Source organism: Clostridium sp. (assembly GCF_050717545.1).
Lineage (GTDB): Bacteria > Bacillota > Clostridia > Clostridiales > Clostridiaceae > Clostridium_AD.
Genome location: NZ_JBOITN010000044.1, coordinates 1 through 57,671, shown reverse-complemented (window position 1 = coordinate 57,671; position 57,671 = coordinate 1). Strand labels below are relative to the sequence as shown.

63 protein-coding genes, 1 tRNA gene, 3 pseudogenes and 1 other annotated feature (1 of these 68 running past the window's edge) are annotated in these 57,671 nt (G+C 30.5%); of the genes and pseudogenes, 45 read left to right on the top strand and 22 right to left on the bottom strand.

Features of this window, described 5'->3' with window-relative positions:
* On the bottom strand, nt 1-169 hold the 5' portion of the coding sequence (locus ACREVX_RS16315; RefSeq protein ID WP_431545273.1) for a TspO-related membrane protein. 275 nt of this gene lie to the left of the window's left edge; only the first 169 of its 444 coding nucleotides appear in the window; it begins with the start codon at nt 167-169; its stop codon lies off the left edge, out of view.
* Between the two features lie 374 nt (nt 170-543).
* On the opposite strand from ACREVX_RS16315, the gene ACREVX_RS16310 reads away from it, so the two are divergent.
* Both ACREVX_RS16310 and ACREVX_RS16305 read left to right on the top strand, forming a co-directional pair.
* The gene (locus tag ACREVX_RS16310) at nt 544-1,254 is read left to right on the top strand and encodes an LbetaH domain-containing protein (protein ID WP_431545272.1); all 711 of its coding nucleotides are present in this window, start codon (nt 544-546) and stop codon (nt 1,252-1,254) included.
* A gap of 263 nt (nt 1,255-1,517) precedes the next feature.
* Nucleotides 1,518-1,619: pseudogene (locus ACREVX_RS16305) on the top strand (iron hydrogenase small subunit); the annotation flags it as partial.
* A gap of 68 nt (nt 1,620-1,687) precedes the next feature.
* Here the strand turns inward: ACREVX_RS16305 and ACREVX_RS16300 are convergent.
* From ACREVX_RS16300 to ACREVX_RS16265, 8 genes are all read right to left on the bottom strand, one after another.
* Complete coding sequence (locus tag ACREVX_RS16300) at nt 1,688-2,734, bottom strand: nucleotidyltransferase family protein (RefSeq protein WP_431545271.1); 1,047 nt, start codon at nt 2,732-2,734, stop codon at nt 1,688-1,690.
* Between the two features lie 65 nt (nt 2,735-2,799).
* Nucleotides 2,800-3,111, bottom strand: a complete 312-nt coding sequence (locus ACREVX_RS16295) for a hypothetical protein (RefSeq protein ID WP_431545270.1) — start codon at nt 3,109-3,111, stop codon at nt 2,800-2,802.
* 84 nt (nt 3,112-3,195) lie between these two features.
* A complete protein-coding gene (locus tag ACREVX_RS16290; RefSeq protein WP_431545269.1) occupies nt 3,196-3,504 on the bottom strand; it encodes a hypothetical protein in 309 nt (102 codons plus the stop codon).
* 20 nt (nt 3,505-3,524) lie between these two features.
* Nucleotides 3,525-3,689 carry a hypothetical protein gene (locus ACREVX_RS16285; RefSeq protein ID WP_431545268.1) on the bottom strand — a complete coding sequence of 55 codons (165 nt, stop codon included), beginning with the start codon at nt 3,687-3,689 and terminating at the stop codon, nt 3,525-3,527.
* Nucleotides 3,690-3,718: 29 nt separating this feature from the next.
* On the bottom strand, nt 3,719-5,452 hold the full coding sequence (locus ACREVX_RS16280) for a motility associated factor glycosyltransferase family protein (RefSeq protein ID WP_431545267.1): 1,734 nt from the start codon (nt 5,450-5,452) through the stop codon (nt 3,719-3,721).
* Between the two features lie 61 nt (nt 5,453-5,513).
* Nucleotides 5,514-5,801, bottom strand: a complete 288-nt coding sequence (locus ACREVX_RS16275; protein ID WP_216148848.1) for a hypothetical protein — start codon at nt 5,799-5,801, stop codon at nt 5,514-5,516.
* Between the two features lie 236 nt (nt 5,802-6,037).
* On the bottom strand, nt 6,038-6,337 hold the full coding sequence (locus ACREVX_RS16270; RefSeq protein ID WP_431545266.1) for a hypothetical protein: 300 nt from the start codon (nt 6,335-6,337) through the stop codon (nt 6,038-6,040).
* Nucleotides 6,338-6,349: 12 nt separating this feature from the next.
* Nucleotides 6,350-7,483: a DUF2920 family protein gene (locus ACREVX_RS16265; RefSeq protein WP_431545265.1), complete on the bottom strand. Its 1,134-nt coding sequence runs from the start codon at nt 7,481-7,483 to the stop codon at nt 6,350-6,352.
* A 163-nt stretch (nt 7,484-7,646) separates the two neighbouring features.
* On the opposite strand from ACREVX_RS16265, the gene ACREVX_RS16260 reads away from it, so the two are divergent.
* The 26 genes and pseudogenes from ACREVX_RS16260 to ACREVX_RS16135 all read left to right on the top strand — a co-directional run bounded on the left by ACREVX_RS16260 (nt 7,647) and on the right by ACREVX_RS16135 (nt 30,802).
* Nucleotides 7,647-8,351 (top strand): acylneuraminate cytidylyltransferase family protein, encoded by a 705-nt coding sequence (locus ACREVX_RS16260; protein WP_431545264.1) that lies wholly within the window; start codon nt 7,647-7,649, stop codon nt 8,349-8,351.
* Nucleotides 8,344-9,387: an N-acetylneuraminate synthase gene (gene neuB / locus ACREVX_RS16255; RefSeq protein ID WP_431545263.1), complete on the top strand. Its 1,044-nt coding sequence runs from the start codon at nt 8,344-8,346 to the stop codon at nt 9,385-9,387. Before ACREVX_RS16260 ends, neuB begins: the two co-directional genes overlap by 8 nt.
* Before the next feature lie 51 nt (nt 9,388-9,438).
* Complete coding sequence (gene neuC, locus ACREVX_RS16250; RefSeq protein WP_431545262.1) at nt 9,439-10,587, top strand: UDP-N-acetylglucosamine 2-epimerase; 1,149 nt, start codon at nt 9,439-9,441, stop codon at nt 10,585-10,587.
* A 27-nt stretch (nt 10,588-10,614) separates the two neighbouring features.
* The gene (locus ACREVX_RS16245; RefSeq protein ID WP_431545261.1) at nt 10,615-11,256 is read left to right on the top strand and encodes an acetyltransferase; all 642 of its coding nucleotides are present in this window, start codon (nt 10,615-10,617) and stop codon (nt 11,254-11,256) included.
* Between the two features lie 4 nt (nt 11,257-11,260).
* A complete protein-coding gene (locus tag ACREVX_RS16240; protein ID WP_431545260.1) occupies nt 11,261-12,253 on the top strand; it encodes an NAD-dependent 4,6-dehydratase LegB in 993 nt (330 codons plus the stop codon).
* 36 nt (nt 12,254-12,289) lie between these two features.
* Nucleotides 12,290-13,393, top strand: a complete 1,104-nt coding sequence (locus tag ACREVX_RS16235) for a LegC family aminotransferase (protein WP_431545259.1) — start codon at nt 12,290-12,292, stop codon at nt 13,391-13,393.
* 106 nt (nt 13,394-13,499) lie between these two features.
* Entirely contained in the window at nt 13,500-14,273 is a 774-nt protein-coding gene (gene sigG / locus ACREVX_RS16230) for an RNA polymerase sporulation sigma factor SigG (protein WP_431545258.1), read from the top strand.
* Between the two features lie 137 nt (nt 14,274-14,410).
* Nucleotides 14,411-15,112, top strand: a complete 702-nt coding sequence (gene sigK, locus ACREVX_RS16225) for an RNA polymerase sporulation sigma factor SigK (protein ID WP_431545257.1) — start codon at nt 14,411-14,413, stop codon at nt 15,110-15,112.
* A gap of 83 nt (nt 15,113-15,195) precedes the next feature.
* Nucleotides 15,196-16,635 (top strand): APC family permease, encoded by a 1,440-nt coding sequence (locus ACREVX_RS16220; RefSeq protein WP_431545256.1) that lies wholly within the window; start codon nt 15,196-15,198, stop codon nt 16,633-16,635.
* A 184-nt stretch (nt 16,636-16,819) separates the two neighbouring features.
* Entirely contained in the window at nt 16,820-17,944 is a 1,125-nt protein-coding gene (locus ACREVX_RS16215) for an NAD/NADP octopine/nopaline dehydrogenase family protein (protein ID WP_431545255.1), read from the top strand.
* A 32-nt stretch (nt 17,945-17,976) separates the two neighbouring features.
* Nucleotides 17,977-18,348 carry a CoA-binding protein gene (locus ACREVX_RS16210; protein ID WP_431545254.1) on the top strand — a complete coding sequence of 124 codons (372 nt, stop codon included), beginning with the start codon at nt 17,977-17,979 and terminating at the stop codon, nt 18,346-18,348.
* A 101-nt stretch (nt 18,349-18,449) separates the two neighbouring features.
* Nucleotides 18,450-19,451, top strand: a complete 1,002-nt coding sequence (locus tag ACREVX_RS16205) for a LacI family DNA-binding transcriptional regulator (protein WP_431545253.1) — start codon at nt 18,450-18,452, stop codon at nt 19,449-19,451.
* Nucleotides 19,452-19,571: 120 nt separating this feature from the next.
* On the top strand, nt 19,572-20,360 hold the full coding sequence (locus tag ACREVX_RS16200) for a gluconate 5-dehydrogenase (RefSeq protein ID WP_431545252.1): 789 nt from the start codon (nt 19,572-19,574) through the stop codon (nt 20,358-20,360).
* A gap of 83 nt (nt 20,361-20,443) precedes the next feature.
* Complete coding sequence (locus ACREVX_RS16195) at nt 20,444-21,085, top strand: RpiB/LacA/LacB family sugar-phosphate isomerase (protein WP_431545251.1); 642 nt, start codon at nt 20,444-20,446, stop codon at nt 21,083-21,085.
* Nucleotides 21,086-21,244: 159 nt separating this feature from the next.
* Complete coding sequence (locus tag ACREVX_RS16190) at nt 21,245-22,267, top strand: macro domain-containing protein (RefSeq protein ID WP_431545250.1); 1,023 nt, start codon at nt 21,245-21,247, stop codon at nt 22,265-22,267.
* A 74-nt stretch (nt 22,268-22,341) separates the two neighbouring features.
* The gene (locus tag ACREVX_RS16185) at nt 22,342-23,001 is read left to right on the top strand and encodes a vWA domain-containing protein (protein ID WP_431545249.1); all 660 of its coding nucleotides are present in this window, start codon (nt 22,342-22,344) and stop codon (nt 22,999-23,001) included.
* A gap of 134 nt (nt 23,002-23,135) precedes the next feature.
* On the top strand, nt 23,136-23,276 hold the full coding sequence (locus tag ACREVX_RS16180) for a small, acid-soluble spore protein, alpha/beta type (RefSeq protein WP_431545248.1): 141 nt from the start codon (nt 23,136-23,138) through the stop codon (nt 23,274-23,276).
* Between the two features lie 229 nt (nt 23,277-23,505).
* Nucleotides 23,506-24,762, top strand: a complete 1,257-nt coding sequence (locus ACREVX_RS16175; protein WP_431545247.1) for a Y-family DNA polymerase — start codon at nt 23,506-23,508, stop codon at nt 24,760-24,762.
* Nucleotides 24,763-24,781: 19 nt separating this feature from the next.
* Nucleotides 24,782-25,045: a hypothetical protein gene (locus ACREVX_RS16170; protein WP_431545246.1), complete on the top strand. Its 264-nt coding sequence runs from the start codon at nt 24,782-24,784 to the stop codon at nt 25,043-25,045.
* A 149-nt stretch (nt 25,046-25,194) separates the two neighbouring features.
* The gene (locus ACREVX_RS16165; protein WP_431545245.1) at nt 25,195-25,380 is read left to right on the top strand and encodes an alpha/beta-type small acid-soluble spore protein; all 186 of its coding nucleotides are present in this window, start codon (nt 25,195-25,197) and stop codon (nt 25,378-25,380) included.
* Nucleotides 25,381-25,560: 180 nt separating this feature from the next.
* Nucleotides 25,561-25,710 (top strand): annotated as a pseudogene (locus ACREVX_RS16160) (YccF domain-containing protein); the annotation flags it as partial.
* A gap of 61 nt (nt 25,711-25,771) precedes the next feature.
* Nucleotides 25,772-26,554, top strand: coding sequence for an alpha/beta hydrolase (locus tag ACREVX_RS16155; protein WP_431545244.1), 783 nt, complete (start codon nt 25,772-25,774; stop codon nt 26,552-26,554).
* Between the two features lie 199 nt (nt 26,555-26,753).
* The gene (locus tag ACREVX_RS16150; RefSeq protein ID WP_431545294.1) at nt 26,754-27,632 is read left to right on the top strand and encodes an aldose 1-epimerase family protein; all 879 of its coding nucleotides are present in this window, start codon (nt 26,754-26,756) and stop codon (nt 27,630-27,632) included.
* Nucleotides 27,633-27,700: 68 nt separating this feature from the next.
* The gene (locus ACREVX_RS16145; RefSeq protein ID WP_431545243.1) at nt 27,701-28,033 is read left to right on the top strand and encodes a DUF3784 domain-containing protein; all 333 of its coding nucleotides are present in this window, start codon (nt 27,701-27,703) and stop codon (nt 28,031-28,033) included.
* 319 nt (nt 28,034-28,352) lie between these two features.
* Nucleotides 28,353-29,138, top strand: a complete 786-nt coding sequence (locus ACREVX_RS16140; RefSeq protein WP_431545242.1) for an ABC transporter ATP-binding protein — start codon at nt 28,353-28,355, stop codon at nt 29,136-29,138.
* Nucleotides 29,138-30,802: a hypothetical protein gene (locus tag ACREVX_RS16135; RefSeq protein WP_431545241.1), complete on the top strand. Its 1,665-nt coding sequence runs from the start codon at nt 29,138-29,140 to the stop codon at nt 30,800-30,802. Before ACREVX_RS16140 ends, ACREVX_RS16135 begins: the two co-directional genes overlap by 1 nt.
* A 119-nt stretch (nt 30,803-30,921) precedes the next feature.
* Here the strand turns inward: ACREVX_RS16135 and ACREVX_RS16130 are convergent, their stop codons facing one another.
* Nucleotides 30,922-31,443 carry a hypothetical protein gene (locus ACREVX_RS16130; RefSeq protein ID WP_431545240.1) on the bottom strand — a complete coding sequence of 174 codons (522 nt, stop codon included), beginning with the start codon at nt 31,441-31,443 and terminating at the stop codon, nt 30,922-30,924.
* Nucleotides 31,444-31,456: 13 nt separating this feature from the next.
* Entirely contained in the window at nt 31,457-32,350 is an 894-nt protein-coding gene (locus ACREVX_RS16125) for a ParA family protein (protein WP_431545239.1), read from the bottom strand.
* A gap of 220 nt (nt 32,351-32,570) precedes the next feature.
* Between ACREVX_RS16125 and ACREVX_RS16120 the strand changes: the two genes are divergently transcribed.
* The 12 genes from ACREVX_RS16120 (at nt 32,571) to ACREVX_RS16065 (ending at nt 46,534) form a co-directional block, all read left to right on the top strand.
* Nucleotides 32,571-33,593 (top strand): potassium channel family protein, encoded by a 1,023-nt coding sequence (locus tag ACREVX_RS16120; RefSeq protein ID WP_431545238.1) that lies wholly within the window; start codon nt 32,571-32,573, stop codon nt 33,591-33,593.
* 166 nt (nt 33,594-33,759) lie between these two features.
* Nucleotides 33,760-34,656, top strand: a complete 897-nt coding sequence (locus ACREVX_RS16115) for a zinc-ribbon domain-containing protein (protein WP_431545237.1) — start codon at nt 33,760-33,762, stop codon at nt 34,654-34,656.
* A 48-nt stretch (nt 34,657-34,704) separates the two neighbouring features.
* Nucleotides 34,705-36,246, top strand: a complete 1,542-nt coding sequence (locus tag ACREVX_RS16110) for a zinc ribbon domain-containing protein (RefSeq protein WP_431545236.1) — start codon at nt 34,705-34,707, stop codon at nt 36,244-36,246.
* A gap of 361 nt (nt 36,247-36,607) precedes the next feature.
* Nucleotides 36,608-38,104 (top strand): phytoene desaturase family protein, encoded by a 1,497-nt coding sequence (locus tag ACREVX_RS16105; protein ID WP_431545235.1) that lies wholly within the window; start codon nt 36,608-36,610, stop codon nt 38,102-38,104.
* A gap of 94 nt (nt 38,105-38,198) precedes the next feature.
* Nucleotides 38,199-38,633 carry a hypothetical protein gene (locus tag ACREVX_RS16100; RefSeq protein ID WP_431545234.1) on the top strand — a complete coding sequence of 145 codons (435 nt, stop codon included), beginning with the start codon at nt 38,199-38,201 and terminating at the stop codon, nt 38,631-38,633.
* 120 nt (nt 38,634-38,753) lie between these two features.
* On the top strand, nt 38,754-40,058 hold the full coding sequence (locus ACREVX_RS16095) for a GH25 family lysozyme (RefSeq protein ID WP_431545233.1): 1,305 nt from the start codon (nt 38,754-38,756) through the stop codon (nt 40,056-40,058).
* A gap of 143 nt (nt 40,059-40,201) precedes the next feature.
* Nucleotides 40,202-41,173 carry a DMT family transporter gene (locus tag ACREVX_RS16090; RefSeq protein ID WP_431545232.1) on the top strand — a complete coding sequence of 324 codons (972 nt, stop codon included), beginning with the start codon at nt 40,202-40,204 and terminating at the stop codon, nt 41,171-41,173.
* Between the two features lie 79 nt (nt 41,174-41,252).
* Nucleotides 41,253-42,170 carry a L,D-transpeptidase family protein gene (locus ACREVX_RS16085; RefSeq protein WP_431545231.1) on the top strand — a complete coding sequence of 306 codons (918 nt, stop codon included), beginning with the start codon at nt 41,253-41,255 and terminating at the stop codon, nt 42,168-42,170.
* Between the two features lie 438 nt (nt 42,171-42,608).
* The gene (locus tag ACREVX_RS16080) at nt 42,609-43,019 is read left to right on the top strand and encodes a hypothetical protein (RefSeq protein WP_431545230.1); all 411 of its coding nucleotides are present in this window, start codon (nt 42,609-42,611) and stop codon (nt 43,017-43,019) included.
* Nucleotides 43,020-43,131: 112 nt separating this feature from the next.
* Entirely contained in the window at nt 43,132-43,959 is an 828-nt protein-coding gene (locus tag ACREVX_RS16075) for a TolB family protein (protein WP_431545229.1), read from the top strand.
* Nucleotides 43,960-44,077: 118 nt separating this feature from the next.
* Nucleotides 44,078-44,851, top strand: a complete 774-nt coding sequence (locus ACREVX_RS16070) for a DUF4886 domain-containing protein (protein ID WP_431545228.1) — start codon at nt 44,078-44,080, stop codon at nt 44,849-44,851.
* Between the two features lie 306 nt (nt 44,852-45,157).
* Nucleotides 45,158-46,534 carry an L-cystine transporter gene (locus ACREVX_RS16065; protein ID WP_431545227.1) on the top strand — a complete coding sequence of 459 codons (1,377 nt, stop codon included), beginning with the start codon at nt 45,158-45,160 and terminating at the stop codon, nt 46,532-46,534.
* A 100-nt stretch (nt 46,535-46,634) separates the two neighbouring features.
* Here ACREVX_RS16065 and ACREVX_RS16060 read toward each other — a convergent pair whose 3' ends face one another.
* Entirely contained in the window at nt 46,635-46,913 is a 279-nt protein-coding gene (locus ACREVX_RS16060; RefSeq protein ID WP_431545226.1) for a hypothetical protein, read from the bottom strand.
* A 228-nt stretch (nt 46,914-47,141) separates the two neighbouring features.
* Here ACREVX_RS16060 and ACREVX_RS16055 point away from each other — a divergent pair, with 228 nt between their 5' ends.
* Nucleotides 47,142-49,727: a Ryanodine receptor Ryr gene (locus tag ACREVX_RS16055; RefSeq protein WP_431545225.1), complete on the top strand. Its 2,586-nt coding sequence runs from the start codon at nt 47,142-47,144 to the stop codon at nt 49,725-49,727.
* Between the two features lie 119 nt (nt 49,728-49,846).
* Here the strand turns inward: ACREVX_RS16055 and ilvA are convergent, their stop codons facing one another.
* Nucleotides 49,847-51,091: a threonine ammonia-lyase gene (gene ilvA, locus ACREVX_RS16050; protein WP_431545224.1), complete on the bottom strand. Its 1,245-nt coding sequence runs from the start codon at nt 51,089-51,091 to the stop codon at nt 49,847-49,849.
* Between the two features lie 64 nt (nt 51,092-51,155).
* Nucleotides 51,156-51,391: a binding site (T-box leader), on the bottom strand.
* Nucleotides 51,392-51,490: 99 nt separating this feature from the next.
* The gene (locus ACREVX_RS16045) at nt 51,491-51,694 is read right to left on the bottom strand and encodes a DUF6440 family protein (RefSeq protein ID WP_431545223.1); all 204 of its coding nucleotides are present in this window, start codon (nt 51,692-51,694) and stop codon (nt 51,491-51,493) included.
* A gap of 269 nt (nt 51,695-51,963) precedes the next feature.
* Here ACREVX_RS16045 and ACREVX_RS16040 point away from each other — a divergent pair, with 269 nt between their 5' ends.
* Nucleotides 51,964-52,212, top strand: coding sequence for a CPF_0552 family protein (locus ACREVX_RS16040; RefSeq protein ID WP_431545222.1), 249 nt, complete (start codon nt 51,964-51,966; stop codon nt 52,210-52,212).
* Nucleotides 52,213-52,296: 84 nt separating this feature from the next.
* Here the strand turns inward: ACREVX_RS16040 and ACREVX_RS16035 are convergent, their stop codons facing one another.
* Nucleotides 52,297-52,788 carry a GreA/GreB family elongation factor gene (locus ACREVX_RS16035; protein ID WP_431545221.1) on the bottom strand — a complete coding sequence of 164 codons (492 nt, stop codon included), beginning with the start codon at nt 52,786-52,788 and terminating at the stop codon, nt 52,297-52,299.
* Nucleotides 52,789-52,994: 206 nt separating this feature from the next.
* On the opposite strand from ACREVX_RS16035, the gene ACREVX_RS16030 reads away from it, so the two are divergent.
* Both ACREVX_RS16030 and ACREVX_RS16025 read left to right on the top strand, forming a co-directional pair.
* Nucleotides 52,995-53,070: transfer RNA gene (locus ACREVX_RS16030), tRNA-Ala, on the top strand.
* Nucleotides 53,071-53,204: 134 nt separating this feature from the next.
* Entirely contained in the window at nt 53,205-54,038 is an 834-nt protein-coding gene (locus tag ACREVX_RS16025; RefSeq protein WP_431545220.1) for an AraC family transcriptional regulator, read from the top strand.
* 156 nt (nt 54,039-54,194) lie between these two features.
* On the opposite strand, the gene ACREVX_RS16020 is transcribed toward ACREVX_RS16025, so the two are convergent.
* From ACREVX_RS16020 to ACREVX_RS15990, 7 genes and pseudogenes are all read right to left on the bottom strand, one after another.
* On the bottom strand, nt 54,195-54,491 hold the full coding sequence (locus ACREVX_RS16020; protein ID WP_431545219.1) for an aldo/keto reductase: 297 nt from the start codon (nt 54,489-54,491) through the stop codon (nt 54,195-54,197).
* A 27-nt stretch (nt 54,492-54,518) separates the two neighbouring features.
* Nucleotides 54,519-55,034, bottom strand: a complete 516-nt coding sequence (locus ACREVX_RS16015; RefSeq protein ID WP_431545218.1) for a hypothetical protein — start codon at nt 55,032-55,034, stop codon at nt 54,519-54,521.
* A 209-nt stretch (nt 55,035-55,243) separates the two neighbouring features.
* Nucleotides 55,244-55,453 (bottom strand): hypothetical protein, encoded by a 210-nt coding sequence (locus tag ACREVX_RS16010; RefSeq protein ID WP_431545217.1) that lies wholly within the window; start codon nt 55,451-55,453, stop codon nt 55,244-55,246.
* A gap of 82 nt (nt 55,454-55,535) precedes the next feature.
* Entirely contained in the window at nt 55,536-55,970 is a 435-nt protein-coding gene (locus ACREVX_RS16005) for an ABC-2 transporter permease (protein WP_431545293.1), read from the bottom strand.
* Nucleotides 55,971-56,026: 56 nt separating this feature from the next.
* Nucleotides 56,027-56,233: pseudogene (locus ACREVX_RS16000) on the bottom strand (sodium ABC transporter ATP-binding protein); the annotation flags it as partial.
* Nucleotides 56,212-56,355: a hypothetical protein gene (locus tag ACREVX_RS15995; protein WP_431545216.1), complete on the bottom strand. Its 144-nt coding sequence runs from the start codon at nt 56,353-56,355 to the stop codon at nt 56,212-56,214. The gene ACREVX_RS15995 and the pseudogene ACREVX_RS16000, both read right to left, overlap by 22 nt.
* 76 nt (nt 56,356-56,431) lie before the next feature.
* Complete coding sequence (locus tag ACREVX_RS15990) at nt 56,432-56,632, bottom strand: hypothetical protein (protein ID WP_431545215.1); 201 nt, start codon at nt 56,630-56,632, stop codon at nt 56,432-56,434.
* Between the two features lie 319 nt (nt 56,633-56,951).
* Between ACREVX_RS15990 and ACREVX_RS15985 the strand changes: the two genes are divergently transcribed.
* A complete protein-coding gene (locus tag ACREVX_RS15985; protein WP_431545214.1) occupies nt 56,952-57,512 on the top strand; it encodes a GNAT family N-acetyltransferase in 561 nt (186 codons plus the stop codon).
* Nucleotides 57,513-57,671: the final 159 nt, after the last annotated feature.

Sequence of the window (57,671 nt, the reverse complement as noted above, 5' to 3'; positions counted from 1 at the left end):
AACTAACAAGCAATGTGGAGGCATTAGCTATTGTTGCTACAGTAATCCACCCAAAATAAACGCTAAAAGGAAGTTTTACAAATAATTTTTCCTTTGAGGTTAGTTGTGTGGAATTTAGTTTGATATTAATTTTAATTAAGCAAACTAATATTACAACCATTAAAATCATGGAAAGTGTTTGCTAATGCATTAACAGTAACCATAAGAATAAAACTGAGCACAGTGAAAGTTTTTATAATTTTTACGCTTGTTTCTTGTGATATTATTAAATCACACTCCAATCTTATTATTATTTATAAGTCTACTCTTATTCTACTTAAATTTCCATTAAATATACCATGAAAATCACTAAGCTCAGTTGGCGAACCCATTATTATAATGGATTAATTAGATAATTTTAAAAGAAAATAAAGAAAAGCTTATCGAACAAATAGCAATCTGTTCGATAAGCTTTTCTTTAACAACAAAGATTTCTAAATATTTTTTTCACAATTAGTTTAAAGAATACGTATAATATAGTATCAAACATTTGGGAGCGATATTATGAGTAAATATAAAACCGTTAAATATAAGCCTATAGGTCCAATCAATGTATATTCATATTTTGTTAGTAGTAATCCGCCTACATCTTTTAATTCTATTAGTATATATCCTAGTATTGATAAAACTGCGTTCATAGGTCCTTTCTCTAGCATTATAGGTGATGTGATAATCTGTAAAGATGTATTTATTGGATGTAATGCAACGCTTAGAGCTGATGAAGGTACACCATTTTATATTGGATTTAAAACTAATATTCAAGATGGAGTAATATTACACGGATTAAAAGATATGAAATTTACTGTAGATAAAAAAGAGTATTCTATTTATATAGGAAATGAGGTTAGTATTGCTCATGGAGCTTTAGTTCATGGTCCATGCATTATTGGAAATAATACTTTTGTTGGATTTAATGCCATTGTTTTTAATGCTATTGTGGAAGATGGTTGTTATATTGATTTGGCAGCTATTGTTACTGATGGAGTAAGGATTCACGCTAACAGATATGTTCCTGCAGGAGCAATAATAAACACTCAAGAAAAAGCAAATGCTTTAGGACTGGTAGCACAAAGCAATGAAGAATTCGCTAAAGGAGTAATTAAATCTAATGTTGAACTTTCACAAGCTTATTCTCTAAAGTTTGGTGATACCAGATGTAGTTGTGGTATTTGTTGTAATAGGGACACTTTTAAAAACTTAGAAAATAAATCATGAAGATAGTATCTTAAGGCAATATATATAGATATAGTCGAATAAAGTGATAGAATATTGTTAATATTCTATCACTTTATGTTTGCGTAGGGGATAAAAAATTGTATTATAAAATTATAAATTGATATTAAATTAACGCCCAAGCTATATAATGAATAAAATATATTTAAGGTATGCCTTGGCAACTGCGTGTTATGTAAAAGGAGCACAGGACATTTTAGAAAGATTCGCGGGTATCTTGGAAGTTGAGGTTGGAAAGACAACGAGTGGAAAAAATTAATTTTCAAGAGGAAAGAGCAAAAGCTTTGTATGATGAGGATAAAAATCTTCCTATTAGAAAATCACATAAGAATCCATATATAACTAAAATATATGAGGAGGGATATTATCAAACAAAAATTGGTAACGCAGTTCCCAATTTCTGTTTGTTGCTTCTTTATATATTTAGTTTTTCTACCATATTTTCCATTGACTTAAATTCACCCATGTCTAGCCAGTCATTATCACTGATAGGATATACGCCTACTGATTCTCCCTTTTCTATACTCCTTGTAATTAGTTCTGTCATATCAAAACAAGTATCTTCCGGAATATATTTAAGTACCTCTGGTTCTAACAAATACATGCCTATATTTACTAAAAACTCATATTTAGGTTTTTCCATTAATGAGTCTATTTTACCATTTTCATTCAGTTTAAAAACTCCATATGGAATTATATAGTCTTTAAGGGCTACCACCACTGTAATTTTATAATTATGCTCCTTATGATACTCCACAACCTTAGAATAATTTGTGTTAACTAATATGTCACAATTAGTTACAAAAAAACTATTTTTCAATGTATTCTTTAAAAGGGTTAGACTGCCTGCTGTACCAAGGGGTTTACTCTCTTCTATAAACGAAATATTATATGGACCTGCTTCATTAAAATAGGCCTTAACTATCTCTTTTTTATAATTTATAGTAAGATAATAATCATTAAAATCATACTCCAAAAACTTATTTATAATCCTCTCTATTATCGGTATATCTCCTATGGGTAATAATCCCTTTGGTATAATAGTAGAATATGGCTTAAGTCTTGTTCCTTTTCCACCGGCCATAATAACCACAGCAATATTATTAATATTAGTATAGTTAAATTTCTTATGATAAAGGTCATTCCAAAAAACTATATCCACAACCTCTTTATTTTCATTTACAATAGGAATTGCTTCAATATGCTTACTCATCATGATTTCATTTGCATGATGTATATTAGTATGTGTTAAAACTATTGGTGAGTGATTCATTATAAGCTCTACCTTTAAGGAAATATCCCCGTTTTTTAGTATCCATCTTCTTATATCACCATCAGTAACTACTCCAATTAATTTGGTATCTTCTATTACTAGGGCTATTCTTTTTGTACTCTTATCTAACTTTTCAATTGCGTCTCTAATTGAAATTTCTTTGTTTATTAAAACTTTACTTATATCCATAATATTTACACTCCATTTTTATTACTAAATATTATATAAATCGGTTTTGATTTAAGGATCGACTACTAATCTCTTATTAAAGGAGGAAACATGCATAGCTTATAATCAACATTACATTGCTTTTGGAGACATATACAGTATGCTCCATCTTCCTTGGACATTGTATAACATAAATCAGTTATTTTACATGGAGTATAATTGTAATCAAGTTTTTTAACTTCAATAATAACACCCGCTATACTATTCCCATTTAAATCTACAACTTTTCCTGATAAAATAACTGGGATTTTTCTTTTAGCAGCGCTCCAATAAGAATATGAATATTTTTGTCCATTAATATAATAGGTTACACTAAGTGATTTTTGGTTACTACACACATATTCCCCCCTTAATACTATCTACAACGTACAAAGTCTCCAACTATTTAGTCATATTCAACAATTGTTGCCTTCCTACAAATATTACAGTTTCAAGGGAGAATATGCTGTGAATTCATATATCATATAAGATATTGGTATCACCTTAAATTGATATTCACCTTTGTCATCAGTATAGGTGTATCCTAATATTTTTCTTTCCTTATTTAATGGGTTTATCTCAACAACTTTTATTGAAGCACCAACACTTGGAACGCATTTGTATGCATAAACAGTTCCCTTTATAAGAGTACTTTTCTGTACGTTTAGAATTAAATTCAATATATTTTTTTCACATGGGTTTAAGGATTTGCCTCTAATTAAAATGCAATTATTATTATTATTATTGCTCATTTACTTTAAAGTAATCGTAATTACTTTTTATTTTCTTCTTCGGGCTTAGTTATTATAGTTGCTGTTATAGTATCATCTGAGGCATCCTCTGCTGAAATCACATTGCCATAAATTTCTTTCCCATTAATTATCATTTTAACAACGGGGACATCTTTGTATACTTTTCCATCTATTTCCTTTTCCATAATACCCTCCAGATTTTAAAATTTATTTTCTATTTTATATTATGACTTTCATTAGATTTTGTTACTGTTTCTATAATTAACTGTTGTACTTCTTTTAACATTTTTTTCATTTCTTTAAAATATAATAGGAAGCATTGGCTTTGATACTTTAAATTTGATGTTAATCTATCATAGTCCTTTGCATACATACTAAACTTTAATTGCTTAATATCAAAAATAAATTTATTAAAATATCCTCCTAAAAATGCATTTTCTGGTGAGACCTCAAAATTATTGATTATTTCAAGGATTTCAAGAAACTTTTGTAGCTCTTCATCATCGTCATCTATGTCAACTAAGGATTTATTGTCATCACATTGGGATAGCTCTATACATAAATTTTCCCCACTCTCTGCGTTACTAGTAGAGAAATCTATATAATCTAAAATACTACTTATTACTGCTTTTGAATCTATATTTATATCTCTAGAGGCTTCAAAACACTCCTTAACGTTATAAAATATATTAAGTTTAAAAACTTCATTTAACTCTAAATGATCAGCTCCAATAATATCAGCTCCATAAGAAGCATTTATATACTTTGTAGTATTTGTTTTTGTATCTGTTTCAATATATTCTTCTAATTTTTTCCTAAACTGATTTAATGTTGCAGTAGTTTTAATATCATTTCCATATACATCTTTTACAATAGTAGCTGCCATAAGGTTTAAGTTGTTATCTATTTTAAAAGTTGCTGATTGTGAATGATGCTTATTATAGGTATATGCAAGATCTTGTCCCACTAAAATTATTGGATTGCACCCTAAAGTACGAGCTATATCCACACAGGTATGTGCGACTGATCCTCCAAGGTACGTACCCTTTAAGGTATTAAGTTCTTCTATAATTTTTGAAAGTAATGTTGATAAATATATTTTTTCTCCTTTATAATCTTTAAGGATTTTTCTATTACTATATTCATAGAAAACCAAAGGTGTATCACAATCTAAATATTCCTTCATCATTTCATAATTATCGTCTATTGGATCAATTGATACTAAAAGATCTGGTTTTATTCCATTTTCTAAAAGAGTCTTTAAGGTTCTACTCCCAGCTACAACGATAGACTTTTCAACTAACTCCTTATTCTTAACCATATCCTCTATATTCTTTTCTAATGAAGGTCCTGCTGACACAATAAAGGCGGGTACATTCTTGTTCTTTCCCTCAAAGCTATTTATACCAGTGGACTGATTTATAATATCCAAATTACATATTAAATTTTTAATAAAAACCTCTCTAAATCTATTAGAAATAGTTATACTAGACGATGCAGTATGGAAGGCACAATCTAAAGTCTCTATAAAGAAATTATATTCTTCCTCATATATTTCACTATAATTACCAAATGCGTGTACATATAAATTATTAAAACTTGAGGAATTTATAAAGGAATATAATTGACTTTTAATTTTATCTTCTTCGAAGAAAACAAGTGCTACCTTTTCATTAGATATTTTCTTATTTTTTAAAAAAATTTCTTTATTAGGTTCAAAAATTACTACTTTATTTTTATCACACATTAGCTTATATAAATCAATAAGGTATTCTCCCGTATCAAGACCAAATATAATGATAATGGAATCAAATCTTAAGTCAGATACATTTTTTATCAGGTTATCTATATCTTCTTGATAATTTCCTCGATTCCCTAAAAAGTAGTCAACATTATCCTTTTTTATTTTAGAGACATAATGACCATCTAATGTTTTATATCTTCTCATAAATTTCCCCTTTTTATATAACGAGGATGGGATAAAATCCCATCCATTTATTAGTTTTTTATTACTTGCCGTAAAATTTAATTTTTAATGCAACATTAGCTTTAACAGTAACTCCATATCTTCCTTGGCCATCTGTAAATGTTGTATGATTAGCTGAAGTACTTGTTGGATTTGTACTTTCCCAAACAGCAACTGCTCCACTAGCCATTGCTGTACCAGTTGGTGATAAAGCTGTTCCTTTTAATAGTGCCATTACCCAAGCTGACGTAGATATATTTTGCACAACCATTGTTCCTGAGTCAACTACTGTTGCAAGTATTGCTTTTGTTCTGGGTCTATAATTTGCCATACATTTATTCCCCTTATCAATTTATTTTTTATCTTTATAATATATACGTCTCAATAATATTTCTACAATTACTTTACTTTTTAAATGAATCTTTTTTAACAATTCTAAAGTTGATTCTAGAATTGAAACATATACAATATAGTATATAAATCTGATAGTTTTTTGTTACTGGTCATGCTAAAAATTATTATTATATTTTATAGTAAACTATTAAGTATTTAGTCTACAATCTCTATTTATCCTGGAGAATAAACAGTAATTCTGTAAAAACATCTTGATTTTAATGGAAGAGATATACCATAGCTTCCATCTGGTTGCGAAAAAGTTACTCCTATATTATTTTCTTTAGGAGGATTATATTTCATATTTATTAGCGTAACCTCTAACGCTGCAGATGGTAGTGGTTCTCCTATAGGGTTAAAAACAATTCCTGTTAATAGAAAGTATTTCTCTTTAGAAAAACAAAAATCAAGATCAATAGTTTCATTTTTAGCTAACTCATATCCAGTTAAAAATTTTCTCACTACTGCGCACATGTTTTAACCTCCTCATAAATTATATATATTATCTTTTATTAACTGTGGTAATCCGGAACTATAATCTAATAAAAATCCACCTGGTATTCTAATATTACTATCTATATTTAATTTACTATTTAAGAAAATACTATTACAGTGACTTTTATAGAACTTTTCAAACAATTTTGGAAAATCTGCATCTAAGCCATGAATAGTAGATTTAAAAATCACATTATCAATATCCTTTTTTTTAATTAAGTTAAATATAAGGTTTGGAATATCCTTTACAGCTGCGTATTTATCCTTTGCAGTTATCAAGCTATCATTTTCTCCGTGATAAACTACTATTTTACATTTGTTTTCAACTTTCTCATATAGATTTTTAATTCTCAATCCTTTTAGAGGCGATCTTGCAGTTCTTATTTTATAGTCATATTTAACTACTAATACGGAATTTCCTTTAGTTCTTATTAAATATCTAATATTATTACAATACACCGGGTATATCCAAGCAGAATTATCTAATAGATGTGTGTATAATCCTCTAGACATCATGTTGCATAAATAGCCTAAGTAGCTACCATGAGAGTTTCCCATAATAATTATCTTATTAGTATTAAAATTAAGTTTCTTCCTTTGTAAGTATTTTATGACCTTAATAGTTGCAACAATGTTATCTAAAGCTTGCATTACCCCCATATCATTAAAATTCTCTATGGATTCATGCAAATTGCTATTGACTATAATTTCATTTTTATATTTCAAATCAGTATTTAGAAATTCATTTACATTCAATTTATTATTTGAATAAATTCTTTTAGCGTTCTCATTTGTTGTGCTAATGTTTAATCTTATTAAATCTATGTTTTCTACCGTAATATCTTCTAAACCTGCTTGCATATATTCATATCCAAAATAATCACATTGAATGGTTACGAGATTGTATTTATCAGCGAATTCACTTCGCATTTTTTTGTATACATTTGAATTACATTGTGCACCGTACCCTGCTATTAAAAGTAAAATTCCTGTTTCGTCATTAACTCCTCCGCCAGGAATGCTGTATTTAACATGAAATTTTCTTTTCTTATAATTATTTTGAAAATAGTCATCAACATAAATACTATTGTGACCATAACATATAACTCCATAATTTTTCGCCATAATAATTCTCCTAAAAAAAGTATTTATATTAATATATGATTATTTTAATTTATGGTTCTTTTTAAGCAAAACAAACATTATTTGATGTAACTATTAATATACTTGATAAGGAGAAATTAGTTTTAGAATGATTTTAAATAATACTTATACCAGGGGGATAATTATGTATAAGAATAAAAAGTTTCTTGCTATTATTCCAGCGAGAGCTGGTTCAAAGGGTATACCAAATAAGAATATTATAGATATATGTGGTAAACCACTTATAGCTTATACAATAGACGCGGGAAAGAAATCTAAATATATAGATGAAATAATTGTATCAACTGATAGTGAAATTATAAAGGGCATAGCACAGCAATATGGCGCTAAGGTACCTTTTTTAAGACCAAATGCTTTATCAAATGATAAAGCGAAATCTATAGACGTTGTGATACATGCAATTGAGTATTATAAAAATAAGAATATAACTTTTGATTATATAATATTATTACAGCCCACATCTCCATTAAGAACTTTTAAGAATGTAGATGAAGCTATAGAAAAACTTATAAAAAGCAATGGAGCTTCTTTGGTGAGCGTGTGTAAAACTCAGCAAAACCCTATATTTATGAGAAGTATACAAAATGAGAAATTAAAAGAGGTTATAAGGTTTGAGGCAACAAGTTTTAGACGCCAAGACTTACCTGACTTTTATATATTTAATGGTGCAATATATATAAATTCATATGATATGTTAATACATCAAAAAAAGTTTGTTGATGCAGATACTATGCCTTATATAATGGACAAGAAAAGCTCGGTAGATATTGATACGTTGCTGGATGTCAGACTTGTTGAAGTGATAATGAAGGAGAATATGAATGCTTAATATAGGAAATAAGGTTATAGGTGACGGAAATCCGGTTTTTATTATAGCAGAGGCTGGGGTTAATCATAATGGTGACATAAGCATAGCAAAAAAAATGGTAGATAAAGCTGCATTTGCAGGAGTTGATGCTATAAAATTTCAAACTTTCAAAACTGAAAAACTAGTTACGCAGTATGCAGATATGGCTGAATATCAAAAGTGTAACACAGGTAAGGTTGATTCGCAGTTTAATATGTTAAAGGAACTAGAGCTTTCTTATGAAAATTTTATAGAAATACAAGAGTATTGTAAATATAAGAAAATCATGTTTTTATCTACACCTTTTGATTTTGAAAGTGTGGACTTCTTATGGTCAATAGGCATGGAGGCTTTTAAAATTAGCTCTGGGGATTTAACTAATATTCCTTTTTTAAAGCATATAGCAAAATATGATAAACCAATAATTTTATCTTCTGGAATGGCAAGCCTTTCGGAAATTGAAGAAGCAATAAATGTAATTAATTACTTAGACAATAAAGATGTAGCAGTACTTCACTGTACATCAAATTATCCAGCTAAATTGGAAAACGTTAATTTAAATGCTATTAATACCATAAAAAACGCTTTTAAAATTGTAGCGGGATACTCTGATCATACTAAAGAAATAACTATATCTATAGCTGCAACTGTGCTAGGAGCAAATATAATTGAAAAACATTTTACACTTGATAAGTGTATGAATGGACCAGACCATAAAGCATCGCTTAATCCTATTGAACTAAAAAACATGGTTATAGCTATAAGGAATGTAGAAATGGCCCTTGGAAATGGAATTAAAAGGCATACCGCTAGTGAAGTAGATACTATGAAGGCAGCAAGAAAAAGTATAGTAGCATCTAGATATATAAAACAAGGAGAATGTATAAAAATAATAGACTTAGATTATAAAAGACCAGGAACAGGACTCTCACCTAAATTTTACAATTATATTATTGGTAAAAAAACTAAAAGGGACATAAAGATGGATGAACAAATATCCTTCAATATGGTGGAGTAAAAAAATAATCTAAACAAGTTCACGATATTACAGAATAGGAGATTATTAAATATGAAAAGAAAAATAGCAGTATTAACAGGGACAAGAGCAGATTATGGAATATTTTATCATGTTCTTAAAGAAATTGAAAAGCATGATGCTTTAGTCCTTAAGCTTATTGTCTGTGGAATGCATTTATGTCCTCAGTACGGTATGACTATAAACGAAATAGAAAAAGATGGGTTTGAAATAGCAGATAAGTTTGAAACTATATTATCTTCTGATACAGGCGTATCTATGGCTAAATCTATAGGGCTTTCAATTATAAGTATGTCTGAATGCTTTGATAGAATAAAACCAGATCTTTTATTAATACTAGGGGACAGGGCAGAGATGCTAGCGGCAGCAACTACAGCTATTTATATGAATATACCAGTTGCCCATATCCATGGAGGAGAAGTGAGTGGAACAGTAGATGAATCTGTAAGACACGCTATAACTAAACTTTCTCATATACACTTTCCTGCTAATGAGGATAGTAAGCAAAGAATCCTTAAATTAGGGGAGAAGGAAAAAAATATTTTTGTAGTAGGATCGCCAGGTCTTGATAATATAAAAAAAACACAATATATATCAAGAGAAGAAATTCTTAATAGGTTTAATTTAGAGGACGATAAGATATTTTTACTAACGCAACATCCAGTAGCTACAGAGAGAGACATGGTGGAATGGCAAATTAGGGAGACACTTGATGCAGTTGTAGAGTTAGGATATCAAACTATAGTTTCATATCCTAACAGTGACAATGGAGGAAGGAAAATTATAAGCGTTATTGAAGAATATAGGGCTAAATATCCAATTCTAAAGATATTTAAAAACTTAAGTCAAGTAGAGTATCTAAGCGTTTTAGCTATAGCAGATGTAATGATAGGAAATTCGTCTTCAGGCATAATTGAGGCACCTAGCTTTAAGTTGCCTGTAGTAAACATAGGTTCAAGGCAGGATGGGAGACTAAGAGCCTGCAATGTAATAGACGTACCTTATGGAAAAGAATCTGTTATAAGAGGTATTAAACAGGCATTATACGATGAAAGGTTTAGAAAACAATTAAAAAATTGTACAAATCCTTATGGTGATGGGAACGCAAGTTGCAAAATATCGCAAATTATAAGTGAGGTAAAGCTAGATAGAGAGCTTATACAAAAGAGAATCACTTATTAATTTAGAAGGTAAAGGCGAGGTGTTATTATGGAGAAAATCGTACTTGTAGGCGGCGGTGGACATTGCAAGGTTATTATAGATATTATAAAAAGTGTTGGCAAATATGACATTATCGGCATAACAGATAAGTCTTATGTTAAAGAAAAATTTGTATTAGATATTCCTATAATAGGTGATGATAGTATCCTAAAAAAATTATATTATGAGGGTGTGAAAAATGCCTTTGTATGTGTTGGTGCACTTGGCGATATGAGGCTTAGAGATAAAATATTTAATGAATTAAAGTCTATAGGTTTTAATATACCAGTGCTTATACATAAGGATGCAATAGTTTCATCTTATGCGTGTATTGCCTTTGGAACTTGTGTAATGCCTGGAGCCATAATTAATCCAGGCACTTGTATAGAAGAAAATTGCATAGTAAACACTGGTGCGGTAATCGAACATGATTGTAAGTTACAAAGGAATACCCATATTTCACCAAGGGTTTGTATAGCTGGAGGGGTGAGTGTAGGGCATGACACACATGTAGGTATGGGAAGTTCTATAATTCAATCTTTGCATATAGGAAATAATGTGATTATAGGGGCAGGAGCTGTGGTTATAAAAAATATAGTAGATAATGTAGTCGCTGTGGGAGTTCCATCAAAAATTATAAAGTGTAGGTGATATTGTGAATTTGCAAGGGAAAAAAGTTTTAATTACGGGTGCGGAAGGCTTCATAGGAAGTCATTTAACAGAAAAATTAATGAAACTTGGAGCAGATGTTACAGCTCTAGTTCAATATAATTCATTTAATAACTGGGGATGGATTGATACTTTTGATAAGAATATTAAAGAAAATATTAAAGTCGTTACTGGAGACATAAGGGAATACGATGGAATGAAAAGAATCATAAAAGGGCAAGAAGTGGTGTTTCATCTTGCGGCACTCATTGCAATTCCATATTCTTATTTATCACCTATGGCATATGTAAAAACAAATGTGGAAGGTACTACTAATGTTCTTGAAGCTTGTAGAGAATACGGTGTAGAAAAGATCGTACATACATCGACGTCTGAAACTTATGGCAGTGCACTTTATGTACCAATTGATGAAAAACATCCAATGCAAGGTCAATCTCCATACTCGGCATCAAAAATAGGAGCAGATAAGATGGCAGAAAGTTACTATAAAAGCTTTGATATGCCTATCGCTATTATAAGACCGTTTAATACTTATGGACCAAGGCAATCGGCAAGAGCTATAATTCCCACTATAATATCTCAGATATTAGCAGGTAAAACAGAAATTAAGCTTGGAAGTTTAACTCCAACTAGAGACTTTAGCTTTGTTAAGGACACGGCGCAGGCGTTTATAAAAGTAGCAGAAAGCACAAAAACCATTGGTGAAGTTATAAATGTTGGTTCAAACTATGAAATAACAATAGAGGATACAGTTAGAAAAATTATAAGAATCATAGGTAAGGATGTAAAAATTCTTTGTGATGATGAAAGAATAAGGCCGAAAAATAGTGAAGTTAATAGATTATGGGCTGATAATACTAAAATAAAACAATTAACTGGTTGGCAGCCTAATTATAATATAGATAAAGGTCTTGAAGCAACCATCGAATGGATAAAAAATAATATGTTGTATTTTAAAACAGACATATACAATGTTTAATAAAAAAACAATATTTTATAAGCGGAGGATTTTATTATGATACCTTTATGTGTACCAGAAATTAGAGGCAATGAATTGAAATATATTAAAGATTGTATAGATACTAATTGGGTATCATCAGTAGGAAGTTATGTTAATTTATTTGAAGAAAAATTTAGTGAATATGTAGGTAGCAATAGTGCTGTAGTTACAATGAATGGTACAGCAGCGCTTCAGTTAGCATTATTAACCTTGGGGGTAGGTGAAGGGGATGAAGTTATAGTTCCGTCGTTAACATTTATATCTCCAATTAATACTATAAAATATGTAGGGGCAATTCCTGTATTTGTAGATGTGTGTAGAGATACCTTTGTTATGGATGCGCAAAAGATAGAAGAAGTAATAACATCTAAAACAAAAGCTATAATGCCGGTACATATTTATGGCCATCCTGTAGATATGAAAAGTATAATGGAAATAGCACTAAAACATAATTTATATGTTATAGAAGATGCCACAGAGGCACTAGGATCTACTTGTAATGGTAAAATGACAGGCACTATAGGTGACATAGGTTGCTTTAGCTTTAATGGAAATAAAATTATAACTACGGGATCAGGCGGAATGCTTGTAACTAACAATTTACAATATGGAGATAGGGCAAAATTTTTATCTACTCAAGCAAAAGTAGTTGCTGAAAACAAAGCTTTCTATCATCCAGAGGTGGGTTATAACTTTAGAATGCCAAATCTTTTAGCTGCATTTGGAGTAGCCCAACTTGAAAATATTAAAGATTATTTAAGAATTAAAAGGGAAAATGCAATATATTATAATGAACTATTAAGTGAAATTAAAGGAATTACGTTACCTATAGAAAGAGAAAATATAGAAAACTGTTTCTGGCTATATTCAATCCTAATTGAAGATGAGTATGGTATAACAAGGGACGTGCTCATGCAAAAATTAAATGAAGAAAAAATAGAGGCGCGACCATTTTTTATGCCTATACATTCTATGCCTCCATATAAGAATTGTAAGCATGGTGATTTAAGGGTTACGGCTGATATTTACGCACGAGGAATAAATCTGCCAAGTTCTGTGGGACTTAGAAAACAGGACATTGAAAAAATCTGTGAAATAATAAAAAAAACAAAGAAATAACTTATAATAAAATAAAAAAATATTATAAGGTTGTCTCTAGTATAATTAATAAATTATAAGGAGATAATTTTAAGGTAGTTATTACTCTGAAGGGAATGATGACCTTATGATGTTTAATAAAGTAGAAGTAAGTGGTGTAAATACTTCAAAATTACCTAAATTAAAAGAAAAAGAAATGAGAGAGTTATTATATAGAATACAAAATGGTGAACCGCAGTGTCGTGAAGAATTTATTAATGCAAACTTAAGATTGGTTTTAAGCGTGATAAAGCGATTTAATAGTCGAGGAGAAAATGTAGATGATTTATTTCAAGTAGGTTGTATTGGTTTAATGAAGTCCGTTGATAATTTTAACTTAAGTTTAAATGTTAGGTTTTCAACATATGCAGTTCCTATGATTATTGGAGAAATAAGAAGGTACTTAAGAGACAATAACTCTATAAGAGTTAGTAGGTCACTTCGGGATATTGCATATAGGGCGTTACAAGTTAGAGATAGAATGGTGAATGAGAATAATAAAGAGCCTTCTGTGACTGAAATAGCAAAAGAACTAGAACTTCCTCGTGAGAATGTGGTATTTGCTTTAGATGCTTTGCAAGAACCTGTATCTTTATTTCAACCGATTTACCATGATGGTGGAGATGAAGTTTATGTAATGGATCAAATAAGAGATACTAAAAATTTAGATGATAGTTGGATTGAAAATATATCAATTAAAGAAGGAATGGGAAAATTAAAAGATAGGGAAAAGCTAATCTTGAATTTGAGGTTTTTCGATGGGAAAACTCAAATGGAAGTGGCTGATGAAATAGGTATATCCCAAGCACAGGTATCCAGAGTTGAAAAAAATGCATTAAAACATATGAAAAAATATGTATAGGGTCCTCTTGTAGGACCTTTTTTCATTTATTATTTACCAGAATGTTGTTAAAAATAATAAAGCAGATTAAATATTATGTACATGAAAACAAATAACAAATCATATTATATTAAGAAACTTTATTAGGGGGGGCACCTGTGCTACTCATAAATTCTTTATTAAATTTAATTGAAAATGTTACAATTTTAACAGCCTATATAACCGGTAGTAATTCATTCCCACAACCATTAAATGAAGAAGAAGAAAAATCTTATTTGGAAAAATTTAAAGAAGGTGATTTACTAGCTAAGGGGATACTCGTGGAACGAAATTTAAGACTAGTTGCACATATAGTAAAAAAATATACCTATCCAGGAAAGGATGTAGAGGATCTTATATCTATTGGAACCGTTGGATTAATTAAGGGTATTGATTCCTTTGATGTAGGTAAGGGAGTGAGGCTTGCTACCTATGTTTCAAGATGTATAGAAAATGATATACTCATGCTTATTAGGAGTAATAAGAAAATAAAAGAGGAAATGTACCTTCAGGACACTATTGGCACTGATAAAGAGGGAAAAGAGATATCGCTTATTGATGTATTATGTAGTAAGGAAGATCCTATTATAGATGTAGTCGAGCGTAAAATACAAATTAAGCAGCTTTATACTAAGATAAATATAGACTTGAAGGATAGAGAAAAAACAGTAATTCAAATGCGCTATGGATTACTGGATGGTAATCCTCAGACTCAAAGTGAAATTGCATTAATTTTAGGGATTTCTAGATCATATGTTTCACGGATTGAAAAAAAGGGATTAAAGAAGCTTAATAAAGCTATGAATAATAGCGAAAAATAGCATTTTAAAGGAATATGAATACATTTGTAGAAATATAACTAACAATACTAATTATTTTAAAGGAAGAACTAGGGGGAAAGTGAATGAAACACAAAAGACAAAGTTTAAATAAGGTGTTAGGTAGATTTGACGTATTAGCCATGGCATTTGGAACTATGATAGGTTGGGGTTGGGTAATGCTTGTTGGTAATTGGGTGTCAGAAGCCGGTGTAGTCGGTGCTATATCAGCATTTCTTATTGGTGCAGTAATGTGCATTTTTGTTGGACTGACTTACGCAGAATTAACACCTGCATTGCCACTGGCTGGTGGAGAGATGGTTTTTGCTTATCGAGGACTTAATTATTTTTGGTCGTGGGTAACATCATGGGCCATAGGATTTGCATATGTTGGAGTTGCAGCTATGGAAGGAATTTCCATGTCTACAGCGATAGATTATATATTTCATATACCCAAGATGGGACTACTATGGACTATAGCTGGATATGATGTATATTTATCATGGGCAATCATTGGAATTGCAGGTGCAATAGTGATTACCACATTAAACTACTTTGGAACAAAGAATTCTGCTATTTTTCAAGTTATGGGTACCGTAGGATTAGTACTAGTGGGTCTTTTATTCTTGTTTGGTGGAGTTGCATTTGGTAGTACAGAGTATGCAGTACCTTTATTTACAAGTGGATCTGGTTTAGTTGCTGTTTTGCTTATGGCACCGTCTATGTATGTGGGATTTGATGTTATTCCTCAAACAGCTGAGGAGATGAATATACCACTCAAACAGATTGCTAATGTTTTAATTATTTCAATTTTAATGGCAGCCGCTTGGTACATATTAATGATTGTTGGTATTTCTATATCGGCACCCGCGGAAATAAGGCAAGCAGGTGGAGTTCCGGTGGCAGATGCTATGGCATTTTCTTTTAATTCACCTATATTTGGGAAAATTTTAATTGGTGGTGCATTGTGTGGTATTCTTACGAGTTGGAATGGTTTTATTATGGGAGCGACAAGGGTGCTATTTGCAATGGGTAGAGCAAAAATGATTCCAGCGGTTTTTGCAAAACTACATCCAAAGTATAATTCGCCAACGGGAGCTATTCTTCTTGTTGGTTTAATAAGTTGTTTATCTCCGCTACTAGGAAAGAACGCGTTAGTTTGGTTTGTTGATGCCAGTGCGTTTGGAACGGTAGTAGCTTATCTACTTGTGTCAATATCATTTATTAGCCTAAGGAAAAAGGAGCCAAATCTAGAACGACCATTTAAAGTTTCCAGTGGGAAATTTGTTGGATACGGCGCGGTAATTATTTCGCTAGTTTTTATTAGTTTATATTTACCTATTGGACCAGGATCGTTGGTGTGGCCATATGAATGGGGAATTGTTTTTGCATGGATGATTATAGGCATTGTATTGGCTATTTGGGCAAAGAGATCCTATGGTAATATTAGTAAGGCTGAAAGGGAGTTCCTTATATTTGGTAAACATTATGCTAGAAAAGAGATTGTCTTTAAGAAAGAGAGTTAGGGAAAGAGAAATTATCTAAAATACATATTGCATTTAGTATTGTTCTAAATTATAGATTAGGATGAAGAATGCTATGTAAAATAGAGTTAAACCAAGCTATTTAGACATATATATTTACCCTGGGGTTAAATGGCCTTATATGATATAATGATAGTAAATATGATTATATGAAGGGGGATGCAATATGAATGTATGTATTTTAGGTGGCGGGAATATAGGTACACTTATAATTGGAGATATCGGCGCGAAAGAGGATGTTTCTGTACGATTGTTGACCTCCAAACCAGATGAATGGAACAACATTATTGAGGTTTTTGATAAGGATGGTATATTTAAATATTCAGGAACGCTGGATGTTGTATCAAGTAATCCAGAGGAAGTAATTAGTGATGCGGATATTATTATATCCACACTTCCTGCAAATGTTTTAAGTGAAGTAATTCGAAAGATTAAGCATTTTATAAAAGCTGGGGCATGGATTGGCATGATGCCAGGTAATGGTGGTGGCGAATTTTATTGCCAGGAACTTGTTGAAAATGGATGTACTGTGTTTGGATTTCAGAGGGTTCATGGTATTTGTAGATTAAAGGAGTACGGAAAATCTGTATTTGATTTGGATAAGAAAAAAGAACTTTACATAGGAGCGGTGCCAGCCTGCATAACATCAGAAGTATGCAAAGTAATGGAGCATTTATTTAGTGTGAAGTGCAATCCACTAGAGAATTATCTTCAGGTTACTCTTACACCAGCTAATCCAATTCTTCATACTGCAAGAATCTATGAAATTTTCCGAAATTATAAAAATGGGATTTATTGGGAAAAGATGGTTAATTTTTATAGCGAGTGGACGGATGAGTCTTCGACAATGCTACTTGGTAGTGATGATGAGGTTCAAAAATTATGCGGTAAATTAGATAAAATCGAGCTTTCGGGTGTTGGTTCTGTAAAAGAATATTTTGGTGCACAAACACCAGAGCAGATGACTGCCGAAATCAGCAGTAGAATTGCGCTTAAGAATATCCAATCTCCAATGATATTAACAGAAAAGGGTTATGTTCCAGACTTTATGTCAAGATATTTTTTGGAAGACTTTTCAGGTGGGTTATGCATTATTAAGAGCTTTTGCGAAATAGCGGAACTTAAAACTCCGTTTATTGATAAAATTCTTATGTGGTTTGAGGACTTTGCTAGGGTTGAATATTATGTGGATGGCAGATTTATAGGAAAAGATTTAAACAGACTTGCGCTACCACAAAATTATGGAATAAATTCACAAGAAGATATGATTAAATATTATAGGATGTCATAAATAAATTTAATAAATATTAGGAGAGGATAATATTGAAGGCTAATGAATTTTTACAATATAAAAACTGGGTTGTGGTAGGGGATGTATTAAATCGTTTTAAGTATGCTTATAAGATATTGAGTTCATTAAGAGAAGCTGATTTTAATGTAGTGGGGTTAAACCCTTCTGTTAAAAATGAAGAGGCATATAAGAGTCTAGCTGATATACCATACAAGATAGATATTTTAAATTTATGCATTAATCCAATTAAAGGTATCAAAATACTTCAGGATGCTCATAAGCTTAAAATTGATAAAGTACTTATTCAACCGGGAGCTGAAAGCTCTGAGATACTTGATTTTTGTAGACAAAATGGAATTGAGGCAATAGAGGGATGTACATTGGTAGAATTAAGGAAAAGGTAAAATGTAATAAAAAACAATTTAGTAAACTAGTTTACTAAATTGTTTTTTTGTGTTAGTATAAGAATATAGAAAAATAAGAATATAGAAATATGAGGTTATACATGGAATATAATGGAAAGATTACAATTACAGAAATTGCACGTTTGGCAGATACTTCTAAAACAACTGTTTCTTTTTATTTAAATGGTAAAACGGAAAAAATGTCAGAAAAAACAAGAAAAAGAATTGAAGAAGTGATTAAAGAAACAAATTACAAACCTAGTATTGCGGCTAGAAGTTTAAATTCAAAAAGTTCTAAACTCTTAGGGATAATGATTGGAGATATTACTAATACATTTTCAAATCAAATTGTTAAAGGAATTGAAGATGTAGCAAGTAAAAAAGGTTATCAACTTATTGTGGCTAATAGTAACTATAATTATGATAGAGAAGAAAACATCATAGAGAGAATGTTAGCTATGGGCGTTGATGGTTTTATTGTTCAACCTACAATTCAATTTAAGGAAATTTTAAAAAAAACAAAAAAACCAATGGTTTTTTTTGATAGTAATGTTTATGATTATAAAACAAAATGGGTAAAAACAAATAACTATGATGCTACGTATGAAGCAACTACTGCTTGTATAAATAAAGGTTATAAAAAATTCATTCTAATTACGGCCGATCCAAGTTTATTAAGCACTCGAATTGAAAGAACTTCTGGTTTTATTGATGCTTTATTAGATCGTGATTTAGGTTATGAAAAATTAATTGTTGAAGATAATGATGAAAAAAATCCTAAGAAGATACTGAAGTTTCTTGTTAAACATATTAATGAAAAAGAAAAGGAATTAATTTTTGTTCCTAACTGTTGGGCTTTATCAATGGTATTTATAGCATTAAAAGATTATTATCATTTAATGCCTAATTTAGGTCTTATGGGATTTGATAATACTGAGTGGACTAATTTTGCGTCCCCTAGCATAACAACTATTGTGCAACCTGCTTTTAAGGAAGGGCAACAAGCGGCAAGTATTTTAATTGATCAAATTGAATGTAAAAATGAAGAAAATGGTCAACAGGTGTTAGAGTGTATTGTAAATTGGAATGAGTCTATATTATAAAATATGAATGGTACATTAATACATTATAGTTATTAAAAAGTTGCAAATTTTAAAGAAAATATATGTGATATATATTTCTTTAATATATATATAAATTATAAATTCGAGGAGGAATATTTCATGAGTAATATTAATAAATTTTCATTAGAAGGTAAAGTTGCATTAATCACAGGTGCTTCATACGGTATTGGGTTTGCTATTGCAAAGTCTTATAGTAAGGCAGGAGCAACTATAGTTTTTAACGACATTAATCAAGAACTTGTAGATAAAGGAATAAAAGCTTATGTAGAGGAAGGTATAACAGCACATGGATATATATGTGATGTTACAGATGAAGATAAGGTATATGAATTAGTTGCAAAAATAGAAAAAGAAGTTGGAGTAATTGATATTCTTGTAAATAATGCAGGAATAATTAAGCGTGTTGCAATGATAGATATGAAAGCTTCAGATTTTAGAAAAGTTATAGATGTAGATTTAACTGCACCATTTATAGTAGCAAAAGCTGTATTACCTTCAATGATTAAAAAAGGACATGGTAAAATAATAAATATATGTTCTATGATGAGTGAACTTGGACGCGAAACAGTTTCTGCTTATGCAGCTGCAAAAGGTGGACTTAAGATGCTAACAAAAAATATTGCAGCCGAATATGGCGAATTTAATATTCAATGTAATGGAATAGGACCTGGATATATAGCAACACCTCAAACTGCACCACTTAGAGTAGAAGGACATCCATTTAATGATTTTATTATAGGTAAAACTCCAGCTGCACGTTGGGGAACAACAGAAGATTTAGAAGGACCAGCTGTATTTTTAGCATCTGATGCATCAGATTTTGTAAATGGTCATGTGTTATATGTAGATGGCGGAATATTAGCTACTATTGGAAAACAACCAGAATAAGATAGTGCTTGCACTATCCATAATAGTGATTACACTATCTATAATAGTGATTACACTATACCAAATAACAGGAGGAATATGAAATGAAAATTGCATTAATTAACGAAAATAGCCAAGCAGCAAAAAATGGAATAATATACGAAACATTAAAAAAAGTAGTAGAGCCAAAAGGTCATGAAGTATTTAATTATGGAATGTATACTGCAGAAGACAATGCACAATTAACATATGTTCAAAATGGTATTTTAGCAGCTATCTTATTAAATTCAGGAGCAGCTGATTATGTAATAACTGGATGTGGTACAGGGGAAGGAGCACTGCTTGCATGTAATTCATTCCCTGGAGTATTATGTGGTCATGTACAAGATCCTTCAGATGCGTTTATGTTTGCACAAGTTAATGATGGAAATGCAATAGCAATGCCTTTTGCAAAGGGATTTGGATGGGGAGCAGAATTAAATTTGGGATATATATTTGAACAGCTATTCCAAGGTGAAAGTGGTCAAGGGTATCCAAAGGACAGAGTAATTCCAGAACAAAGAAATAAAAAGATATTAGATGAAGTTAAAAAAGTAACATATAAAGATATGTTAACAATTTTAAAAGATATAGATCAAGATCTTTTAAAGGGCGCTATAGGAGGAGAAAAATTCAAGGAATATTTCTTTGCTAATTGTAAATCTGAAGAAATCAAAGAAGCAATTAAAAATATATTAGAAAAATAATATGTTTCAAATATTTAGTGGTAAGAGCTAAAAAATAAGAAGTCCCTAAATTTAGGGACTTCTTATTTTTTTGCTTTATATATTTGAATATTGCGCAAATTGTTATTATAATAAAAGGTAAGTACTTGATTGAAATTTTTCTAAAGGAGAATAACTAATATGCCTATGATAATAGTCCGAAATGATATAACAAAGATGAAAATAGATGCTATTGTTAATGCTGCAAATATAACACTAACAATGGGTGGTGGAGTATGTGGAGCAATCTTTTCTGCCGCGGGGTCTGAAAAGCTTCAAAAGGAATGTGATTTACTTGGAGAGTGCAATGTTGGGGAAGCTGTCATCACAGGTGGATATAGCCTTCAAGCAAAGTATATTATTCATACAGTTGGTCCTATATGGGCTGGTGGTAATTCTGGTGAGGGTAATCTATTACATAACTGCTACATTAATTCACTAAAACTTGCTTTGCAGCACAAGTGCATATCTATTGCCTTCCCGCTTATATCGTCGGGAATATATGGATATCCGAAAGATAAGGCATTACAGATAGCAATTTCTGCAATAGGGGAATTCCTTATAAAATACGAGATAACGGTTTATTTGGTAGTTTATGATAAGAAAGCTTTTGTTATGAGTGAAAAACTTTTTTCTAAAATTGAGAAATATATTGATGATAACTATGTTGATAGTAAGCGCCTTAGTGAACACCAAAGAAATATAGAGACTTACGAATATAACCAATTTGAAAATGTAAATGAGGATAACATAAAATGCGAGAGTAGTGCTCCAGCACGCGAAATAGACGCAAAACGTAGTCTTGATGATCTAATTCACCATCTTGATGAGTCTTTTTCACAAATGCTTCTGCGGCTTATTGATGAAAAAGGAATGACAGATGTTGAAACTTATAAGAAGGCCAATATCGATCGTAAGCTGTTTTCTAAAATTCGAAGTGATAAAGGTTACAACCCTAGCAAGGTCACATCAATAGCATTTGCAATAGCTATTAGATTGAGTTTGGATGAAACGTGTGATTTGCTAAATAGAGCTGGATACACATTGTCTCATAGCAATAAATTTGATGTAATTATTGAGTATTTCATCAAAGAAGGCAATTACAATATCTACGAGATAAATGAGGCCTTGTTTGGCTTTGAGCAAGTCCTACTTGGAGTATAATTGTCGCTTTGAAAGCGACAGATTAAGTTCTTAATAATGTTATCCTTTAATTATTAAATAAGGGGGTTAACAATATGAAAACAAACTTAACTGAATTGGTATTTATACTTGATAGGAGTGGGTCTATGTCTGGACTTGAAAGTGACACTATAGGTGGTTACAATGCATTACTTAAAAAACAGATTGAAGAGCCAGGTGAAGCAATTATCACTACGGTGCTTTTTGATGATAATTATGAGCTTTTACATGACAGAATAAACGTTAAGGGGATTCGCCCTATAACAGAAAAAGAATACTTTGTTTGCGGGTGCACTGCGCTTTTAGATGCTATTGGAAAGACAATTAATAAGATCGGAAATGTGCAGCGAAATACCAGTGAGGAGGAGCGTGCAGATAAGGTGATGTTTGTAATCACTACTGATGGAATGGAAAATGCTAGCAAAGAGTTTAATTATGCAAAAATAAAGAAAATGGTTGAATGGCAGAAAGAAAAATATGGATGGGAATTTATTTTCATAGGGGCTAATATCGACGCTATTTCAACAGCTGCCAAATTTGGTATTAGTTCTGATAGAGCGTCTAATTATAATGCTGATGGCGAAGGCACGAGATTAAATTATGATGCAGTTAGTCATGTTGTCAGTGAAGTTCGTGCAAGCAGGCCTATTAATAACAGCTGGAAAGCAGATATTGAAGATGACTTTTCGCGTAGAGGTAAAAATAGTAGGAGATAGAAATAGTGTATTAATAAATATTTAGCACATACACTTCTTAAATTTGGTTATATTAATATTGGAATATCTATTATTAAGAGGCGGGTAATTAATAATTATATCGCGATCTTAATGAATATGAGGAGGATACTACAATGTCACATATAGACAAAAAAAATAATCAAGAAAGTAAAAAAAACGGTCTAAAAACAAAAAAAACTTTAAATGAAATGAAGGTAGAAGCTGCTGATGAAATAGGGGTTTCTAAAGAATCTAAAAAAATTAGGAAGAGATGAAAATAAATTTTCCTAAATACTACAATTAGGGAGGTGTCATAGGACATCTCCCTAATTTGTTATTGGTACATTTTTATGTGTTTGAATAGATGTCTAACTAAAATACAGATATTACTAAAAAAAAATATGAGAATATGCTTCTAAAAAGTGAAAAAGTAGTATATAATAATTATAACGAACTGATGTTCTATTAGCGGGGAATAGAGATTAATAAAAAGGAAGATGACTTATGAGTAGATTAATATTTCATATAGATGCAAATAGTGCCTATTTATCGTGGGAAGCTGCATATAGACTTCAGAGTGGGGAGCAATTAGATCTTAGAACGGTAGCATCTGTGGTGGGAGGAGATGAAGAAAGCAGGCACGGCATTGTTTTAACTAAATCAATACCTGCTAAAAAATTTGATATTCACACAGGGGAGACTTTATATAGTGCAAGGGCTAAATGTCCTGGCCTTGTAATTGTACCTCCAAGATATGCATTATATATGAAGTGTAGTGAGGCTATGCATCAAATATTTTTAGAATACACCCCAAACATTCAGCGTTTCTCAGTTGATGAAAGTTTTTTGGATTTTTCTAATATGCAGCATTTATATCCTGATTATTTGAAACTCGCACAAATTATAAAAGACCGGATAAAAAATGAGCTTGGGTTTACAGTGAATATTGGAATATCTTGCAATAAATTGTTAGCAAAGGTAGCATCAGATTTTACAAAGCCGGATAGAGTACACACTTTATTTCCTAGTGATATAAAACAAAAGATGTGGCCACTACCTGTTGAAGATTTATTTATGGTTGGTAGGGCTACAGCTCCTAAGCTGCACAACCTAAATATCAATACTATTGGAGAACTTGCAAATTACAACTTGGATATTTTAAAAAATAAATTAAAGAGTCACGGTCAAGTAATTTGGAATTATGCAAATGGTATTGAATTCTCAGAAGTTCGAAAGAGTAATTATATTAAAATGAAGGGTATAGGTAATTCTACAACAATAGCTTTTGATGTAGAGGATAAAATCACGGCTCATAAAGTAATATTGTCTTTGTGTGAAACAGTTTCTATGCGCCTAAGAGATTCTCAAAATTGTTGCACGGTGATAAGTATAAGTATCAGGGGGAGTGATTTAATATTTTATTCTCGTCAAAAAAAATTAGTCGTGGCAACGGATTCTACTCGCAAAATATATGAAATAGCGTGTTATTTATTTGATAATGTTTGGAAAGGTAATTCAATAAGGCATCTAGGAGTACATATCACAGACTTTTGTAGTAATGAGTTTTACCAGTGCTCGCTGCTAGATAGTTTTGATTATGAAAAAGATAAGAAGATAAATGATGCTGTTGATAAAATAAGGTTAAAATATGGGTCAAAGGCTGTAGTTCGCTCTTGTTTTCTTCATTCAGGACTAAATAGTATGTGTGGTGGAATGGCAGATGGAGAGGAAGATTACCCATTAATGAGCGCAATGCTTTGATAAGGAGGTTTGATAATAAATGAAAATTTTAGCATTACCTATAGAAATGGTAGCTTATACGGATAACAAAGGATCTATAAATCCTATAAGGTTTAGACTACAAGTAGATGATCAGCCAATGCAGGTTATAAAAATAGACAAGGTTACAGAAAAAGCGACTGAGAAGTTGGCAGGTAACTTTATGATAGTTTATAAGTGTCAAAGTGTAATTGATGGAGAAGAGAAGTTGTATGAGATTAAATATGAGTTAGGTACTTGTAGATGGATATTATACAAGATGTAGATGATTTGTAGATTTACATAATAATCCTTATTTATTTTTTACTATTAAAATAGCCATAAACTACTAGGAGTATTATTTGTAATATTGCGCATCATAATATCAGAAATGAAAATCATTATCAAACCAAAAATAAAAAGGAGGTAATTTATATGACAACAAGAAAATTGGTACCAGAGGCTAAAGCAGGATTAAACAAATTTAAGATGGAAGCTGCAAAAGAAGTTGGAGTAAATCTTACAGATGGTTACAATGGAGATTTAACTTCAAGAGAGAATGGTTCTGTAGGCGGACAAATGGTTAAGAGAATGGTTGAAGCTTACGAGAAGAACTTATAATAAGAGTGAAAGAATTTGCAGCCCAAGGATATTTATTTATCTTTGGGCTCTTTTTTATGCGAAATAATTATTCGCAACTAAGTTCCCTTTAAGGTAATATTTTGATTAATAAATTTTGACTCATATAATTGACTATAGTATAGTGTATCATATAGAATATTGTATATAGGGGTATTTTTAATGAATCTTATAGGTAATATTATATGGTTGGTGTTTGGCGGAATAATAGCAGCTATGGCTTGGTTTTTAGCAGGTATAGTTTTGTGTGTTACAATTATAGGGATACTATTTGGGCTTCAACATTTTAAGTTGCTCAACTCATCCCTTTTGGGGCTAGAATATACCAGATTTAATTTGTTAAAACAATCAAATATAGAAAGGCGGTATTTTAATGGCTTTAATCAATTGTAATTTCTTCTCTGAGACTTTAGGTATATCTACTTCAATAACAGTTATTCTTCCACAAAACACAAAAACACAAATAGGAGTAACTGGTTCAAAAAAGAAAGAAAAATATCCAGTTCTATACCTTCTTCATGGATTATCTGATGATCATACAATTTGGCAAAGGAATACATCTATCGAAAGATATGTGGCTGATATGGGACTAGCTGTTGTAATGCCAAATGCTGGTAGAAGTTTTTATACTGATATGAAGAATGGGTACAAGTACTGGACTTATATTACAGAAGAATTACCTGAAATAGTTGCTTCTTTTTTTCCTATATCAAGTCTACGAGAAGATAATTTTATAGCGGGGCTGTCAATGGGTGGGTACGGCGCGTTTAAGGCAGTGCTTTCACATCCTGAGAAATATTCAGCCGGTGCAAGTTTATCGGGTGCACTTAATATGAATACTTCACTTATAAGTGAAACAGATGAAAACTTTAAAATGGAGCTTTATAATATATTTGGAGATATTTCTTTATTTGATGGAAGTGAAAATGATCTTTTTTCATTAGCAAACAATTTAGAGTCCTGTGCAAAAAAACCAAAATTGTATCAATGTTGTGGCACCGAGGACTTTCTATACAAAGATAACATAAAGTTTAAAAACTTTATAAAAGAGAAAAATTTCGATTATACCTATGAAGAAAGTGCAGGTATTCATGAATGGGGTTATTGGGATGCTCAAATACAAAAGGTACTTAAGTGGTTGCCAATTTACTTATAAAAGTATGTCAAGATATAGGGTATGTCCATTTTATATTGGATGTACCTTTATATTTTGTTTATTGTAAACAAATAAGAGCAAATCTATACTAGAAAGTAGTAGAATATTGGAAATTATTAGAGTTTTTGGTATAATAAAAGCAATACAGATAGGCAATTAGGAAAATGAAACATAAATAGAAAGTGGAAGGATGTTTTTGATGATTTATTCTATAGAAAACTCAACAATTAAAATAACAGCTGACGATCATGGTGCAGAACTACATTCAATAACGGGGAAAAAAGAGGGAACGGAATATCTTTGGAATGGTGACCTAGAATATTGGAAATATCATTCACCAATTTTATTTCCAATAGTAGGAAACCTAGTAAATTCAAAATATAGGATTGAAGGAAAATTATATGAATTACCATCTCATGGATTAGGTAGGATATCAGATTTTAAATTTATATCACAAACTAGTGATTCAATTACTTTTGAATTAAAGTATTCTGAGGATACTATGAAAAGATATCCATATAAGTTTTCTTTGCTTATTAATTATACAATCGAAGAAAGTGTTGTTAAAGTAGCGTATAATGTTAAAAATTTAGATAATAAGGATATATCATTTTCAATAGGTGCACATCCTGCATTTATGTGTCCTATTAATGAAAATGAAAAATTAGAGGATTATTATCTTAAATTTAATAAGAAAGAAACAAGTGATATTATGGAATTAACTAAGGACGGTTATTTTTCACATAAGAGAAAAGAATGTTTAAAGGATACTGATATTATACCACTTTCAAAAGAGTTATTTAAAAATGATGCTTTGGTATTTGATGATTTGAACTCTGATAAGATTACTATAAAATCGAAAAATAATGAAAAATCCATATCAGTAGAATTTAAAGGTTTTCCTTATATGGGAATATGGGCACCAAAAGGTGGAGCACCATTTTTATGTATAGAACCTTGGTTTGGACATGCTGATTATGAAGATTTTACTGGCGAATTTAGAGAAAAAGAAGGTTCGATTTCATTAACTGTAGGAGAAGAGTTTAAATATAGCTATAGGATTTCTATTGTAGAATAATATTACAAAACTACTTACATATGCTTATGTAAGTAGTTTTGTAATACTTCGTTAAAGGGGTGATAATTATGATTATTTTTTGGTTAACAACAGTTGGTTTGGAAATTATGGCAATTTCACTTATGTGTGGGAAAGGTAGCTGGATGATTGCAGGGTACAATACTATGAGTAAGCAGGAAAAAGAAAATTGTAATATTAAAAAAATTTCTCGAGCAGTAGGAATTTTCCTATCAATTGTTGGAGTTTTTATGGGGATTTTCGCGTTTATTATTCAATACGCTGATAAAAACAATCTTCAAGATATTATTTTATATACGGCATTGATATTTACTTTCATTGTTATTGTGGGATGTATTGTATTGATCATATATTGCCAGAAATATGATGGAAATAAAAAATAAAAAAGTATATATTACTATTAATGCATTCACTTAGCTAAGAACTACTAATTTTATTTTTAATTAATCTGCTAAAAAATATAAACTCGCTACGCTCAAACATATATTTTTCTTAACGCATATCAATTAAAAACAAAATAAGAAGTTCTAAAACTCGCTTCAATGCATTATACGTAATATATACTTTTTTTGCGCATAGAAACATTAACTCTAAACTATAAAAATGTTATCCACGTTGTTTTCCGCAAGCTGTTTCATATATAATAAAAAGTAGTAATAAATCTAGATAGAATATAAAGAATACATTCGAGAGGAAGTTATTATGGAAAATTTAGAAAGTATAATATCAATTAAGAATTTACATATGAGTTATGGGAGTAAAAGTGTGCTTAATGGAATAAATTTAGAAATTCCTAGAGGTCAAATAATTGGATATATAGGTTCAAATGGTGCTGGTAAAAGCACAACTATAAAAATAATGCTTGGGATATTAGAAGGATATGAAGGTAAAGTAGAAATATTGGGACAAGATATAAGTAATGGAAGTGTAGAGTATAAAAAGAAAATAGGTTATGTGCCAGAACTTGCAGACATATATGAAAATTTAACTGCTTATGAGTATATAACTTTTTTAGGTGAAATATATGAACTAGAAGAGGAAAAACTTATAGGAAGAGTTGAAAAATTGATGGGCCTATTTGGAATGGAGGGTGTTATAAATTCTAGAATATCCTCGTATTCAAAAGGTATGAAACAAAAGCTACTTATAATATGTAGTTTAATTCATAATCCAGATATATTATTTTTTGATGAGCCTTTAAGTGGATTAGATGCTAATAGTGTAATGGTGTTTAAAGAGGTTATGCGAGCGCTTGCAACGAGCGGAAAAACTATATTTTATTCTTCACACATAATGGATGTTGTTGAGAAGGTAAGTGATAGAATAGTACTTTTAAATGAGGGGCAAGTAGTGGCTGACGGAAGTTTCGAGGAGCTTAACAATAATGATAAGAAAGGATCACTTGAGGAAATATTCAATCAGCTAACTGGCTTTAATGAGCATGCCGAGATTGCTAAAGAATTTGTTTCTTTGGTTGAAGAGGTGTAATGATGAAGGATTTTGCCGTACTTAGGATATTAGATAAATTTAAAGTTTTGTATAAAAAGTCAGGTGTTAATTATAAGAATATGAGAATGATATTACAGATAAAACTAATTATGGATGGTCGCAGAGTAAGTAATGTTATGAAAGGTGGTAAAAAAACAGATGAGAGCAAGGAGAAAAACAATTATCTAAGCTTACTTATGTTTAATGCTTTTATGAGCATTTTTATAGGGTTAATAATGACAAGTAGTATGTCATCAATGAAATCTGTCAATATTGTAGTAGGTATAAATCTCTTTATGATGATATCACTTATGATATCGGACTTTTCAGCAGTTTTACTAGATGTTAAAGAAAAAAACATATTATTGCCAAAGCCAATTGATAGTAAGACATTTAATGCAGCGAAAATCACCCATATATGTTTATATTTAGCCGGTTTATCATTATCATTAAATTTGATTCCATTAGTTATTGGTACAATAAATTATGGAGCTTTGTTTTTTGTGATATTTTTTATAGAAATAATACTTTCAGTATTAATAGTTATAACTATAACATCTTTATTATATACTTTGGTTTTAAAGTTTTTTGATGGAGAAAAATTAAAGGACATTATCAATTATTTTCAAATATTATTGGCCTTTGTATTTGCCTTTGGATATCAATTGGTTATTAGAATTTCTAATGCTACAAATATGAATACGGAGTACGTTCCTAAATATTGGCATGCACTACTTCCATCTATGTGGTTTGCATCGATTTTTGGGGTGTTAATAGATGGGAATAAAGAACCTTTTCTAATAGGTTTATCAGTGCTTGCAATAGTAGGGCCTATTTTGTTAATTACACTTTATATTAAAAGTGTAGTACCTTATTTTGAAAAGAATCTACAAAAATTAAATGAAAACGGTGGGACAATAAGTAGGAAGAATGAGAAAAGAAAAGAATTTATTGCAAGACTTGTATGCAAGGACAAGATTGAAAGAAGTATGTTTAAATTCACTCAAAATATGATAGCTACGGAGAGAAATTTGAAGATTAAGGTGTATCCAACACTTGCAATGGCAGTGTTTATGCCTGTCCTTTTTATATTTATGGATACAAACGGTAAATCATTTATGGAAAATATTCAAACAGGGTTTGGTGGTGAAATTCATTTATTAATATATATCAGTATAGTTTTGTTATGCTTTTGTACAGGCTTTATAAGTAATAGTGATTCTTATAAGGGAGCCTATATATATAAGGTATTACCAATAAAGAATCCTGGAGTATTATTAAAAGGAGCAGTAAAAGGAACTATATTTAAGCTGATAATACCACTTTATATATTAGAGGGTGGAGTATTTTTAATATTTAAAGGGGCATCTATAATTCCAGATTTAATAGTAATGTTTTTAGTACTTTTAATAGTAACGTTAATGTATTTTAATATATCAAATAAGGCAATGCCGTTTAGCGTAAAATTTGCTACAGCAGATAGTGGTAAACTTGTAGGCCCATCATTTATTGCAATAATTGTGGTTGGAGTATTTGCTGGAATTCATATACTTATTAAGAATAATATAATGTTAGTTGGAGTTTATGGCATAGCACTTTTAATAGCAAACGTCATCTTGTGGAGAATTAGCTTTAAGGTAGAATGGAAGGACATAAAAATGTAGTGGAAAAAGAGTGGATTAGGGGGAGGAGTTGAACATATTTTAAAAGAAAGTTAATAAGTGATATTGGCTTGGGAAAAAAATTCCCAACTCAATATCATATAACTTTTCTTTATTTATATTTATGGGTTACCTACATTTCTAAACACCTGGCCAACTCTTGAGAGGTTAGTGGCTCTCTCAACTATATAGTCAACAATAAGTAAAATATCTTTTTTTCTATAGATTTTGCAACTTAAGTCAGGGGTGTATGTTTTTGCTATTTTAACTAAATTCTTCAATGAAAGAGGCATTAGTTTTTCTTTTAATGCATTGGTGCCGATGTCCCTAAAAGTGGTAACTGGATTAAACAATTCTGATTTGTTTTCAATAGGGATGTCATTATAACTATCGACTTTAATTGAAATGCTAATGTTTATATTTAATCCATCGTATTTATTTTGTAAATATTCAACAGTTGATACTAATTCTTTTAGAGAATTTATTGTAGAGGCGTTAGCTAAGGTTGTGGCGGGATCAGTGTTAGTAACATCCTTTAAAACCTGGGAAACATATTTTTTTGTGAATCCTTTTTTTATAATGTCATCAGATTTATAACCATCATTATAAAGCTGAAGGATCTGAGCTTTTTTAGTAATTATCATTCAAAATCACCCTTTACAAATTAGTTCTACTTATAAATTCAGCAGCAAGATCTTTATAGTCAATATAATTGGTATTATATTTTTGCTTAATTGTAGTGGTCCCCATGTTTTCAAAATCAGCAATAGTACAAGAGCTATCTCTTTGAAATATTGTTGACTTAAAAAGTTTAGGAACATAGCTAGAGTCATTCTTAGGCAAATTCTGCCTACTTTTTAAATCATCTAAGGTACGTTTATGCATTCCACTGTTTTTTACCATTTTATTAACAATTAATCCTAATGGAGATAAATTATATGAAGTGTTTAACATTTTAATTTTTCTTTTCGAGACATCCATCTTGTTTAGCATTTGGGGTATGCCATAGGTAGATAAAATATCAGGAATTACTGGAATCGCATAGTAATCACTTATATAAATTCCATTCAAAGTAATGAGGCCTAAATTGGGAGGACAGTCAATTAAAACATAATCGTAGAGATCAATTATATCTTTTGTTAAGTGTTTTGATAGAATTGGAATAGAAATATTATTTGTTTCGTGATTTTTATCAAGTTCCGAAATTCTATCGGTTAGATTTATTAAATCAATACTTGACGGTAACAAATGAAGGTTTTCATTCCCACCATTAACATTTGAAGTTTTACTTATTATTGAGTCTTGCATATTAAAAGCTTTTGTCTTGTTAAATTCGTCCAAAAACATCTGATAAATAGTCTTGTTATTTTTATTTGCCGTGTCCCAAACATCTTGTTTTATAAGTAATGTTGTAGCATTAGTTTGTGGATCTAAGTCTATAACTAACACTTTTTTGTTGAATTCATAAGTTAGGAATTCGGCTAGTGCGACGGTTGTTGTAGTTTTACCTACACCACCTTTTAGATTAATAAAACTTATAACTTTGCCCATAGTATCTCCAATTTAATTAATATAGGATATGTATATTCTTTTAGAGGGTAAGTTATTTCATTAATTAACAAATATTACGAATAAATAAAACAATGGCATATTAACTAAGGTATTGTTTTGCTATAATAAATACAACAATAATGCAGTTAATTAGGATATTCTTTATGTAAAATATACCTTTTTATGGTATAATTTTTTGAGCGGATTAGGGGGAGGAGTTATGAAAGGTTACCGTAAATTCAATTTTGTTATCACTATACTAATAGCATTGCTCCTCATAGGAACAATAGGATATAAAATTTTATTAGATGTTAGCTTTGTAGATGCATTATATATGACTGTTATCACCATATCAACAGTGGGGTATGCGGAAGTTGCTACTATGGATGAAGGGGCTAAGCTTTTCACAATATTTATTATTTTTTTAAGTTTAGGGACCGTGGGGTATTTATTTAGCAGCATAGTATCTTCGTTTTTAGAAGGAGATTTAAAAGATGCCTGGAGGAGGCGACGTATGGAAGTTAAGATGACTAAGATAAAAGACCACTATATAATATGTGGCGCAGGTGAAACAGGGGCAAATGCTATAAAACAATTTAAAAAAAGTAATGTCCCTTTTATTGTAATAGATAAAGATGAAGAGATAATAAAGGAACTAATAGATGATAAAGTTTATGCTATTCAAGGAGATGCCACTCAAGAAGAGGTATTAGATAAGGCAAGAATAAAGAATGCTAAGGGTCTTATATCTTCATTGTCTAAAGATGCGGACAATGTTTATACTGTCCTAACCGCAAGAGAGATGAATAGTGATTTATACATTGTGTCTCGAGCTATAAATAAAAACGCAAATGAAAGGTTAAAAAAAGCAGGTGCAAACAATACAATTTCTCCAAATGAAATAGGCGGAAGTCGAATGGCAGCGTTAATGCTTAGACCTACAGTTATTGCTTTTTTAGACATTGTAACCCATGCTGGAGATGTAATTTTAGACTTAGAGGATGTTACTATTTGTGAAGATTCTATTATAATAAATAGAAGTCTTAGGGAAGTTAAAATCCCTGAAAAAACGGGACTAATAGTTTTAGCAATCAAGAAAAATAGTAATAAAAAATTAGTTTTTAATCCAAGTTCAAACCAGATACTGAAAATGAGTGATACGATGGTAGTTCTAGGAACAGAAGAACAGGTTATTAAACTTAGGAAAATTGCTAGAGATGAAGGACAAAGAGGGTTAAGTTAATTCTTGGAGAAAATAATTTGTAAATTATAAAATAAGCCCAATGCTAGGGCTTATTTTTTTGTCTGTTTTGTGGGAAAGGCAGTTGCTATACAAATTATGAATAAAAGAATAACTTAAGGATTAAAGCATAAATATTTAAAGTAGATTAATTTAGGAGGAGATATTTATGTCATTTTGTCAAAAATGCGGTTCTAAGTTATACGAGGGGGATACTTTCTGCGGTGACTGTGGTGCTCGGCTTGAGGATGCAAAAAACAACTTGCAACAACCCTCTGGGCAAAATTCGCAGCAACAATACGTAGCTATGCCAAGTATAAATACCAAGGAGGTAAGCAAACACTCAAAACAAACGTTAGCTATTATTTTGAACATGATTCTTAAACCAGTATCTATAGCTAAAGATTTAATGAAGAATATAGATCGAAAATCAACAATAATTCTTGGCATAGTACTTGTGCTTATTCAAGGTTTGTTTTCGGTATGGAAATTACAGCAATTTATAGATACATTAGATGTAACCCTTATAAAACTTGCTACAGTTATGAGCAATATTATGAATTCAATAAGTGGTGGACTAAATATTTTTGGTGCAAGTGATTTTTTAGGTAGTTCATATAGCTATGATAAAGCTAGGCAACTTATAAAAATCCCTTTTAGTAATGCATTTTTACATGGAATTATTTTATATATAGTTGTATCTGGGATAATGTTTCTTGGGATCTTTGTAGCTGCAAAATTATTTACAAAAGTTTATGTTAATTCTTTGAAGATAATAAAACTTGTTATACTTGCAACAATTCCAGCCTTATGCGGGCAACTCTTAAGTTTATTATTAGCATACATTAGCACATCATTAGGAGCAGTTGCTTTATTAATGGGAATCATAGCATCATTTGCTATAATAACAATGAATATTAAACAAGCAGTTGATATTGACGATGATAAGATAGCATATGCGCTAGCAGTCATTTTTTCAATAGTAATAGTTTGTGCTTTATTTGTAATTTATAAGTTCGTATTATCTGATGTTAGTATCATTAGAGATTTATTAATAAATAGTTAATGGCAGAGTAAAAATAATATATCTATACGAGGGGTGAGGAGAAAGATTATGAAATTTTGTACAAAATGTGGAGAAAAACTAGAAGAAGGAAATAAATATTGCATGAAATGCGGACAATCAGTATTAAAGCAAGTTGAGCCTAGTGAAATTAGTCCAACTATTGAAAAAAGTACACTCAAACCTGAAGTAACAGATGAGGTTATTAATAAACCTTCGCAGAGTCTAAATATAAAACTACCAAAACTAAATCTAAATAAAACTCAGAAAAAAATAGCCATAGCGGTAGCAATTGGTCTTGTTATAATTATTGGGTTTTACAAGGTGGGAGAATCATTGAATAGCAGAGATAAAGTAGTTGCTAGGTTTAGTCGGGCAATAGCTACAAACAACTCGTCTAAACTAGCCAGTTATATAGTATCAACAGATCCAAAATTAAAAGTTGATGCTAAAAGTATGGAGGCACTACTAAAATATATAGATAAAACTCCATCGTATGGGAATGAAATCATTAAGTCCATCAATAATCAATCTGTTAAAATGGCACTATCACCTATTCTTCCTGCTAAATCAACTGAGGTTTTAACAGGAAGTGAAAGAGATATTGACCCAAGTAGTTTATTCACATTAGAAAAAAAAGGTAAGACATGGCTTTTCTATGATAAATATGTGTTTGACCTTAAACCTGTTTATATAAATGTATATACAAATTATAAAGATACACAAATTTTTTTAGATGACAAATTGGTGTGTACTGCAAATCAAGATGACTTTGCAAAGGAAATTGGTCCGTATACGCCGGGATTATATGAAATGCGAGCTACCCTAAAGGGAGAGTACATATCTCTTGAACAAACTATTCAAATCGATTTAATAGAAGAGTTAGATTTATCTGATGTTAGTCAAACAATAAAGCAGCAAGAAATATATTTGGATGGATATGAAGTAGCGGTAGATTCAGAATATGAGGATGCAAAGCTTATTGCTAATGGAAAAGACACTGGAATATTAATTAAGGATGCTAAAAATTTTGGACCAGTTTCAAAGGATAGCTCAGTGAAGTTGTACGCACAAAAGGACTTCCCTTGGGGTACTGTAAAAAGCGGGGAGGTTCCAGTGGATGGAAGCAGTGGCATTTACCTTGAGATTAATGCAGTTAATGAGAGCTTGAAAAATTCCGTAATGGAAACTGTTAATACATCTTGTAAAGAGCAGGTTGAAGCATTTAAATCTAGGTCAATTACCAAGGTTAAAAGTTCAAGCGGAAACGCTATGGCATCAATAATAACTTCTGTAGAAGACATGATTGACGGTAAGAATATGTATACGGGTGGGTTAACTAAAAGCGCATTTGATTTGGATAGTATAAAAACATATCAAATGGAAAATAAGTATTATGCACAAGTATCTAGTTTAGAAACTTATAACTCTGCATATTATTATGAAGGGGAAACAATCCCTTCAACAGTAATATCTGAAACAATTACGAATTATACTTTAATTTATGATGAATCTTCAAAGAAGTGGACAGTAGATGATATGAACGCGGAATATGACTTTAACGATGAAAACAAGAAAGAATTTACTTTTTAAGATATAAAAAAAGAACTATAAGTACACGTTTTTAGTAATTTAGTGGCATAGAGAAAAAAACAGTAGAGAGCCTAAAGGCTTATTCTACTGTTTTTTAGTTATATGTATTATTAGAACATTGTAGTTGAAAACAAATATTCCCATAATACTAACTAATATCAAAGTTTCTAATAAAATTGAATTACTTTTAATATATTTAAGGCCAGCCTGTTCAGAGATATCCCATAAGTAGTGCTCCAATAGCTGGCCCAACAACCCCATCCAAAAATATCTATAATTTTTATGTGTGTCTAATAATTATTGAAACATTTGGAAATACTATATAATATGATGGTGTGATAATTTTGAAAGGAGTATTTTTATGAATAAAAAAGTAATTATTGTAGGTGCAGGAATTGGGGGGCTATCTACTGCTTTAAGACTTCTAAAAAATGGATATGAGGTGGAAATATATGAAAAAAATAAAACTATTGGTGGATATGTTAATTTTATAGAAACGAAAAATTTCCGCTTTGATTTATCAGCTTCTATATTAATGATGCCTGATACTTATAAAGAAATATTCTCATATGTTAATAAAAATTATAATGATTATTTGGAATTTATACAAATAGATCCTACATATAGGCTTTTTTGTGTTGATGGGACTACTATGGATTTTAATAACAATATATCTTGTTTAACAAATACCTTAGAAGGTATTTCCAAAGAAGACTCTCTAGGATATTTTAAATTTATAGCTGATGTTTATGAAAAGTATTTGATTTCAAATGAATATTTTTTACAAAAATCTCAACAAAATCCTAAAGATATTCTTAAGTTAGAAACTTTACTAAAAGCTCTTAAAATTCATACTCTTTCTAATGCATATGATTATATTTCAAAATATATAAAAAATGAAAACCTTAGAAATTTTTTAGCCTTTCAGTGTGTGTATATTGGAATATCTCCATTTAATGGTCCCAACATTTATACTCTTATACCTGTTGTATCTCAGCTATATGGATTGTGGTATCTTAAGGGTGGTATGTATTCATTTATTAATGCTCTATCAAAGCTAATATTTGAATTTGGTGGAAACATAAAGACAGAAGTAACTGTGGAGGAATTTCTATTTTCAGAGGATAAATGTGTTGGTATAAAAACATCCCAAGGCATAAAAAAAGCAGATATAATTGTATGTAATGCTGACTTTCCTTATGCTATGAAAAACTTAGTAAAAGATGATTATTATAAAGATAAGTATACCGATAAGAAGCTGTCTGAAATGAAATACTCTTGCTCTACTTTTATTATTTATTTAGGGCTTAGAAAAAAATACCCACAATTATCAGTTCATAATATATACTTAGGTAAAAATTTCAAAGAAAGCATTGAGTCAGCATTTAAAGGTACCTTACCTAAAAACTATTCCCTATATATTTATTGCCCAAGTAGAATAGATAAGAGCATGGCAAAAAATGATGGTGATTGTTTAAATATTATGATTAGGGTACCTAATCTCTTTTTTAAGCAGATAACTTGGGATAAACATACCATTAATTTATTAACAGATATGATTTTGAGCGAATTGAAAAGTATTAAAGGACTTGAGGATATAGAAGAAAATATTGAATATAAAAATTATCTTACACCACTAGATATGGAAAGTAAATTTAATGCATATGGTGGTGCAGCTTTCGGTCTTAGCCCGAAACTAACGCAAACAAACTATTTTAGACCACATTTTAAATTAAGTAAAGCTGATAATTTATTTTTTGTTGGTAGCTCATTGCATCCTGGTCCTGGAATATCTCTAGTCTTAAATTCAAGTAGGTTAGTAACTGAAGAAATTTTAACGACATTAATAAATAACTGAATTATTTTTGAAACGTAGGCAGGAGTAATATTTGTTAATATACTGTAATCTTTTCCTCGCACTCTGAATATTTTAATAAGGGGCGGTGAATGGAATGGATTGGAAAGAAGAATTAGTTTTACAATTAAGAAATTTGACTATTGATAAAAATATTATTAGTAAGGCGATGCAAAATTTTGTTGAGGCTTTTAATAGTAATTTGGACAAATATAATATAAGAAATATTCGCGCAACAACAGATTCAAATGAATATATTGATATAAAGTACTATAAAAAAATTGAAATAAAAATTACAGAAAAAAATGTTTTATTTACTTTATTTAACAAGGACAGAATTCAGCAAAATATATCCGTTAAATTAAGTATAGCTGAAAAAGTAGGAGGATATTTCATTCAATATATTAATACGGAGGAACGTAACCCAAAACTTAGAGCATTTATAGATGAAAGCACCATTGATGGAATTTTTGAGGATTTATTTGAATTAAATGAAGAAGTAAAAACTATAAATGAAGTTACAATTAATTAAGAGCATCGATGAGCATCCATAAGTAATTGTTTGGATGCTTTTTGCGTAATAAAATAAAACACAAAAACTAACTATATGAATATATTGATTATAAGAATACATATAGGGGGGATTTGAAGGGTGTATATTACTAGGAATCAGGATTCGGATTTAATAATGAATTATAGAGTAGCGCCAGGGGCTCCAACAAGACTAATAGTTCAAAGAAATACGCTAATAAGTGTGGTGTTATTTTGGGAACCAGCATACGATAATGTGAAGGTGAGTGGATATTATATTTTGAGAAACAATATTCCTATAGCATCTACGGCAAATCGAGTTTTTGTAGATACAGCTATTAAAATTGGTAGAATTTATGATTATAAAGTGACAGCTTATACTGAAGGTAAAGTTTTTTCAGGATATAGCAATATAGCTCGGGTTAGTATTATACCTTCGCTTGGACCAGTTTATTGGTCAAAAGCTAACCAAAGTTCTGGTTATGTAAAAGGTACGGATGTTTCTTTTTATACGCCTGAACTAGATTGGGATAAAATTAAAGGTGATGGAGTAGAATATGTTTATGTTAGGGCTGGTAATAGTGTAATTAATAAAGGGTATAACCCTGATTTTATGGCGCAAAAACATACAATAGGAATAAAATCTGTTGGCCTTTTAATAGGATTCTACTATATTCCTCATTGGTCTAATTTAGATTATAATCTAAATAATGCAAATATTGAGGCTGAAAGCTATGCTGACCATATATTAAGTCTTATGGGTAAAGCAGGTTTAAGCGGATATGGAGATATACTTCCCGTCTTAGATATAGAACCGCCGCTTGGCCAAATTGATGTGGGACTTACTGGGAAACAAATAATTGATTGGGCTAAAGTATTTTGCGATCATTTTAAAGCATATACAGGTAGAACTATAATGATATATACAAACAGGTCTTTTTTTAATGATTGGAATATCAGCGTAGATATTATCACAATAAATAATCTACCTCTTTGGAATGCTGAGTACTATGAATTCAATAGTTATTTGAAGTTTAGTGACGATACTCCTATGAGTTTTGGTGGGTGGAAAGGCTATAATATTTGGCAGTTTACGCAATCAGCAGTCATCGGCGGATATACAAACATGGATCAAAGCTTATGTCCTTCACTTGATTTGATAAGACAACCATCAAAACCAATAAATTTGAATGGATTTAATGCCTCCTTAGGAGCAGTTAATTTAAGCTGGAATAAAAACAATGAAATAGATATAAAAGGCTACAATGTTTATAAAGATGGTGCTTTAGTTTCAACAGTCGTTAGTAATTTTATTACGATAACTGGTTTAAAAATTGGGGCAACATATAAATTTCAAGTTCAAGCGGTAGATGTGTTTAACGATGTTTCAGGTTCAGTTTCGATAAGTGTATATATAGCTAGATAGGTGTATATAGATTTAGGTGAATTATATCATTTTGTGGTAATATATAATTAGATTATGTGAACTATAATAACAATTATTTATTTTAATAATATTATTAACTGTATTATTAACATGATCAAATTTAATATATTAGAGGCGTTATAATGAAAAAAGGATATTGGTTTATAATTCTATCTGCTTTCCTTTTCAGTACTATGGAAATAGTCTTGAAAATGGTTTCAAATGATTTTAATCCTATACAAATAAGTTTCATAAGGTTTTTTGTAGGGGCGATACTTTTATCACCACTTGCTATAAAGAAATTGAAGAGTAAAAAAACTTCATTAACTAAAGATGATATTTTGTTTTTCTCGCTTACAGGATTTATTTGTGTGGTAGTGAGTATGACATTTTACCAACTTGCTATTTTATACTGCAAGGCATCTTTAGTAGCTATACTTTTCAGTTGTAATCCTGTATTTGTAGTTACGTTTGCCTATTTTTTAATTGGTGAAAAATTATATAAACACACTATTATCTCAATGGTACTTAGTATAATTGGAATGATATGTATATTAAATCCTTTTAGCATGGAACTTAGTTTAAAAGGGACAATATTCATTATTATATCCTCGGTAACTTTTGCTTTATATAGTGTAATAAGTAACAAGAAAATTGAGGAATTTGGAGGCGTGGTAATAACCTGCTTTACATTTTTAATTGGTAGCATGGAAATGTTAGTACTTATTCTTATTACAAAATTAGATTTTGTATCGAGCTTTTTTTCTGGTATTGGATTAAACGAATTCTCAAATATTCCAATTTTCCAAGGTATAACAATAGAAAATATACCAATGCTAGCTTACATTAGTATTTGCGTCACGGGGCTGGGGTACACATTTTATATTTTAGCAATGGAGGAAACTTCTGTGTCTACTGCATCAATTGTATTCTTCATTAAACCAGCATTAGCACCAATTCTAGCTTTGATAATTTTAAAAGAGGTTATTGCTTTAAATACGACAATAGGAATTGTTTTTATTATTATAGGTTCTCTTATTAATTTTAGGGCTACAAGTAAGTTAACTAAGGGTAATATAAATAACGTAGCAGAAACAAAAAAAATTAAAATTTAAGATTTAGTAACAGTTTAATTTTCAGAGAATATATTGATAAGAGACGAATCCATTCTTTAAAAAAAATGGGGTATTCAGTATGAATAAAACGTACTTATCATGTATTCTTTTTATATTTATAATTGCTTTAAGTGGATGTACTTTGCCAGGTAAAGAAAGTGTAGCTACCAAGTTACCACCTATAGGAGCAAAAGTATATCAACAAAATACAAGCTACACTATTAATGAAAATGAAGTTATAAAGAATGTAGTTATTAATAATGTAGTTTCAACGAAAAAACAACAAGTTGTTAAAACATCATTTAAGTTAGGAGATAAGGGCTCTAAAGTGAAAGAAATACAGGTAAAACTTAATAAATTTGGTTATAACCTGCACTTAGATAGTGATTTTGGTAAATTAACATACTATGCGGTTATGGACTTTCAAACAAGAAATAAGATAGTCAAAGATGGTATAGTAGGTGCATCAACGCTTAAGAAAATGGATTTATATCCTACGCCTGCGACTATGTATAAGGCTCCTATTTATAGAAAACCTGAGATACAAAAACCTATAACTAAAGCTACGACATCTACAAGTGTATTAGAGAATTTAGTGAACAGTAGAAATCTTTCTAGCTCCACTACTTATTTTGTTTGGATTGATTTACCCAAGCAGAAGGTAAATATATTTAAGGGTTCAAATAAAAAATGGAAACTTGTTAAATCAATGTCTTGTTCTACTGGAAAAACAAGCACACCTACGGTTAAAGGTAAATTCACTGTGGGAAGTAAAGGAAGTTATTTTATATCATCTGGAGGCGCTAGGTGCAAATACTATACTCAAATAAGCGGGAACTATTTGTTTCATAGCGTTTTATATGATAGAAAAGGGAATTATATTATAGATAACACTCTAGGGGTCCCAGTATCACACGGATGTGTAAGGCTTGCGTTAAGCAATGCTAAATTTATATATGATAATATTCCAGCTAGAACTTTAATTTGGAGCAAGTAAAAAGAGAATATAAGAATTGGAACCACTGGAACCACTGAATATATTTCGGTGGTTCTTTCTTGTTTGATACCAAATTAACTGTATAAAAGGTAATAATACATGAAGATTATAGTATAGTATTGTTATAAAATATTAGTGTATCATTAAAAGTTAGTTGTATTACATATGTTTAAGGGTATAAGCGTAGTGGAATTATTTAACTGATTACACTAAATATTGTGACTATTACTAATTTAATTGAGTTGAAATAAGAGTATAATTAGAGTAGGTGAAATTTTAAGTGGATTAAATTAAGTAGGTTAACCTGGAGGCTAAAACATTAAATATTATTGGTGGTAAAAGATGATTCTATTAAATAAAAAAAATTGAACTTCATACTAGGGATTTGTTTGGAATAAACAAAATTATAGCCTCATATGATAGTATAAATTATTTGATATGCTAACAAGTAAGATTCTAGATTTTTTTAATGCTACAATGGCCAGTGATGGACAGGCAGAAAAAATTAAACCAGTGGCAAATGTTGATAGGTCTAGACTTACTAATCCATTGAAAAATTTAGGAGCCGAAAGTGAGAGTAATCATTTGATTACAGCTATATTAAATATGCTGCAATTAATTATTTATGTTATATTAGCTGTAGTGGTAAATTGTTTATTAGTTCATCTTTTTATTAATATAAAGAATTTTTATAAAGGCTTGAGTATGAAAAAAACATACATAAAGGAGAAAAGAGAATTTGTGGTTTCTTTAGATGATTCAGTTATGCAAATTAAAGAAAAAGCTCCTTACAACGATATGGAGTGTAGCAAGGAAGAGGTTGATAGAATGAGGGGGCTCCTTAAGTAATGAAGAATATATTAATGGATAAGGTTTAAATCTAATATAAAAAAAACGGAGGGATAATATGAATGTTCTTACTTCGCCACGTGAACGCGAAAACCGCGGTGTTGTCAGTATTTTGGAAACCATTGATGTTGATTCTGGAACAAGGATTGTTATGGGAGAATTCGAGGATTTGATCGAAGCACCAAACTGGACTCCAAGCGGTGAATCGCTGGTCTATAATAGTAAAGGTCATATGTATATATTTGATATAGAAACCAAAGTAAGCCAGAAAATATATTCAGGCATTGCTGTTGATTGTAATAACGACCATATTCTCTCATTGGATGGTAAACGATTATGGGTTAGCCATCAAACATTGGAGGACGGACAGTCTAGAATTTATGGATTCCCACTAACAGGAGGAGAACCTACACTAGTTACACCTATTGCACCTAGTTACTTGCACGGATGTTCACCTGATGGAAAAACATTAGCATACTGTGGTGAAAGGAATGGACAGTATGATATTTACACTATTCCAGCAATTGGTGGTAATGAAACTCAATTGACTAATTTAGTTGGGTTAGATGATGGACCTGAATACTCACCATGTGGTAAATATATATGGTTTAATTCATCTCGAAGTGGCTTAATGCAAGTTTGGCGCATGGAGAAAGACGGATCCAATATAATTCAGATTACCTTTGATGAGTCTAACAGCTGGTTTCCACATATTTCACCTGATGGAAAACGAGTTGCATGCATTGCTTACAAGAAAGGGGATGTAGAACCTTGTGATCATCCAGCAAATAAAAACGTAGAGATACGATTGATGTCAACGGAGGGTGGTGACTTCACAACCGTTGTTAAATTGTTTGGTGGACAGGGAACATTTAATGTGAATTCGTGGTCCCACGATAATAAGACACTAGCTTTTGTTTCTTATCGATTAAAAGTCTAGTATATGGAATGAGTGGAACATCGCTTGTGCAGCTATTTTTGATGAATTAATGAAAAATGATAATTTAAGCACTATACAAATATAATAAGATGATTATTATTAGAAAGGAGATTAAATTATGGGACAAGTTAAAATTTTAGCGATAGGCAATAGTTTTTCACAAGATGCAACTCATTATTTGTATAAGTTAGCAAAAGCTGATGGAATTGATGCGTTAGTAGTAAATCTCTATATTGGAGGATGTTCTATAGAAACGCATTGGCATAACATAGAATCGGATGCAAAATTATATTTATATGAGAGAGATGGTAAATCTACGAACCAGTATGTTTCTATTAAAGATGCTCTTGCACAAGAAGATTGGGATTTTGTTATAACGCAACAGGCAAGCTCAGACAGTGGAATAGCAGATACTTATTATCCATATATTAATCAACTTTTTAAATATATAAAAGAAAAAGTACCAAATGCAAAGAGGTTATTACATCAAACTTGGGCTTATGAAACTGGTAGTAAACACGATTGTTTCGGGCGGTATCACAATAATCAGAAAGAAATGTATCAAAGGTTATGTGAGGCCAATACTTTCGCTGCGGGTGAAGTAGAAGCACAAATTATTCCGTGTGGTGATGTGGTTCAAGAAGCACGGGGCAAAGAGCCATTTATATATGAAAAAGGTGGCAAGTCTTTATGTAGAGATGGTTTTCATATGACATATGTTTATGGAAGATATATATTGGCATCAACTTGGTATGAGGTTCTATTTAGAAAGAATATTTTGGACAATACATATATTCCTGAAACAGTTTTTGCACCAGGGGAAGAGGTTGATCCATATGCATTAAATGTAATTAAGCAATCTGTTCATCAAATAGTTGGAAAGGTAGAATAGGAATAGAGGTGCGTAAAAATATTCTCTTATAAATGAAATTATGAGCAATTAAGAAGAAATTAACATAGTAAAGAAATAAGATAAAGACAGTAGTGGACTGGCTTTATCTTTTATTTTTTGCTAAAGTAGAAGGCTATTATTAAAGTAATTCTTAGAAAAAAAGGTTACGTATATTACAGAGGATGTTATTGACAAGACACTCTCGTGGTGGTATTATTAATCAATACATATAGGAATAGTATGTATTACGATTTGATTAAAATATAAATTGTAAAAAAAATAAATATTCTTAAAGGGGAAAATAAAATGAACACAACTTTACACGTAATTTTAAATATTATTATAATGCTTGCTTTGGTATATGGGATAGTGTGGATGCAGAAAAAACATCTTTCATTTACGAAAAGAGTTTTAACAGCTCTTGTTGTAGGAATTCTATACGGAGCAGTTCTACAAATAGCTTATGGAGTGACGAGTCCTGTAGTTCTTGAGGCTAATAATTGGTTTAGTATTATTGGAACTGGGTATGTGAGAATTCTAAAAATGATAGTTATACCACTAATATTTGTGTCAATTTCAACAGCGATTATTAATCAAAACTCTAAAAACTTAGGAAAGAAAGCGGGAACAATAATAGCTGTTCTTGTAATAACAGCGGCAATAGCTGCAACGGTAGGAGCTTTCACAGCCGGGACATTTGGATTAAATGCTAATGGAATACAAGCAGGAGAAGCACAGGTTAAACAAGGACAAAAACTTGATGAATCACTAACAGAGTTTAAAGCAACTACTGTTCAACAGCAGATAGTTGAGATTATACCAACTAATCCTTTCTTTTCATTAACAGGACAAGGAAGCTCTGCAACTTTATCAGTAGTTTTCTTTGCTGGATTTCTTGGAATAGCAACTGTTGCAATTAAAAAGAAAAAGTCAGAATCGGCAGAAACATTTATTAAATTCTTAAACGCGTTACATGATGTGGTTATGAGAATGGTAACGGTAATACTCGAATTAACTCCATTTGGAGTATTAGCTCTTATGACTAAAATGGTTTCTACAAGTAATTTTGCAGAAATAGCAAAACTAATGCAATTCGTTTTAGCTTCATACGTAGCTATATTAATTATGTTTGTTATACATTTTATAATACTTGCGATTAATGGATTAAACCCACTAACTTATTTAAAGAAGTCAGCAGCAGTATTAATATTTGCTTTTACTTCAAGAACCAGTGCAGGTACAATCCCTCTAAATGTTGAAGCGCAAATTGATAAGCTAGGTGTTTCAAAGGGAATAGCTAATCTTTCAGCAACGCTTGGAACAACAATAGGACAAAATGGTTGTGCAGGAATATATCCAGCAATGCTTGCAGTTATGATAGCACCAACTGTTGGAATAGATCCTTTAGCACCAGCGTTTTTAATTAAACTTATAATAGTTACTGCAATAAGTTCATTTGGTATTGCAGGAGTAGGTGGAGGTGCAACATTTGCAGCTTTAACTGTACTATCTGCTATGGGACTTCCTGTAGGACTTGCAGGTCTTTTAATAGCTATAGAACCACTAATTGACATGGCTAGAACAGCTCTTAATGTTAGTGATTCCATGGTAACAGGATTAGTTTCAAGCAAGATGATGAAAGAGTTAGATATAGATGTGTATAACAGTAAGGAAACTGCTTAAATAGGTGGGAAAAGAAATTAAAGGGATAGTTCTAGAGGTAGTAAAAAAGAAGTAGCCGCATAATCAAAATTATGCAGCTACTTCTTTTTTACTCTTCGCATTAATAGAAATAAGTTTCTCTATCTTTAACTTGCTGTAAACCTAACTCAGTTATTGTAGCATCCACACCAGTATAAGTGAGAAAACCTTCTACATGCATTTCTTTAAGTTGCTTTTCAGCTTCGATATTACCAATTCTATCACCAAAAGTATCAAAGGGCTCTGTACCACATTTTTTTAACATAGTTAAAAAATTTAATTGTTCATTAGATAAAACATAGTCACTTTGAGATGGTTCTTTATTGTCAGTTAAATGTTTTGAATCGGATTTATTAGGCATAAGCTCATCCCCTTATAAAAATATATTCCACATAGAGAAGGTGAATTCCTCTATTTACAAGTTACTATTTTAAATCAAGATTAATAATATATAATCTTGAAAAAGATGGGTAAGAATGGTAGAATGAAAAATAAATATTATGATATTTATATCATCTTTCGAATATCATATAACAGATGTATAATGTTTAATTAGTGGTAAAAATAAGATCATAATAGGAGTTTTAATATGAAAAATAAGAATATAAAAATTGTAGTATCAGGTGATATATGTGTAAATTATGTTCAAAGAATAACTTATCCTCAAAGTAATAAAGGCCTCAATTGGCAAACTCAATTAAATATGTTTACTGATATAAAACCTGGTGGAGCTTTACTTTTATCAAAACTAGTATCGATTTCAACAGGAGCAACTGTGTTTTCACCACAGCTATCCGATATTGAATCAATTAGGAAAGGAGAGTTTCTGAGTTCTACTGCCCAGATTGAGCTTTTTCCTGTATTTGATGATAAAGACAATAAATCAAAAGTGTATAGGATAAGCCGCCTTATGGGATTTACAGGGCCTGAGTGCGGTACTCAAAGACTCCTTCCTATTATTAATGATGATACGAAAGCTGACATCATTATATTAGATGACGAGAATAATGGGTTTAATTCTAATGAAGAATTTTGGCCTATAGCCTTAAAGTCGCAGGATGCATCACCAATAATACTATATAAAATGAATAATCCTATTGATTCTAGTGAACTTTGGAAACACCTTCAAAATATTCACAACGAAAAGACAATAGTAATAATAAATGTTGATGATTTAAGATCTAAGGGGGTTAACATAAGTAAAAGTTTGTCGTGGGAAAGAACAGCTCAAGATTTTGTTTGGCAAATTAATAATAATCCGAGTCTTGAGTTCCTTTCAAATTGTCACCATCTTATAGTACCTATTGGTCTTGAAGGTGCAATATACTATAAGACAGGAGGTACGACTGAAACTAGATTGTATTTCCTTCCATATGAATTTGAAGGAGGTTTTATTAAAAAAAGCCAGGGCAAAATGTATGGGCTTACTTCAGCATTTGTTGCAGGCCTTGCAAGTTCTATTGTAACAGGCAATCAAGATAATGAGGAATTATCTGAATCAATAAGTGCAGGTATACGTCAAGGTACTATTTCTGCTCAAAAATATTTTATAAAGGCATTTGGTGAGAATGCCTGCAAATCTCCATTCCCAAGTCCTTCTATATTTGTTGAAAAGGAAGATGATTTTATACTTAGGGAGAATGTCCAGGATGTCGTAGTTCCTTCATCTCCTAATCTTAATTGTCGTGCATGTTGGTACATTTTAAAGGATAAAAGTTCTACTAATTTAGAAGAGATAGCTTATGATATTGTTAAAAATGGAGTAGACAATGCGCTTAAATTTATACCAATAGCACAGTTTGGAAAGCTAAGAACAGTTGATAAGGCAGAAATTGAAAGTTATAGAAGTATTAAAAATCTTATGCTTGAGTACATGTCAACTAAAAACACAGTTAGACCTCTTTGTATTTCAGTATTTGGAACTCCAGGGTCTGGAAAATCATTTGGTATCCTTGAAGTGGCTAATAGTATCGCATCGAATCTAATTGAAAAAATAGATTTTAATTTATCTCAATTCAGTTCACCACTAGATTTAGTAAATGCTTTTCATAAGGTACGCGACATTGCGCTTGGAGAAAAAATTCCTCTAGTATTCTTTGATGAATTTGATTCGGCTCTTGAAACGAAACTTGGATGGTTAAAATATTTTTTAGCACCTATGCAGGATGGTCTGTTTAGAGAAGGTGATTCTATTCATCCTATTGGAAAAGCTATTTTTGTATTTGCAGGTGGAACAAGCAGTACTTTTAGTGGATTTTGTGGGGAAGACCTTGAAGGTGAAAAAGAACAAAAACAGTTTTCACTTGAATTTAAAAGTGCAAAAGGTCCTGATTTTATAAGTAGGCTCAGAGGTTACGTAAACATTCTAGGGCCAAATCAAACAGATGACAAGAGAGATCAGTTATTTATTATTAGAAGGGCTATGCTACTTCGTTCATTACTAGAGCGTAAAGTACCACATCTTATAAATGATAGAGGGGAGACTCAAATTGATAATGGAGTGTTAAGAGCGCTTCTAAAAATCCCTAGATATAAACATGAATCAAGGTCAATGGAAGCAATACTTGAGATGAGTATGTTAACTAATGCTAGAAAATGGGAACAATCTCATTTGCCTTCTAAAGAACAACTAAAATTACATGTAGATGAAGATCAATTTTTACGTCATTTAATGCATGATGCATTTTATAGTGAAAAAATTGAAAGTCTTGCAATTGCTATGTATGAAAGAGTTGGACTCATTGCTGAAGATAGCGATAGTAGAAATGGGAATGTTAATTTGACATGGGAAGAGCTGAGCGAAGAACTTAAAAACCCCAACCGTATTGGGGCTAAAAGTATTCCTAACACTTTAATTGAAATTAATTATGATGTTGTTTCTGTCAAAGAAAAACCAACATTTATGGAATTTACAATTAAAGAATTAGATATTTTAGCTGAAAAAGAATATATGAGATTTTATCGTCTTAGAAAAAAAAGTGGTTGGAAATATGGTGAAATTAAAGATAGTACTGAAAAAACTGATCCAGCACTGGTACCTTGGTCCAAACTGTTAGAAGAGAGAAAAACAAAGGTATATAAAATGGTAAAAATTTGGCCGGAAATACTTTCGCTTTCAAATTTTAAGATAGAGAGACTAAACTATTTGTGCCAGTGTGAGATGAAGTTAAATTAATCTGTATATAAAAAAAACGAGAAACACATTCCTACGCTAAAAATAGGAGTGTGTTTCTTTTATGTGATATGAAATTTTAAAAGTGTACTGAATAGTATATTACTTCTAGTATATTAATTTTAGTATATTTTTTCCACTGTATATCCTTCTTTATTTAATGCACTTATAATTGCATTTACATGATTATGGCCATTTGTTTCTACAGTGATTTCAAGTTGAACTTGCATAAATCTATCGCTGGTTTTAAATTGGTTATGATCTAGTTTTATTACATTTGCATTTGCATTTGAGAGGATTGTTGATACTTTAACTAATTCTCCTGGTTTATCTGAGAGTTCTATACTAAAGCAGAATAGTCTACCTCTTGATACCAAACCTCTATTTATCATGGAGGATATTGTAACAACGTCAATATTTCCTCCGCTTAGAATGCAAGCAACTTTTTTACCTTTTTCTTGTATTTTCTTTAGTCCTGCAAATGACAAAGCACCAGAAGCTTCTGCAATAAGTTTATGTTTTTCTAGTAGTAGAAGAAAGGATTCCATTATATCAAAGTCTGAAACTGTTACAATTTCATCTACATAGTTTTTAATGATTTCAAAAGTTAGATTTCCAGGTTGTTTTACTGCGACACCATCAGCTATAGTACGAACCGTTTTAAGATTTACAATACCATTATTATCTAAAGATTCTTTCATTGCTTTTGCGCCCTCAGGTTCCACACCTATTATTTTAATGTTTTCGTTTAACGCTTTTGCTGCAAGAGCAATTCCTGCAATTAGACCACCACCACCAACAGGTACAAGTATACAGTCTATATCATCTATTTCCTCTAAAATCTCACAGGCTATGGTACCTTGGCCATGCATTACATCTAAATCGTCAAAAGGATGAACAAAAACATAATTATGTTCTTTTTCTAATCGTTTTGCCTCTGAATAGGCTTCATCGTAACAGTCACCAATTAAAATTACAGTTGCACCATAGTCTTTTGTGGCTTCAACTTTAATAAGTGGGGTGGTTTTAGGCATTACTATGGTAGCTGTAATACCAAGTTTCTGCGCAGAATATGCAACTCCTTGTGCATGGTTCCCAGCAGAAGATGCAATTACACCTCTTTTTCTCTCTGCGGGTGTTAAGGTGCAAAGCTTGTTATAGGCGCCACGAAGTTTAAATGCACCAGTAATCTGTAAATTTTCTGGTTTAATATAAACTTCATTTCCACATTCATTACTGAAAACATCACTATATATAAGGGCTGTCTTTTTAGAAACGCCTACTAAGTTTGCTTGTGCTTTTTGAATTTGTAAAAGATGAATTTTTAATTCTCGATTTGTTGATAAATTTGTTAATACTTTTTCCATTTTTAAAGCCTCCAATTTTTTTTTTTACTTTTACTATACAAAAAAATCGCCCTTGAATTATAAATTCAAGGGCGATTGTAAAATCGCGGTACCACCTTAATTGTATCTTAAAAACAGATACATCTCTTTTCGGTTCATTAAAACCTAAGCCTTTTATCGGGGCTAACCGGCTTTCCCTACTTTATTCGAGAAAGCAGCTCAGGAGTGATTCGCAATCTTATACCCAGCATCGACTCTCAGCTAGCGTCGATTCTCTGTAACTAAAGTTTATAAAATAACAATCTCCATCTTCGCAATAATAATATACTTATTTTAAAGAGAATTTTAACATTAAATATTCTTAATGTCAATGAAAATTGTATATTATAAAAGTATTATATGAGTGTATATTATAAAATATTATAATATTAATTGTGATAACATGGAGTTACCATTTTTGTCTAGTAATACTGTGAGTCCACCAGCATAATCCTCAATATTAATTAAATAATTTGTTATTATTCCTTTATTCTTAATAGTTTTGCAACCTACTGACATTAATTTATGCTTTTCATCAATAGTTGTAAATCTTTTATTTTCGTATTTATTTATATTTTTCAGCATTTTTGCCTCCTAATTACATTGAATTATTTTATATAGATTTATTTTAAACGTCGTATTTTTAATCTAGTAACACTTATAAATATTGCCAAGAACTGAAATTCTATACTTAATGAAATATAATTAACTTAAAATTTATTTATAAAATTTCAACTTTATGGTAATTATATAAACATATAGATTATCGAATGGTTAGGTGCATTTAAAAAATCTTATAATTTATATAAAATAACACTACTAATAATAGAAAAAATTTAAGGGAGGATTTATAAATGAATACCACTATTATGGCTATAACTTTAGAAGGAAGAAATAAGTTTGCTCCAGAATTACAAGAAATTTTAACAAAACATGGTTGTATAATTAGCATGAGGTTAGGTTTACACGAAACATCAAAAGATTTGTGTACAGATAGAGGGTTAATTTTATTACAACTATGTGGCGAAGACAAAGAAATATCAGATTTAAAAGAAGATTTAAGTAAGATTGAACATATTAAAATAAATACAATGTGTATATAGGTATATATAATTCCTCGGACCTTATAGTTCGGGGAAGTTTTCTTTAAGAAGGTAGGTACTTATAGTTTTCTTTTAGAAAAAACTCTAACCCTTAGTTAAATCATCTCCTGCGGATCTGCAACCTACGAGCTCAATTTTATAATTTCCATCAGGTGACTGAACCTCAACTATTGAACCTACTGTTCTTCCAAACAAGGAAATTCCAATTGGTGATTCAATGCTAAACTTTCCATTTACTATATCCACTTGCAATGTTGTTACAAGTTCTATTTCTTCTATATCGCAGCTACCTTCGAATTTTATCTGAAGCTTACTACCTATATTTGCACCTTTAGTGTTAACAATAACATCATCTATAATTTCGGCAGACCTAATCATTTTTATTAAGTAACCCATTCTCCTGAAGTTATCATACATACTTGATTTAGCAGCCTTATATTCAGCATTTTCACTTCTGTCACCATGAGCTGCTGCTATCATCTTTTCATGGGCAATTTCCATTGTTAAAGGACCTTTACGATAATCAAATTCCTTTTGAAGTTCTTCCACATCATTTTTAGTAAGTTTATTATTCATATTATCACCTCATTATTTATATTGTTGAAAGGATACTAGTATGGTATATCCCTTAAGATAACTATTATAACACTAAGGGCCTATAAGCAATAATATTTAAAAGAATTATGTTGACTAATGAATGTGAAACCGTATAATATTAGATAATGGATGTAAAGATTCAGGTGTTCATTATTTAATATATTCAAGAGTGAATTTTGTAATATGGGGGTATAGCGCAGCTGGGAGCGCGCTTGAATGGCATTCAAGAGGTCGGGGGTTCGATCCCCCCTATCTCCACCATAATAAAAGGAAAGTACGGAAATTATTTAAAATGATTTCTGTACTTTCCTTTTATTTATAATTTAATTATAATATTTAAGTCCTTTATAGTATAATGTCATGTAAGGTGTATTTATTTATATGGGGGTAATTATATGTTTAGTTTCGAATATAGTATTTCAAATCGTGTACCTGCATCTAGCATGGATATGAAAATGTATTACTGTGGCACTCAAGATTGCGAAGGCAACAAGGCTTGGGGCCCAGCGTTGCTTGACCATTATAAAATTTTTTATATTTATAAAGGCTCAGGACTTTTTCGCATGGATAATAGAGATTATGATATTAAAGAAGGTCAATGTGTATTGATTCCACCTAATGTGATTATATATTACAAATCAAACGAAAATGATAAATGGCTATATGATTTTGTCGCTTTTAATGGTGTAAATGCAAAGGGATATTTAATGCGCGCTGGATTCTCGGATTCGAATTTTATTATAGAGTGTAATGGTGGGGAAATAATAAGAAATGATTTCAACCAGATGCTTGAAGATAGTAAAAACAAAATAAGTGGAGATATGAAAATTTTAGGATCACTATATAATTTTCTTGGTAGTATTATTGAATACTCTTGTCAAGAAGAAAGTGAAGGCGAAAACAAAGTATCAAATTCATATATTAAGAAAGCTATTGATTTTATTGAGGTTAATCATTGTAGGGATGTGAAAATAGCTGAAATAGCTACTTATCTGGGAATCAATAGAAAATATTTTTCTAAATTATTTAAGGATGAAGTAGGTATTCCTCCACAAAATTATTTGATAAATTTAAGATTAAATAAGTCTTGTGAACTTATGAAAAATAAAATATTATCTATAGGTGAAATAGCAAGATCTGTTGGATATGAAGACCAGTTATTATTCTCAAGAGTATTTAAGAAGTTTAAAGGTATTTCTCCAAATAATTATAGAAAAGATATTATATAATAGAATTTTTTCTGTCTTTCATTAGATTAGTGTAAGTAATCATTATTTTGTAATGCGAAAAAAGATTACTATAAGAATAAATTCTTGTAGTAATCTCTAATAATATTATATATTTTGTTGGATTTTATTTTAAACTATAGATGATATTGTTTAAGATTATGCTTTTAAAACACTATCTATCAAATTAAGCTCTTCTGGTTCAAAATCTCTGCGTGAAAGAGCACCGATATTTTCTTCGATTTGCGACAGTTTACTTGCACCGATTATAACGGAGGTTACTTTATTATTGCAAAGCACCCAAGCAAGTGCTATTTGAAAGAGAGATTGGCCCTTGCCTTTTGCTATTTCATTCAAACATGTAACCTTGTTTATTACTTCCTGGCGTAATGTTGTTTTTTGACAAGCATCAAATTTCGTAAAAATACACGTAATAAGGTGTGATAAAAATGGCATAATGTCTTATAAAGAAATTTTTTCTTTTTATTTATTAAATAGTCTTCTGAAAATCCCTTTATTTTTACGTGAAGCTTCTTCAGCTGCAGTTATTGCTCTTTGCCTTTCTAGAGAGTCATTTAAAGTATTAACCAATTGAACATCGTGTTCTTTTATTGTTTCGGGTAATGACAGTACCATTTTATTTTTCTCTTGTTCTTGTTTAAATAGTACCTGTGTATTTTCTAATAATTTATTAATATTATACAGTTGACCATCTTTTACATTCAATTGTTCCTTAATAAACTCTATGTTAGTTTTAAGGATTTCAATCATATCTTCTTTTAATAAAGTAACTGTTGTAGCTGCAACTTCTGATTCGGCTTCAGCATTTTGATTATATTTTAGAGTTTGTTTAATTGCCGCTAAACCTTTATCATCTACACAGGTTTTACCATTATGGAATATTAAAAAAGGTTTTATTTCTGGTAATTTCATCTTAGCATAAGCTGTTACTTTACTGATGTCTAAATTTTTTGCAATTTTAAATGCATCATATATCATTGTACAGACCTCCTAACTATCTAAATATAGTATTCTCCATATATTACCAAATTCCTTCTTTTGCAAAATTAAATTTAAATAAAATTTTATTAAATTTAAATTAAAACCTAATTTGGTATTTAACAATGTGGTTAAACCATAGTTTTAGCTAATTAAGGCTTAGTTAATATTAATTAAATTTTATTTTAAGAGGAGTAAATAAACCTGTTTTATAACTTATTATCGTATTCTTTTCTCTCATTAAAAAAGAGTATTGCCCACGCAATAATTGGTAAACCTGAAAGAACTAAATATAACATTCCCAATATATTTCCTACTACACCTAGTACTGCCGATAAAATCCAAAGGAGCATGGTATAACTCATTTTATAATTGTGAAAATTGAGGCTTATATTGTTAAAAAAATTGTTCTTCCTCATCAAATACATCTCCATTCTATTTTATAGATTATAAAGTAAGAAGTAAAACATAGTTAGATTAGACTAGGCTAATGTAATGGGATTAAAATTTCTTATTATTATAAGTACGTATTGAGATCATTAGAGAAATTAAAAGGGAAATTAAGCCTATTGATAGAGCTAAAAAATTTTGCGTTAAACTGGGAGTGTTGTTTATAAAATAAGTGAATTTTTGAACTATAATGTTACCTGGATTATTCGCTATATATTCTATAGCCGATGTTGGTACAAAAAACAACACCATAAAAATTAAAACAGTAAAAATTTTCATTCTAGAAACTCCAAATTTAAAATACATAGGATAAAATATAGAACTAAATATACAAGTAGACATTACAACTAAAACAATATCCAATGTTGATATTGATCCGATAAATATTAATAATCCCAAGGTATTACCAATAAAACCAACTATTATAGAACAAATAATTCCTACAATTCCAAATACAAAGGTTGATATATATTTTGCAATAACAATATCTGATTTTTTAACTGGTAAACTATTTAATATAATTTCACTTTTATTTTTATCACTAAAAGATCTTTACTTCCTCTAACTAAACCATAATTTTCTACGTTTTCGTCTTTAGTTTGCGTGAAAACTAATTTACCTTTATTAATAAATGTAATATAGTCCGCTATTTTTTCAAGGTCTGTAGTTATATGTGTTGAAAAGAATATGCTTACATTTTCATCTTGAATTATGTTATACAAAATATCTAAAAGTTCACTTCGAAATACTGTGAACCATTTGGGACTATAAATCCCATTACACAGCCTCTTGGAACATTAAAACTTAGATTATCTAAAGTAAAGTCTTTATATGACTTTGTTAAATTTTTTATTTCTAAGATATTATCCATATTTATGCCCCCTAAAGTAGTTCGATAGTGTTATCACTATCTTAAGTTTATTAAATGTAATAATCATAGATTGTTACTAAGTTTCTTCGTTATATAATAGTGCTAACATACTTTGTAATTCTTCTAAACTTAAATTTAAAAGTTTGCTTTCGACGGTTACCTGGGTTAGTTTTTCTTCTATAGCTGACAATCTTTTTTCTCTTATTAGGTCCTTGTTTTGTTCAGAGACATAGGAGCCTTTTCCAGGAACTGAAAAGTTTTGAATTATTTGTGGCATTGCAACTTGGTAACTAAATGCGTTAGAATTTAACCACTTTAATATGTTTGGACTGCAAAAATGGTCTATAGGATTTAGTTCTATGATTATATCTGCAAAATTTATTCAAAAATAATCTATAATCAAGAGGAGTATATTTGTGGCAAGTTTAAAAAAACGTATACCTTAGTACAAAAATTTTAAATATGAAATAAACCCTAGATGGATAAATGATTTGAGCTAAAATCATTTATCTGTTTTTTTTATATCCAATTTACGGTAAAAATAGTATAATTAAATTTATATCATCAGCAATTGTAGGAAGAAAGGATTAAAGTATATGGAAACGTTATTTACTAATAGATTAGAATTAAGGCAATGGAGAGAAAGCGATAGTAAAGACTTATATGAATTTGCTAAAAGTGACGTAGTAGGACCAAATGCTGGTTGGACGCCACATAAAAGTGAACAGGCAAGTCTCGACATAATAAAAATATTTATAAAAAACAATGATGTGTATTCTATTGTTTTAAAATCAGAAAACAAGGTTATTGGTAGTATTGGGATACATAATAGAAAACCAGATATAACCCTTGCGAGTTTAAAGCAAAAGGAAATAGGCTACGTTTTAAATCCTAGCTATTGGGGTAATGGACTTATTCCGGAGGCGGTAAATCGTTTAATCAGATATGGATTTTGCGAACTTAATCTAGATTTAATTTGGTGCGGACATTTTAATTTTAATAATAGGTCTAAAAGAGTAATTGAAAAATGTGGGTTTATATATAGGTTTCAAAAAACTGATAAGTTAAAGTTATTAGATAACAAAGAATACACTACCTTATACTACAGTATTTTAAAAGAAGAATATAATAATGAAGTTATACCATTTGTTGTGTAATTAAATGTGCAATTAAATAATTATTTAAAATGTGTCAAGCATTTTTGAAAATGTCCCAATAAACGTTAAACATTAGCACCAGTTTTCTGGTGCTTTTACTTTATAATCCATTTTATTTATGGGGTCAATTAATAAACCTCGAGGTATCTTTCAAGAATA

Coding starts and splice junctions, on each gene's coding strand:
- ACREVX_RS16045 (WP_431545223.1), bottom strand. CDS start 51,694: ATGCTGAAAAATATAAATAAATACGAAAATAAAAGATTTACAACTATT.
- ACREVX_RS16120 (WP_431545238.1), top strand. CDS start 32,571: ATGAAAGGTTACCGTAAATTCAATTTTGTTATCACTATACTAATAGCA.
- ACREVX_RS16060 (WP_431545226.1), bottom strand. CDS start 46,913: ATGCCTAATAAATCCGATTCAAAACATTTAACTGACAATAAAGAACCA.
- ACREVX_RS16010 (WP_431545217.1), bottom strand. CDS start 55,453: ATGAGGAAGAACAATTTTTTTAACAATATAAGCCTCAATTTTCACAAT.
- ACREVX_RS16180 (WP_431545248.1), top strand. CDS start 23,136: ATGTCACATATAGACAAAAAAAATAATCAAGAAAGTAAAAAAAACGGT.
- ACREVX_RS16145 (WP_431545243.1), top strand. CDS start 27,701: ATGATTATTTTTTGGTTAACAACAGTTGGTTTGGAAATTATGGCAATT.
- ACREVX_RS15995 (WP_431545216.1), bottom strand. CDS start 56,355: ATGGATAATATCTTAGAAATAAAAAATTTAACAAAGTCATATAAAGAC.
- ACREVX_RS16265 (WP_431545265.1), bottom strand. CDS start 7,483: ATGGCGAAAAATTATGGAGTTATATGTTATGGTCACAATAGTATTTAT.
- ACREVX_RS16015 (WP_431545218.1), bottom strand. CDS start 55,034: ATGATATATGATGCATTTAAAATTGCAAAAAATTTAGACATCAGTAAA.
- neuB (WP_431545263.1), top strand. CDS start 8,344: ATGCTTAATATAGGAAATAAGGTTATAGGTGACGGAAATCCGGTTTTT.
- neuC (WP_431545262.1), top strand. CDS start 9,439: ATGAAAAGAAAAATAGCAGTATTAACAGGGACAAGAGCAGATTATGGA.
- ACREVX_RS16245 (WP_431545261.1), top strand. CDS start 10,615: ATGGAGAAAATCGTACTTGTAGGCGGCGGTGGACATTGCAAGGTTATT.
- ACREVX_RS16190 (WP_431545250.1), top strand. CDS start 21,245: ATGCCTATGATAATAGTCCGAAATGATATAACAAAGATGAAAATAGAT.
- ACREVX_RS16165 (WP_431545245.1), top strand. CDS start 25,195: ATGACAACAAGAAAATTGGTACCAGAGGCTAAAGCAGGATTAAACAAA.
- ACREVX_RS16220 (WP_431545256.1), top strand. CDS start 15,196: ATGAAACACAAAAGACAAAGTTTAAATAAGGTGTTAGGTAGATTTGAC.
- ACREVX_RS16200 (WP_431545252.1), top strand. CDS start 19,572: ATGAGTAATATTAATAAATTTTCATTAGAAGGTAAAGTTGCATTAATC.
- ACREVX_RS16170 (WP_431545246.1), top strand. CDS start 24,782: ATGAAAATTTTAGCATTACCTATAGAAATGGTAGCTTATACGGATAAC.
- ACREVX_RS16065 (WP_431545227.1), top strand. CDS start 45,158: ATGAACACAACTTTACACGTAATTTTAAATATTATTATAATGCTTGCT.
- ACREVX_RS16130 (WP_431545240.1), bottom strand. CDS start 31,443: ATGATAATTACTAAAAAAGCTCAGATCCTTCAGCTTTATAATGATGGT.
- ACREVX_RS16055 (WP_431545225.1), top strand. CDS start 47,142: ATGAAAAATAAGAATATAAAAATTGTAGTATCAGGTGATATATGTGTA.
- ACREVX_RS16275 (WP_216148848.1), bottom strand. CDS start 5,801: ATGGCAAATTATAGACCCAGAACAAAAGCAATACTTGCAACAGTAGTT.
- ACREVX_RS16150 (WP_431545294.1), top strand. CDS start 26,754: ATGATTTATTCTATAGAAAACTCAACAATTAAAATAACAGCTGACGAT.
- ACREVX_RS16105 (WP_431545235.1), top strand. CDS start 36,608: ATGAATAAAAAAGTAATTATTGTAGGTGCAGGAATTGGGGGGCTATCT.
- ACREVX_RS16310 (WP_431545272.1), top strand. CDS start 544: ATGAGTAAATATAAAACCGTTAAATATAAGCCTATAGGTCCAATCAAT.
- ACREVX_RS16185 (WP_431545249.1), top strand. CDS start 22,342: ATGAAAACAAACTTAACTGAATTGGTATTTATACTTGATAGGAGTGGG.
- ACREVX_RS16215 (WP_431545255.1), top strand. CDS start 16,820: ATGAATGTATGTATTTTAGGTGGCGGGAATATAGGTACACTTATAATT.
- ACREVX_RS15985 (WP_431545214.1), top strand. CDS start 56,952: ATGGAAACGTTATTTACTAATAGATTAGAATTAAGGCAATGGAGAGAA.
- ACREVX_RS16035 (WP_431545221.1), bottom strand. CDS start 52,788: ATGAATAATAAACTTACTAAAAATGATGTGGAAGAACTTCAAAAGGAA.
- sigG (WP_431545258.1), top strand. CDS start 13,500: ATGATGTTTAATAAAGTAGAAGTAAGTGGTGTAAATACTTCAAAATTA.
- ACREVX_RS16020 (WP_431545219.1), bottom strand. CDS start 54,491: ATGCCATTTTTATCACACCTTATTACGTGTATTTTTACGAAATTTGAT.
- ACREVX_RS16195 (WP_431545251.1), top strand. CDS start 20,444: ATGAAAATTGCATTAATTAACGAAAATAGCCAAGCAGCAAAAAATGGA.
- ACREVX_RS16280 (WP_431545267.1), bottom strand. CDS start 5,452: ATGAGAAGATATAAAACATTAGATGGTCATTATGTCTCTAAAATAAAA.
- ACREVX_RS16260 (WP_431545264.1), top strand. CDS start 7,647: ATGTATAAGAATAAAAAGTTTCTTGCTATTATTCCAGCGAGAGCTGGT.
- ACREVX_RS16135 (WP_431545241.1), top strand. CDS start 29,138: ATGATGAAGGATTTTGCCGTACTTAGGATATTAGATAAATTTAAAGTT.
- ACREVX_RS16140 (WP_431545242.1), top strand. CDS start 28,353: ATGGAAAATTTAGAAAGTATAATATCAATTAAGAATTTACATATGAGT.
- ACREVX_RS16285 (WP_431545268.1), bottom strand. CDS start 3,689: ATGGAAAAGGAAATAGATGGAAAAGTATACAAAGATGTCCCCGTTGTT.
- ACREVX_RS16080 (WP_431545230.1), top strand. CDS start 42,609: ATGCTAACAAGTAAGATTCTAGATTTTTTTAATGCTACAATGGCCAGT.
- ACREVX_RS16155 (WP_431545244.1), top strand. CDS start 25,772: ATGGCTTTAATCAATTGTAATTTCTTCTCTGAGACTTTAGGTATATCT.
- ilvA (WP_431545224.1), bottom strand. CDS start 51,091: ATGGAAAAAGTATTAACAAATTTATCAACAAATCGAGAATTAAAAATT.
- ACREVX_RS16025 (WP_431545220.1), top strand. CDS start 53,205: ATGTTTAGTTTCGAATATAGTATTTCAAATCGTGTACCTGCATCTAGC.
- ACREVX_RS16085 (WP_431545231.1), top strand. CDS start 41,253: ATGAATAAAACGTACTTATCATGTATTCTTTTTATATTTATAATTGCT.
- ACREVX_RS16290 (WP_431545269.1), bottom strand. CDS start 3,504: ATGAGCAATAATAATAATAATAATTGCATTTTAATTAGAGGCAAATCC.
- ACREVX_RS16040 (WP_431545222.1), top strand. CDS start 51,964: ATGAATACCACTATTATGGCTATAACTTTAGAAGGAAGAAATAAGTTT.
- ACREVX_RS16110 (WP_431545236.1), top strand. CDS start 34,705: ATGAAATTTTGTACAAAATGTGGAGAAAAACTAGAAGAAGGAAATAAA.
- ACREVX_RS16205 (WP_431545253.1), top strand. CDS start 18,450: ATGGAATATAATGGAAAGATTACAATTACAGAAATTGCACGTTTGGCA.
- ACREVX_RS16235 (WP_431545259.1), top strand. CDS start 12,290: ATGATACCTTTATGTGTACCAGAAATTAGAGGCAATGAATTGAAATAT.
- ACREVX_RS16090 (WP_431545232.1), top strand. CDS start 40,202: ATGAAAAAAGGATATTGGTTTATAATTCTATCTGCTTTCCTTTTCAGT.
- ACREVX_RS16270 (WP_431545266.1), bottom strand. CDS start 6,337: ATGTGCGCAGTAGTGAGAAAATTTTTAACTGGATATGAGTTAGCTAAA.
- ACREVX_RS16175 (WP_431545247.1), top strand. CDS start 23,506: ATGAGTAGATTAATATTTCATATAGATGCAAATAGTGCCTATTTATCG.
- ACREVX_RS16070 (WP_431545228.1), top strand. CDS start 44,078: ATGGGACAAGTTAAAATTTTAGCGATAGGCAATAGTTTTTCACAAGAT.
- ACREVX_RS16100 (WP_431545234.1), top strand. CDS start 38,199: ATGGATTGGAAAGAAGAATTAGTTTTACAATTAAGAAATTTGACTATT.
- ACREVX_RS16125 (WP_431545239.1), bottom strand. CDS start 32,350: ATGGGCAAAGTTATAAGTTTTATTAATCTAAAAGGTGGTGTAGGTAAA.
- ACREVX_RS16300 (WP_431545271.1), bottom strand. CDS start 2,734: ATGGATATAAGTAAAGTTTTAATAAACAAAGAAATTTCAATTAGAGAC.
- ACREVX_RS15990 (WP_431545215.1), bottom strand. CDS start 56,632: ATGCCACAAATAATTCAAAACTTTTCAGTTCCTGGAAAAGGCTCCTAT.
- ACREVX_RS16115 (WP_431545237.1), top strand. CDS start 33,760: ATGTCATTTTGTCAAAAATGCGGTTCTAAGTTATACGAGGGGGATACT.